Source organism: Aeromonas sp. 2HA2, assembly GCF_029237345.1.
GTDB classification, from domain to species: domain Bacteria; phylum Pseudomonadota; class Gammaproteobacteria; order Enterobacterales; family Aeromonadaceae; genus Aeromonas; species Aeromonas salmonicida.
The window spans coordinates 1-57,671 of sequence record NZ_JAACGB010000003.1 but is presented as its reverse complement, the minus strand read 5'-3'; the positions used below and the strand labels follow the sequence as shown (position 1 = coordinate 57,671).

The 57,671-nt window shown below is 59.7% G+C and carries 49 protein-coding genes and 1 riboswitch (1 of these 50 running past the window's edge); of the genes, 24 read left to right on the top strand and 25 right to left on the bottom strand.

Features of this window, described 5'->3' with window-relative positions:
* The 6 genes from GWQ29_RS06570 to GWQ29_RS06545 form a co-directional block, all read left to right on the top strand.
* Positions 1-301, top strand: the 3' end of a protein-coding gene (locus GWQ29_RS06570) for an FTR1 family protein (protein WP_275919040.1). 539 nt of this gene lie to the left of the window's left edge; 301 of the gene's 840 nt are visible here — the last part of the coding sequence; its start codon lies beyond the left edge, outside the window; the stop codon is at positions 299-301.
* 101 nt (positions 302-402) lie between these two features.
* Entirely contained in the window at positions 403-1,824 is a 1,422-nt protein-coding gene (locus GWQ29_RS06565) for an NAD(P)/FAD-dependent oxidoreductase (RefSeq protein ID WP_275919039.1), read from the top strand.
* A 141-nt stretch (positions 1,825-1,965) separates the two neighbouring features.
* On the top strand, positions 1,966-2,526 hold the full coding sequence (locus GWQ29_RS06560) for a hypothetical protein (RefSeq protein WP_275906785.1): 561 nt from the start codon (positions 1,966-1,968) through the stop codon (positions 2,524-2,526).
* A gap of 106 nt (positions 2,527-2,632) precedes the next feature.
* Positions 2,633-3,907 carry a hypothetical protein gene (locus GWQ29_RS06555; protein WP_275919122.1) on the top strand — a complete coding sequence of 425 codons (1,275 nt, stop codon included), beginning with the start codon at positions 2,633-2,635 and terminating at the stop codon, positions 3,905-3,907.
* A 96-nt stretch (positions 3,908-4,003) separates the two neighbouring features.
* Entirely contained in the window at positions 4,004-5,674 is a 1,671-nt protein-coding gene (locus GWQ29_RS06550) for a 6-pyruvoyl-tetrahydropterin synthase-related protein (RefSeq protein WP_275919038.1), read from the top strand.
* Between the two features lie 102 nt (positions 5,675-5,776).
* Entirely contained in the window at positions 5,777-6,979 is a 1,203-nt protein-coding gene (locus GWQ29_RS06545; RefSeq protein ID WP_017412350.1) for a Bcr/CflA family multidrug efflux MFS transporter, read from the top strand.
* Between the two features lie 120 nt (positions 6,980-7,099).
* On the opposite strand, the gene nhaD is transcribed toward GWQ29_RS06545, so the two are convergent.
* Both nhaD and GWQ29_RS06535 read right to left on the bottom strand, forming a co-directional pair.
* On the bottom strand, positions 7,100-8,524 hold the full coding sequence (gene nhaD, locus GWQ29_RS06540; protein WP_169046302.1) for a sodium:proton antiporter NhaD: 1,425 nt from the start codon (positions 8,522-8,524) through the stop codon (positions 7,100-7,102).
* A 109-nt stretch (positions 8,525-8,633) separates the two neighbouring features.
* Positions 8,634-9,101, bottom strand: coding sequence for a DUF4357 domain-containing protein (locus GWQ29_RS06535; protein ID WP_005310491.1), 468 nt, complete (start codon positions 9,099-9,101; stop codon positions 8,634-8,636).
* A gap of 197 nt (positions 9,102-9,298) precedes the next feature.
* On the opposite strand from GWQ29_RS06535, the gene GWQ29_RS06530 reads away from it, so the two are divergent.
* The 3 genes from GWQ29_RS06530 to GWQ29_RS06520 are packed head-to-tail and all read left to right on the top strand — an operon-like array spanning position 9,299 to position 13,512.
* Positions 9,299-9,979 carry an ABC transporter ATP-binding protein gene (locus tag GWQ29_RS06530; RefSeq protein WP_275919037.1) on the top strand — a complete coding sequence of 227 codons (681 nt, stop codon included), beginning with the start codon at positions 9,299-9,301 and terminating at the stop codon, positions 9,977-9,979.
* 27 nt (positions 9,980-10,006) lie between these two features.
* Positions 10,007-12,448 carry an FtsX-like permease family protein gene (locus GWQ29_RS06525; protein WP_275919036.1) on the top strand — a complete coding sequence of 814 codons (2,442 nt, stop codon included), beginning with the start codon at positions 10,007-10,009 and terminating at the stop codon, positions 12,446-12,448.
* A complete protein-coding gene (locus GWQ29_RS06520) occupies positions 12,445-13,512 on the top strand; it encodes a lipocalin-like domain-containing protein (protein WP_275919035.1) in 1,068 nt (355 codons plus the stop codon). Before GWQ29_RS06525 ends, GWQ29_RS06520 begins: the two co-directional genes overlap by 4 nt.
* A gap of 201 nt (positions 13,513-13,713) precedes the next feature.
* On the opposite strand, the gene GWQ29_RS06515 is transcribed toward GWQ29_RS06520, so the two are convergent.
* Positions 13,714-14,661 (bottom strand): hypothetical protein, encoded by a 948-nt coding sequence (locus GWQ29_RS06515; RefSeq protein WP_345893291.1) that lies wholly within the window; start codon positions 14,659-14,661, stop codon positions 13,714-13,716.
* Between the two features lie 522 nt (positions 14,662-15,183).
* Here GWQ29_RS06515 and GWQ29_RS06510 point away from each other — a divergent pair.
* The 3 genes from GWQ29_RS06510 to GWQ29_RS06500 all read left to right on the top strand — a co-directional run bounded on the left by GWQ29_RS06510 (position 15,184) and on the right by GWQ29_RS06500 (position 16,712).
* Positions 15,184-16,056, top strand: coding sequence for a hypothetical protein (locus GWQ29_RS06510; protein WP_275919033.1), 873 nt, complete (start codon positions 15,184-15,186; stop codon positions 16,054-16,056).
* 84 nt (positions 16,057-16,140) lie between these two features.
* Positions 16,141-16,347 (top strand): KTSC domain-containing protein, encoded by a 207-nt coding sequence (locus GWQ29_RS06505; RefSeq protein WP_275919032.1) that lies wholly within the window; start codon positions 16,141-16,143, stop codon positions 16,345-16,347.
* A gap of 137 nt (positions 16,348-16,484) precedes the next feature.
* Positions 16,485-16,712 carry a DUF4177 domain-containing protein gene (locus tag GWQ29_RS06500; RefSeq protein WP_212540579.1) on the top strand — a complete coding sequence of 76 codons (228 nt, stop codon included), beginning with the start codon at positions 16,485-16,487 and terminating at the stop codon, positions 16,710-16,712.
* A gap of 426 nt (positions 16,713-17,138) precedes the next feature.
* Here GWQ29_RS06500 and GWQ29_RS06495 read toward each other — a convergent pair whose 3' ends face one another.
* Positions 17,139-17,930, bottom strand: coding sequence for an alpha/beta fold hydrolase (locus tag GWQ29_RS06495; RefSeq protein ID WP_275919031.1), 792 nt, complete (start codon positions 17,928-17,930; stop codon positions 17,139-17,141).
* 106 nt (positions 17,931-18,036) lie between these two features.
* On the opposite strand from GWQ29_RS06495, the gene GWQ29_RS06490 reads away from it, so the two are divergent.
* The 3 genes from GWQ29_RS06490 to GWQ29_RS06480 are packed head-to-tail and all read left to right on the top strand — an operon-like array spanning position 18,037 to position 19,269.
* The gene (locus GWQ29_RS06490) at positions 18,037-18,393 is read left to right on the top strand and encodes an MmcQ/YjbR family DNA-binding protein (protein ID WP_021140617.1); all 357 of its coding nucleotides are present in this window, start codon (positions 18,037-18,039) and stop codon (positions 18,391-18,393) included.
* 8 nt (positions 18,394-18,401) lie between these two features.
* Positions 18,402-18,878: a GNAT family N-acetyltransferase gene (locus tag GWQ29_RS06485; RefSeq protein WP_275919030.1), complete on the top strand. Its 477-nt coding sequence runs from the start codon at positions 18,402-18,404 to the stop codon at positions 18,876-18,878.
* A gap of 55 nt (positions 18,879-18,933) precedes the next feature.
* Entirely contained in the window at positions 18,934-19,269 is a 336-nt protein-coding gene (locus GWQ29_RS06480) for a DUF3802 family protein (protein ID WP_005310468.1), read from the top strand.
* Between the two features lie 355 nt (positions 19,270-19,624).
* Here GWQ29_RS06480 and msrA read toward each other — a convergent pair whose 3' ends face one another.
* Positions 19,625-20,257 (bottom strand): peptide-methionine (S)-S-oxide reductase MsrA, encoded by a 633-nt coding sequence (gene msrA / locus GWQ29_RS06475; RefSeq protein ID WP_113720372.1) that lies wholly within the window; start codon positions 20,255-20,257, stop codon positions 19,625-19,627.
* A 270-nt stretch (positions 20,258-20,527) separates the two neighbouring features.
* On the opposite strand from msrA, the gene argA reads away from it, so the two are divergent.
* Both argA and lysC read left to right on the top strand, forming a co-directional pair.
* The gene (gene argA, locus GWQ29_RS06470; protein WP_017411372.1) at positions 20,528-21,856 is read left to right on the top strand and encodes an amino-acid N-acetyltransferase; all 1,329 of its coding nucleotides are present in this window, start codon (positions 20,528-20,530) and stop codon (positions 21,854-21,856) included.
* A gap of 108 nt (positions 21,857-21,964) precedes the next feature.
* Positions 21,965-22,189: riboswitch (Lysine riboswitch) on the top strand.
* Between the two features lie 89 nt (positions 22,190-22,278).
* Positions 22,279-23,631, top strand: coding sequence for a lysine-sensitive aspartokinase 3 (lysC, locus tag GWQ29_RS06465; RefSeq protein ID WP_275919029.1), 1,353 nt, complete (start codon positions 22,279-22,281; stop codon positions 23,629-23,631).
* Positions 23,632-23,722: 91 nt separating this feature from the next.
* Here lysC and GWQ29_RS06460 read toward each other — a convergent pair whose 3' ends face one another.
* Positions 23,723-24,811, bottom strand: a complete 1,089-nt coding sequence (locus GWQ29_RS06460) for a hypothetical protein (RefSeq protein WP_265467978.1) — start codon at positions 24,809-24,811, stop codon at positions 23,723-23,725.
* Positions 24,812-25,063: 252 nt separating this feature from the next.
* On the opposite strand from GWQ29_RS06460, the gene GWQ29_RS06455 reads away from it, so the two are divergent.
* Entirely contained in the window at positions 25,064-27,337 is a 2,274-nt protein-coding gene (locus tag GWQ29_RS06455) for an alkaline phosphatase family protein (protein ID WP_275919028.1), read from the top strand.
* Between the two features lie 69 nt (positions 27,338-27,406).
* Here GWQ29_RS06455 and GWQ29_RS06450 read toward each other — a convergent pair whose 3' ends face one another.
* The 3 genes from GWQ29_RS06450 to GWQ29_RS06440 all read right to left on the bottom strand — a co-directional run bounded on the left by GWQ29_RS06450 (position 27,407) and on the right by GWQ29_RS06440 (position 29,855).
* Positions 27,407-28,420 carry a S66 peptidase family protein gene (locus GWQ29_RS06450; RefSeq protein ID WP_275919027.1) on the bottom strand — a complete coding sequence of 338 codons (1,014 nt, stop codon included), beginning with the start codon at positions 28,418-28,420 and terminating at the stop codon, positions 27,407-27,409.
* Between the two features lie 190 nt (positions 28,421-28,610).
* On the bottom strand, positions 28,611-29,369 hold the full coding sequence (locus tag GWQ29_RS06445) for a transporter substrate-binding domain-containing protein (protein WP_275919026.1): 759 nt from the start codon (positions 29,367-29,369) through the stop codon (positions 28,611-28,613).
* 168 nt (positions 29,370-29,537) lie between these two features.
* Positions 29,538-29,855 (bottom strand): heavy metal-binding domain-containing protein, encoded by a 318-nt coding sequence (locus tag GWQ29_RS06440; protein WP_059112275.1) that lies wholly within the window; start codon positions 29,853-29,855, stop codon positions 29,538-29,540.
* A gap of 436 nt (positions 29,856-30,291) precedes the next feature.
* On the opposite strand from GWQ29_RS06440, the gene GWQ29_RS06435 reads away from it, so the two are divergent.
* The 3 genes from GWQ29_RS06435 to GWQ29_RS06425 are packed head-to-tail and all read left to right on the top strand — an operon-like array spanning position 30,292 to position 33,349.
* On the top strand, positions 30,292-31,401 hold the full coding sequence (locus GWQ29_RS06435; RefSeq protein ID WP_275919025.1) for a hypothetical protein: 1,110 nt from the start codon (positions 30,292-30,294) through the stop codon (positions 31,399-31,401).
* 24 nt (positions 31,402-31,425) lie between these two features.
* A complete protein-coding gene (locus GWQ29_RS06430) occupies positions 31,426-32,502 on the top strand; it encodes an HBL/NHE enterotoxin family protein (protein ID WP_043141162.1) in 1,077 nt (358 codons plus the stop codon).
* A 46-nt stretch (positions 32,503-32,548) separates the two neighbouring features.
* Positions 32,549-33,349 carry a hypothetical protein gene (locus tag GWQ29_RS06425; protein ID WP_265461374.1) on the top strand — a complete coding sequence of 267 codons (801 nt, stop codon included), beginning with the start codon at positions 32,549-32,551 and terminating at the stop codon, positions 33,347-33,349.
* Between the two features lie 92 nt (positions 33,350-33,441).
* Here GWQ29_RS06425 and GWQ29_RS06420 read toward each other — a convergent pair whose 3' ends face one another.
* The 5 genes from GWQ29_RS06420 to GWQ29_RS06400 form a co-directional block, all read right to left on the bottom strand.
* A complete protein-coding gene (locus GWQ29_RS06420) occupies positions 33,442-34,734 on the bottom strand; it encodes an NAD(P)/FAD-dependent oxidoreductase (protein ID WP_005310451.1) in 1,293 nt (430 codons plus the stop codon).
* 78 nt (positions 34,735-34,812) lie between these two features.
* On the bottom strand, positions 34,813-35,352 hold the full coding sequence (gene ycfP / locus GWQ29_RS06415) for an alpha/beta hydrolase YcfP (RefSeq protein WP_005310449.1): 540 nt from the start codon (positions 35,350-35,352) through the stop codon (positions 34,813-34,815).
* A gap of 382 nt (positions 35,353-35,734) precedes the next feature.
* Positions 35,735-37,543, bottom strand: a complete 1,809-nt coding sequence (locus tag GWQ29_RS06410) for a M3 family oligoendopeptidase (RefSeq protein ID WP_275919024.1) — start codon at positions 37,541-37,543, stop codon at positions 35,735-35,737.
* Between the two features lie 154 nt (positions 37,544-37,697).
* Positions 37,698-39,476 (bottom strand): M3 family oligoendopeptidase, encoded by a 1,779-nt coding sequence (locus tag GWQ29_RS06405; protein WP_275919023.1) that lies wholly within the window; start codon positions 39,474-39,476, stop codon positions 37,698-37,700.
* 180 nt (positions 39,477-39,656) lie between these two features.
* Positions 39,657-40,574, bottom strand: coding sequence for a DUF808 domain-containing protein (locus GWQ29_RS06400; RefSeq protein WP_265461371.1), 918 nt, complete (start codon positions 40,572-40,574; stop codon positions 39,657-39,659).
* Positions 40,575-40,785: 211 nt separating this feature from the next.
* Between GWQ29_RS06400 and GWQ29_RS06395 the strand changes: the two genes are divergently transcribed.
* Positions 40,786-41,388, top strand: coding sequence for a DUF924 family protein (locus GWQ29_RS06395; protein WP_275919022.1), 603 nt, complete (start codon positions 40,786-40,788; stop codon positions 41,386-41,388).
* 260 nt (positions 41,389-41,648) lie between these two features.
* Here the strand turns inward: GWQ29_RS06395 and purL are convergent, their stop codons facing one another.
* Positions 41,649-45,566 (bottom strand): phosphoribosylformylglycinamidine synthase, encoded by a 3,918-nt coding sequence (gene purL, locus GWQ29_RS06390; protein WP_275919021.1) that lies wholly within the window; start codon positions 45,564-45,566, stop codon positions 41,649-41,651.
* 150 nt (positions 45,567-45,716) lie between these two features.
* Between purL and mltF the strand changes: the two genes are divergently transcribed.
* Entirely contained in the window at positions 45,717-47,207 is a 1,491-nt protein-coding gene (gene mltF / locus GWQ29_RS06385) for a membrane-bound lytic murein transglycosylase MltF (protein WP_275919020.1), read from the top strand.
* Between the two features lie 176 nt (positions 47,208-47,383).
* Entirely contained in the window at positions 47,384-47,530 is a 147-nt protein-coding gene (locus GWQ29_RS06380; protein WP_011898860.1) for a hypothetical protein, read from the top strand.
* Positions 47,531-47,560: 30 nt separating this feature from the next.
* On the opposite strand, the gene GWQ29_RS06375 is transcribed toward GWQ29_RS06380, so the two are convergent.
* The 10 genes from GWQ29_RS06375 to ndk form a co-directional block, all read right to left on the bottom strand.
* Entirely contained in the window at positions 47,561-47,794 is a 234-nt protein-coding gene (locus GWQ29_RS06375) for a zinc ribbon domain-containing protein (protein WP_275919019.1), read from the bottom strand.
* Between the two features lie 104 nt (positions 47,795-47,898).
* Positions 47,899-49,398, bottom strand: a complete 1,500-nt coding sequence (gene der, locus GWQ29_RS06370; protein ID WP_017411381.1) for a ribosome biogenesis GTPase Der — start codon at positions 49,396-49,398, stop codon at positions 47,899-47,901.
* Between the two features lie 74 nt (positions 49,399-49,472).
* Entirely contained in the window at positions 49,473-50,657 is a 1,185-nt protein-coding gene (gene bamB, locus GWQ29_RS06365) for an outer membrane protein assembly factor BamB (protein WP_005310434.1), read from the bottom strand.
* The gene (locus GWQ29_RS06360; protein ID WP_275919018.1) at positions 50,650-51,300 is read right to left on the bottom strand and encodes a tetratricopeptide repeat protein; all 651 of its coding nucleotides are present in this window, start codon (positions 51,298-51,300) and stop codon (positions 50,650-50,652) included. Before GWQ29_RS06360 ends, bamB begins: the two co-directional genes overlap by 8 nt.
* Positions 51,301-51,303: 3 nt before the next feature.
* Positions 51,304-52,581, bottom strand: coding sequence for a histidine--tRNA ligase (gene hisS / locus GWQ29_RS06355; RefSeq protein ID WP_275919017.1), 1,278 nt, complete (start codon positions 52,579-52,581; stop codon positions 51,304-51,306).
* 138 nt (positions 52,582-52,719) lie between these two features.
* Positions 52,720-53,835, bottom strand: coding sequence for a flavodoxin-dependent (E)-4-hydroxy-3-methylbut-2-enyl-diphosphate synthase (ispG, locus tag GWQ29_RS06350; RefSeq protein WP_059112283.1), 1,116 nt, complete (start codon positions 53,833-53,835; stop codon positions 52,720-52,722).
* A 10-nt stretch (positions 53,836-53,845) separates the two neighbouring features.
* Positions 53,846-54,796, bottom strand: coding sequence for a cytoskeleton protein RodZ (gene rodZ / locus GWQ29_RS06345; protein WP_113720357.1), 951 nt, complete (start codon positions 54,794-54,796; stop codon positions 53,846-53,848).
* The gene (gene tapF, locus GWQ29_RS06340; protein ID WP_275919016.1) at positions 54,786-55,577 is read right to left on the bottom strand and encodes a PilW family type IVa pilus biogenesis/stability lipoprotein TapF; all 792 of its coding nucleotides are present in this window, start codon (positions 55,575-55,577) and stop codon (positions 54,786-54,788) included. The genes rodZ and tapF overlap by 11 nt, the downstream gene beginning before the upstream one ends.
* Before the next feature lie 12 nt (positions 55,578-55,589).
* A complete protein-coding gene (locus tag GWQ29_RS06335) occupies positions 55,590-56,693 on the bottom strand; it encodes a bifunctional tRNA (adenosine(37)-C2)-methyltransferase TrmG/ribosomal RNA large subunit methyltransferase RlmN (RefSeq protein WP_005310420.1) in 1,104 nt (367 codons plus the stop codon).
* 169 nt (positions 56,694-56,862) lie between these two features.
* Positions 56,863-57,291 (bottom strand): nucleoside-diphosphate kinase, encoded by a 429-nt coding sequence (ndk, locus tag GWQ29_RS06330; protein ID WP_005310418.1) that lies wholly within the window; start codon positions 57,289-57,291, stop codon positions 56,863-56,865.
* Positions 57,292-57,671: the final 380 nt, after the last annotated feature.

The following is a 57,671-nucleotide window of genomic DNA, read 5'->3' as shown; positions in this document are numbered from 1 at the left end:
CCCCTTCTTCCGCTGGACAGGGCTGCTCATCATCATCATAGCCGCAGGTCTGCTCTCGTCTGCCGTCAATATGTTGCAGGCGGCAGACATCATCACCTTCTGGACCACGCCGGTATTCAACATCAGCCACATTCTCGACGATCAGGGGGTATTTGGTACCTTCCTGCGCGCCCTGTTTGGCTACAATGCCTCACCGGCTGGCCTGCAGCTGCTGACCTGGGCCCTCTATCTGGCGATCTTCGTTACCCTCTGGCAGCGCAGCTATCGCCCGCAGGTGAGTGCCGCGCCCAGCAAGGGCTAAGTCCGCACGCCCAGTGGTTACAAGGCCACGGGGTAACAACACCATTCGGGGGCCGCGCCTTGGCGCTGTTCCCTTATCTATCAAGCAGTTTCGGAACACTCATGAGCGATAACAACAAGAAAATTGCGGTGCTGGGTGCCGGCCCCGCCGGTTTGATGGCTGCCTGGCGCCTGCGCCGCGCCGGTTATGCGGTCACCCTGTTCGAGCAGGAGCCGGTCGTCGGCGGCATGTGCGCCACCCAGACCTTCAAGGGGCGCGACGGCGAGTATCGCTTCGACTACGGCGGTCACCGCTTTATCACCAAGAACCCCGAGCTGCTCGCCTTTATCGACGAGCTGATGGGTGACGATCTGCTCCACGCCGAGCGCAAAAGCGTCATCCGTTTCGGCGGGCGTACCTATGACTACCCCCTCAATCTGACCAACCTGATCAAGACAGCCCCGCTGCCGCTGATGGCCGGTGCGGTGAAAGACTTGCTGCTGTTGCCTTTTGCCAAGAAGCCGGACGATTTCGCCAAAGCGAGCTTTGCCGAGTGGATCCAGAGCCACTTCGGCCGCACCCTCTACCGCCAGTTCTTCGAGGGCTACACGGCTAAGCTGTGGGGCATCAACCCGGACAAGCTCTCCGCCGACTGGGCCGGTCAGCGCATCAGCCTGATTGATCTCAAAGACGTGGCGCGCCGCCTGCTGCCAAGACGCAACGGCAACCTCTCGGTGCGCACCTATGCCCGCAAATACCGCTACCCCAAATATGGCTTCGGCCAGATCTTCGCGACCCTCGGCGAGCGGCTGGTAGCAGAAGGGGCCCTGCTGAAAAACGGCGCCACCATCACTCGCCTTGAGCAGGCTGATGGCCGCATTGAACGGGTTTATTGGTCACAAGATAACGTTGAGCAGAGCGAAGCGTTTGATCAGGTGATCTCCACCCTGCCGCTGCCGCTCACCTGCCAGCATCTGGGATTGCCGTGCGATCTGCACTACCGGTCGCTTCGCTTCGTCAATATGCCGCTCAAACAGGAGAACCTGTCGGACAACACCTGGCAGTACCTCTCCGACCCCCATATTCTGGCCACCCGTTTGCAGGAGCCGCGCCGCCGCAGCCCCTTTATGGCGCCAGAAGGCCAGACCTCGGTGATGCTGGAGATCCCCTGCAATCCGGGAGATGCCACCTGGCAGGCCCCGCTCGCCGATCTGCGCGGCCGGGTCACGGCCGATCTGGCAAGCCTTGGCGTGGACACCACCAAGCTTGGCGATGAGACCTTCGAAGCCCGCAGCGAGTACGCCTATCCGCTGATGGATCTCGGCTATCAGGCACGCCGCGACGCCGCCATTCAGGCACTGATGCCGATTGGCAACCTCATCATGACCGGCCGTCAGGGGACATTCCGCTACATCTTCACCGACACCGCCATGGAGATGGGGATGATGGCCGCCGACATGGTGATCGACGGAGTGGACAGACGCCATGCCATCTTCAACCATCGCAATGAAAATACCGTGATTGAAACCCAGAGCGTGGCGTGAGAAGCATTGCCGGTGTCCAACGGAAGACAGACGCCGCAGCACCTTTAACCATCGCAACGAAAACACCGTGATCGAAACCCAGAGCGTGGCCTGAGTGCCGCGCCATTGGCATAACCTCTTGGCATAAGTAAGGAGAACAGGATGACCATACGCCCGGGTTTGCTTGCCCTCACCCTGCTGCTGACCCTGAGCGGGCAGGCGCAGGCTTACTCCTACGCCGCCGCCGGCAAGGAGCCACTGATCGACGCCCGCGAAGCGCTGCTTGGCGCCGCCACTGACGGCAAGGATGCCAGCGCCACCTTGAGCGAGATTGCCGACGAGCTGACCTATCTGGAACAGCACCACAAGGTCGAACTGCAAGCGCCGCTGGCCGCCGCCATCAAGGGGAAAGATGCCGCCGCCACCGCAGCCATGCTCAATCGCGCCTACAAGGCGGAGATCGAGCGCCGCCTCGAAGGGGCCAGCCAGAATCTTGGCGATTATCAGACCGCCAAGGTGCTGGTGGTCAAGAGCAAGCGCTTTCTAGACCTGATCCTCCCCTCCCTCAGTGAAGGGGATCGCAAGGCGGCCGAACAGGCGCTGGCCAAGGTGCTCGATGCCATCGGCAACCCTGGGGTGTTCGGAGTAGGCGCCAAGCCCGCCGATGCCGCCGCCTTTAGCGATGCAGAAAAAGCGCTGATGGCTGTGCTGGCGCCGCTTTGATGACCTCTCATTGATGACGACGGCCCCCCTCATCCCCGGCCCTTCTCCCGCAAGGGGAGAAGGGGGGCGTCACCACGGCCGATTACGCTTCGCTAATCGACCCTACTTGCTGATCCTGCTGCAACTGGCCTGGCTTGGCTGGCTGCTGGCCTTCCCGGTGGCCCTCGATTCCGACGATGCCCTCAATTTCGCCCACGGGGTAACGCGCTTTAGCGTGCTGGAGTTCTCCCCCCACTTTCCGGGATATCCCGCCTTTATCTGGCTGGCGCGGCTGATCAATCTGGTGGTGGACGATCCGGCCCGCGCGGTGCAATGGGCCAGCCTCTTCGGCACTGCGCTGATAGCACCGCTCGCCGCCTTGCTGGCGGTGAAGTTATGGCAACGGTCAAGTCTGCTCGCCCCCGTCTGGCTGCTGGTGCTGGCCCTGCCGCTCACCCCGACGCTGGCCCTCTCCGGCCTCTCGGATGGGCCGGCGCTCGCCGCATGGCTCGGGGCTCTCTTGGCCTTGCAGCAGCGCAGGATGGCGCTGGCGGGCCTGCTGGTCGGGCTGCTGCTGGCCCTGCGCCCCTCCTATTTTGTGCTGGCCCTGCTGCCCCTTTGGCTCGGGATGGCACAAAAGGGAACGCGCGTCAGGTTTGTGCTCCCCATCGCGCTGGTGGGGCTCACCAGCCTGCTCTTTGTCTGGCAGGCCGATGGCTGGGCCTATTTCAGCGAGGGGCGGCGCTTTACCGACGGCCACTTTACCCTCTGGGGCAACACGGCGGCGGCCCATGGCGATCGGCTGCTGAGCTGGGCGCGCACCTTCAACGATCAGCTCACCCCGCTTTGGCCCTTGGCTGTTGGGGCGCTGCTGGTGCTGCCACTCTGGCAGCGCTCAAAAGGCAACACCGCCGTCCTCTCTCCACTCTGGACGCTCTACTGGCTCGCCCTGCTGCTCTGGACCCTGTTTGGCCAGAACCCGGACAATCCCCGCCATCTGGCCCCTATCACCCTGCTCGGCCTCGTGCTGCTGGCAGGCTGGCTGCCACGCTGTGGCGAGTGGGTGGTCGCGGTGGCCGGACTGCTGCTGCTCGGCGTGACCTTCACCCTGCCCCGTCCGCCCGCCATGGTGCAGGCGGCCAGGGTGGCAGAGACAGCGTGTCCGGCGCTGGTGACTCAGTGGGGAGTACGTCTGCTGCGAGAGACCACTGCTCTGGCCGTCACCGATGGCTGGTATCGGGGGGATGCACGACTCGCACTGGCACAGGGAGCCTGCCGTCTCAGCCGACGACCCATCGCCACCGGTGACATGCCGGTACCAAACCAGCAGCAGTGGTTTTCACCTCGCTTTCATGCTGAGCCAGGTATCTGGCTCGGGATACCCGCCTACTTTTACCCTTAGTTGGCAGTGCAACGCACTTTGGCGACCATTTGACTAACGGCTCTGGCGCCCCGGTCGGCTACACTCACTGCGCATCCGTGACAAGTGAGTCTATCCATGAAGAGATCAAGCGAGTGGTTTCTCATCCACCTGACACTGATACTGGCCAGCGGAACCTTGCTATTGCCACTCTGGTTACAGGGGGGAAGCCAGGGGCATGACCTGTTTCATCATCTGCTTTCCGGCCACTATTTTGCACAACAACTGTGGCAGGGGGAGATCTACCCACGCTGGTTGATGGCCATGAATGGCGGCTTTGGCAGCCCTACCTTCTTCTTTTATCCCCCCTTGCCCTACTATGTCAGCGCCCTGTTTGCCGGACCCCAGGCCCCCCTGCATGACGCCATCACGCCCCTGCTCTGGAGCGCCAGTCTGGCCTTGCTGCTGTCCGGCCTCTTTGCCTATCTCTGGCTGCGCAGTTTTGCCTCCCCCTTGCGGGCCCTGGCCGCCACCCTGCTTTATCTCGCCTTGCCTTATCATCTGGGCATGGATCTCTATGCCCGCTTTGCCCTGGCCGAATTCTGGGCTTTCGTCTGGGCTCCCCTGATCTTGCTGGGACAAGATCTCGCCAACCAGCGCAGTCGCAAGGGACTTCCCTTGCTGACTCTGGCGCTGGCATTGCTGGCGTTTTCTCACCTCCCCAGCCTGCTGCTGATGATGGGGCTGCTCACACTGCGCGCCCTGCTGCAAGCCTGGCGATCCCGCATCCTGTTTCCGATCCAGCTAGTGGCAATGGCCCAAGTGCTGGGGCTGGTCATGGCTGCGACCCTGCTGCTGCCTGCCCTGCTGGATCAAGGCGCCATCTCCATGGAGTTGATGCGGGGCGGCATGTTCGACTTCAGACGCAACTTTCTCGACCGTTTGCCCTCTGGCTGGGGTGACTGGCGCTTTCGCGGCCACCTGGCCTGGCAAAGCATGCTGACCATGGGGCTGCTGCTGGTCGCCTGGGCGGCGACCCGGGAGCCACGTCATCCCGAATTATTGATGTGGGGGATCATAGGGACAGTCTCCTTTCTCATGATGCTGCCCCTGAGCGAGCCCATCTGGCATCTGCTGCCACCGTTGCAACGAGTGCAATTTCCCTGGCGGTGCAACCTGATCCTGGCCCTGGCCACTGTGGCCGTAGTGGCGCTGGGCACCCCTGTCGACCGTCCCTGGCAGTGGATCTGGTGGGGTCTGCTGCTGGTCACGCTCGTCTCCAGCCTTGCCTATGTGGCTTACTCCCCTCTCACCCAGGCACCGCGCAAGGACATGATTGAGAGCGAATTCGACAGCAAGCGCAGTGCCCAGGAATATCGCCCCAATCAGGTGCCCAGAGGGCAGTTCACTCCGACCTTGCTCGCCAGGAAAGGGGAGTTTCAACCCCCCGTCACCACAGAGCAGCCGGGCGCTGCGTGGAAGATCATTCGCTGGCAGCCCAGATGGCTGGAGCTGGACGTGAAGGCGCAGCAGCCCACCAAACTCATACTGCACCAATATGACTACCCCGGCTGGCAGGCCAGACTGGATGATTCGCTGACACTCGCTGTCAGTGCAAACCGGCAAGGACTGCTGCAGGTCTGGATACCGGCGGGTCAGCACACCCTCACTCTCAAGCTGGCGGCACGCTGGCCAGAGCGGTGGGGTATTGGGCTCTCCCTGTTCGGCTGGCTCTGCTGGCTGGTGCTCGCCTGCCTGGGGGCCAAAAAACCCAAAAAGCGTGTGACCCGGACACGGGTGATAGCGTGACGGGGGGCGGGCTTGGGCATAGTCCTGCCCAAGTCCGCCAAAACTGATAGACTCACCCCTGTTACCTTATTTCACGCGAACTTGCTCACGATCGGACATCCTATGCCCCAACCCTTACCCCTCTCTCCCCGCTTTCTGTTTATCCTGCTTGGCGCCCTGGCGGGCCTGACCCCGCTGGCGGTCGACATGTACCTGCCCGCCATTCCGGCCATCGCCCGGGATCTGGCCACCAGCATAGACGGGGCCCAGCTCACCATCAGTGCCTTCCTCGGTGGCTTTGCCATCGGCCAGCTGTTTTACGGCCCGCTGGCAGACAGCTATGGCCGCAAACCGGTCATCCTGGCGGGGCTCACCATGTTTGCCATCGCCTCTGTGGGCTGCGCCATGGCAGACTCCCTGCCCGAACTGCTGGCTTATCGGATGCTGCAAGCGGCTGGCGGGGCGGCGGGCTCGGTGGTGGTCAATGCACTGCTGCGAGATCTGTTTGAAAAGGATGCATTTTCCCGCGCCATGTCGTTCGTCATCCTGGTGATGACATTGGCACCGCTGGTCGCCCCTGTGATCGGCGGCTACATTAGCGCCCACAGCGACTGGCGGGTGATCTTCTGGCTGCTGGTGGGGATCAGCCTGCTGGTCTGCGTGGTGATGCAGTGGAAAATTCAGGAGACCCTGAAGCCTGAGCACAGACAACCGCTCAAGCTGGGACAGATCCTGAAGAACTACTGGAGTGTGCTCTCCCATCGCGGGGCTATGGGTTATGTGCTGTGCGGATCCCTGTCGAGCTCCGGCATGTTTGCCTTTATCAGCGCATCCCCTTACGTCTACATCGAGTATTTCAAGGTGCCGACCGAGCACTACGGCTGGTTGTTCGGACTCAATATCCTGCTGATGATGCTGGTCACCTTCGTCAACAGCCGGTTGGTGAAGGGGGTGGGTGCCGAGCGCATGCTGCAATACGGGCTGCTGATGCTGCCCTGTGCCGGTGCCCTGCTCATCTACAACGCCTGGAGCCAGACCGGCGGCCTGTGGGGCATCGTCATCCCTGTGGTGCTGTTCGTCGGTCACATCAGTCTGGTGGGGGCCAACGCCATGACGGGCCTGATGGGGCACTTTCCCCAATCGGCGGGCACGGCCTCCGCACTGGCCGGCACCCTGCGTTTTGGCATAGGCGCCGTGGTCGGCATCCTGGTCAACCTTGACCCACCGCAATCCCCGCTGCCCATGGCCATCGCCATCGCCGGCTGCGGCTTTGGTTCGGCCATCAGTTACTGGCTGCTGACCGGCAAGCGATCTGCTGTGGCCTGATTATCTACACCTCACTCTGATCCTGAAAAAGCCCTGTCTGCATGACAGGGCTTTTTTGTATCAAGAGTCGGCTTGGGACAACCGACTCTTGCCTCGGTCAGGCCAGGCGCCCTGCGTATATCAGAACATGGCACTATTGAGCCAGAGATGTGCACCTATGCTCACCAGATAGCCGAGCAGGATGGCCGGTAACCACTTGAGATGGCTAAAGAAGGTATACATGCCGTGGGCCTGCCCCATCAGGGCGACCCCGGCCGCAGAGCCAATGGACAGCAAGCTGCCCCCCACACCGGCGGTCAGGGTCACCAGCAGCCACTGCCCCTGCACCATGTCAGGGTCCATCGACAGCACGGCAAACATCACAGGAATGTTGTCGACAATGGCTGACAGGATACCGATACAGATGTTTGCCATCGTCGGGTTGCCACCGTCATACAGCAAGTGTGACACCAGCTCCAGATAGCCCATGAACCCCAGCCCCCCCACGCACATCACGACGCCATAGAAGAACAGCAGTGTGTCCCACTCCGCCTTGGCCACCTTGTTGAAGACATCGAATGGCACTATGGAGCCAAGGCTGCGCAGCCGTTCATGATCCCCGGTGCGCTCATAGAGTGCCCGCTTGCGCGCCAGGGAGAGCGGCAGTGACTTGCGCAGATAGAAGCCGAAAAATTGCAGATATCCCAGACCCAGCATCATGCCGAGGACAGGGGGCAGATGGAGGAAACTGTGGCAGAGCACAGCCGTGGTGATGGTCAGCAGGAACAGCAGCACTATGCGGCGGGCTCCCCGTTTCAGCTCCACCGCTTCACTGGCCGCCTCAGGCACATGGCGAGGCACCATCAGACTCATCAGCAGGGCGGGCACCAGAAAATTGAGCAAGGACGGAATGAACAGGGCGAAGAACTGGCTAAATTGCACCTTGCCAGCCTGCCACACCATCAGGGTGGTGATGTCGCCAAAGGGGCTGAAGGCGCCGCCGGCATTGGCCGCAATCACGATGTTGATGCAGGCAAGATTGATGAAGCGTCGATCCCCGTTGGCGACTTTCAGCACAACGGCGCACATCAGAAGCGCTGTGGTAAGGTTGTCGGCCACCGGCGAGATGCAAAATGCCAGCCCCCCCGTCAACCAGAACAGGGTTCGCAACTGAAAGCCGGACCGGATCAGCCAAGCCCTGAGCGCATCGAATAGATTTCTGTCTTCCATGGCGTTGATGTAGGTCATCGCCACCAGCAGAAACAGCATCAGCTCGGCATATTCGAGCAGGGTGTGGCGAAATGCCTGCTCTGCGGCCGGGCTCATGCCATTTTGCGCATAGGCAATGCCGATCAGGATCCAGATCACGCCGGCAGCCACCAGCACGGGTTTTGACTTGCGCAGTTGCAGATACTCTTCGGCCATCACCAGCGCATAGGCCAATACGAACAGGCCCACGCAAAACAGGCCGATAGTGGACAGGGTTAACGGGATCGGGCCGCTACTGGCCTGGGCAGGAGAGATGAACAGGGACAGCAATACGGCAAAGCGGGTGAGCACAGACATGGGCCTCTTCCTTATAGAACCATCTGGCTGGGATGCTAGCACCTGGATGAAAACAAAAGTTCATCCAGGTCAATGAATTATCAATTAATGCATGGTCGAGGCAAAAGGGTTATTTCTTGCCAAAGCCCGACAGCTTGAGGGTGTAGCCAGCGCTGTTTTGCCAGGCATCCAGGCCACTGCGGTTGTTGCCCGCCACCAGACTGGCGGCCAGGCTCGGGCTGTTGAACAGCTGATCGGCGGTGAACACAAACCCCCCTTCACTGCGAGGGGTGAGGATCCCCTTGCCCAGCAGCTCCTGGCGCAGTTCGATCACGGCTTCGCGCAGGGAGGCTGCATCCTCGCCATTGGCGGTGGATCCCGCCAGCACCATGAAGCCGGGATTTTGCCGCTTGCCCACCGGATAACCGTGAGCTTCGGCCCCCTTGCCGTTGAAGTGGTAGAGCTCGCGCTCCCCCGGCTTGTTGTCGGAGAGCGCCTTTTGAAGGGTCATCAGCTCGTTATAAATCTCGATGGGGACGACGGCAGCCTGCTTGTTGCCCTTGCTATCGATGATAAAACTGACTTGCTTGTGTAACATCCTTGCTCATCCTGTGACCCATGGAAGCTCCTATTCTAACCACCTCTGCCAAGCGGGATCCAGCGAGGATCCTCACCTCTTTTGCCGGGGTGATCACTAACTGGCGCTCTTGATCAGTTGCAAGGCGTGTTGATCATTCCCGGCCGTGGTAGCGTAGATGGCATGATGAAAGCCATTGACCATCAAGTGGTTATCCCATGCTGACCCTGCGCAACCTCTGCAAGAGCTTTGATAACGGCAGCGAACGCCTGCCGCTGTTCCACAGTCTGGACCTCACTCTGACCGCTGGCGAGACAAGCTTGCTGCTGGGGCAGAGCGGCTGTGGCAAGTCGACCCTGCTCAACCTGATAGCAGGCCTGCTCCCCCCGGATGAGGGGGAGATCTGGCTGGGGGAAACCCGGCTCGACACCCAATCCCCGGATGAACGGGCCCGCCTGCGCGGCCGGCATTTTGGCATCGTCTATCAGGATTTCAATTTGCTGCCGACCCTGACAGTGGAGGAGAACCTCTGCCTGCCCCTGTCGATCAACGGCCTGCCACGCCATGAGACAGAGATTGACGATTTGCTGAAAAGGCTCGATCTCGTCCACAAGCGCCACGCCTGGCCGGAGCAACTTTCCGGCGGCCAGCGCCAGCGGGTGGCACTGGCCCGCGCCCTCATTCACAAGCCCCGCTGGCTCTTGGCCGACGAACCCACGGGGAGCCTCGATGAGCACAACGCCGAGCAGGTGATGGCACTGATGGTGGAAGCGGTGCGTGAAACCGGCGCGGGTCTCTTGCTGGTGAGCCACAACCCGGCCTATGGCGCCCTGGCAGACAGAGTGCTTCGCCTCGAAGGGGGCCAGCTGATTGAGCTCAAGGGGGCGCACCATGAGTGAGGCCAGCCGTGATCGCGAGGCCGCCTCATGCTGCCGCTGAAGGCGCTGCTGCGCCTCTATCGCTGGCATCCCTGGCTGCTGCTGATGAGTCTGACCGGGCTCATGCTGGGAGTCTCGCTGGTGGTGGCCATTGATCTGCTCAACCACAGCGCCAGCACCAACTTCGTCGCCGCCCGCACCCAGCTGGCGGGGGATGCCAACTATCGACTGGCCCCGAGCGGCGGCCTGGATGAGCAACTTTACGTCAAACTGGTGCGCAGCCAACCAAGCCTCAATGCCATGCCGCAGCTGCACGCCTGGCTCAAAGATGAGCAGGGTCGCAGCGTCCAGTTGCTGGGGATGGATCTCTTCAACCCCGGCCCCCTGAGCCAGCTGTTTGCCAGCGCGAGTAAAGAAGCCCCCTCTTTTTCCCTGAACCAGGCAGACAGCGTCTGGCTGGCGACGCCGGAGGCCAAACGGCTAGGCTGGCTGCAGGGCCAGTCCCGCACCTTTGTGCTGAGCGGCGGTGGCGAGGGTGATCGCCCGCTGATCCTGACGCTCGCCGGCACCTTCGAGCCCGGCGCCGTGCCCATGGAGCGGCTGCTGGTGACCGACATAGGTCTGGCCCAACACATGCTGGGCAAGGCAGGAAGGCTGGATCGCATCGTGTTCAAGCTAAGTGACGCCGAGGCCCGCACACTGCAAGCGACCCTGCAAGCCTATCTCCCCCATCAGCCGCTCTGGCTCGAGCCAATCAGCCCGGCGCTCGATGCCAGCCAGCTCGGCGATGCGCTGGCGCTCAACCTCACCGCCCTCTCTCTGCTCGCCATGGCGGTGGGACTGTTTCTGGTGTTCAATGCCCAGCGCTTTGTGCAGAGCGTGCGTCGCCCCCAGCTGGCCCAGCTGATCATTCTGGGGCTGCCGCCTCGCCGGGTACTGCACTGGCTGGTACTGGAGCTGCTCCTTCTCGCCACTCTGGGCACCCTGCTCGGACTGGTGCTTGGCAGCCTCCTGGCCCTCACCCTCATGGGACAACTGACCCAGGCGCTGGCCGACCTTTATGGCCCCAATCCCATCGACCTGCTGCGCCTCTCCCCCATCAGCCTGTTCAAGGCACTGCTGATTGGCCTTGGCGGGACGCTTGCCGCCAACCTGCCCGGCTGGTGGCAACTGCTGCGCCAGTCCCCCCTTGCGCTTCGTGAGGGCAACAGCCGCCCAGCCACCCATCCGTGGCGTCGGCGCTGGCTCGCCATCGTCATACTGCTGCTGTGCGCCCTTTGCCTCGCCCTGCCCCGAACAGGGTTGCCGGGTGCCCTGTTTATCGCCGGCGGCTGGCTGCTGGCCATGGCGCTCTGGCTGCCGGATGCCCTGCGCTGGGTGCTGGGTCAGTTGCGCCAACGCATGGGGCGCCAGCACGGGCGCAGCAGCCTGACCGCCCAACTGGCAGTGGCCGAGACCCAATATCATCTGGATCGCACCGCCATCGCCGTCATGGCACTGCAACTGGCCATCGCCGCCGCCATCGGCATAGGCGTCATGGTGTCGAGCTTTCGCTCGAGCGTGGAGATCTGGCTGGACCAGCGTCTCGCCGCCGATCTCTATGTCACCGCCCCCAAGGGCGCGGCGGGCAGCAGGGGCATACTGAACCAGGTCACCCTGGATGCCATTCTCGCCAACCCCGCCGTGGCTCAAGCCTCGCGGCGTTCTGTGCAGCCCGCCCGCTGGCAGGGGCAGCCCATTGAGTGGGCACAGATGGATTTTATCCCGCCCCTCAAGGCGGCCTATCCCCTGCTGGCCGGTCGCTGGCCCGCGACCCCAGACGAGGTACTGGCAAGCGAGCCCCTGACGGTGCGACTCGGAGTCAGGGTGGGCCAGACGCTCAGCATCACCAGCGAACAGGGGCCAAGGCAGCTCACCGTTACCGGCGTCTATCAGGATTACGGCAGCGACAAGGGGCAAGTTCTGCACGCCTTCGAAGATGGCCCAGTGCAATCCCTCGCCCTCTTTAGCAAAACGCCGGAACAGCTGGCCGACAGCCTGCGCACCCGTTTTGGCGAAAGGGTCAACCTGCTGGCGGCCCCTGCCATTCACGCCGCCGCCCTCAAGGTGTTCGACCAGACCTTTGTGGTGACCGAGTTGCTTAAACTGCTGATCCTGGGCATCGCCTTTGTCGGCATAGGCTCGGCCTTCATGGTGCTGGGGCTGGCAAGGCGCAGCGAGTTGCAGACCTTGCAGAGTCTGGGATTGAGCCCGCGTCACTGTCGCCGCCTGCTGGTGTGGCAAGGTGCGGGCCTGGGGCTGCTCACGGCGCTACTGGCGCTGCCGGTAGGCTATGGGCTGGCCTGGGTGCTGATCGAGGTAGTCAACCCCCGCGCCTTTGGCTGGCGTCTCGCCTTCGAGGCCGCCCCCTTGCATGCCGTCACGGCCCTGTTGCTGGCCCCTGTTTGCGCGGCGCTCGCATCCTGGTTTGCCGCAAGGAAAGTAGTATGAAAAAACGCAATGTCTGGCTACTGCTGCTCACCTGCACCCTGTATGGCGGGGCGGCCTGGGCCAACGATCTGGGCACCATCCTCGGTGGCCGCAACGATCAGTTCAAAAAGGCCCTGCCGGGCCAACCCATCAAACTGCCCGCCGATCACGCGGCCCACCCCGACTACCGCTCCGAGTGGTGGTATCTCACCGGCAACCTCAAGGATGAGCAGGGGCGCGAATATGGCATGCAGTGGACCCTGTTTCGCCAGGGTATTGAACAGCAGATAAAAACGGACAACCCCTGGCTCACCCCCCAGCTCTGGCTAGCCCAGTTCGCCATCACTGACCTCGGCAAAGGCAGCCACCAACAGGATGAGCGCACCAGCCGCCAGGGCCCCGGACTCGCGGGTGCCAGCGGCGGCGAGTATTGGCTCAAGGAATGGGTGCTTGCCTCACAAGGGAAGCCACTCTTTCCCGCCACCCTCAAGGTGCAGAGCAAGATTGGCGAGCTGAACCTCAAGGTCGATGCCGCCAAGCCTGTGGTCTTGCAGGGCAAACAGGGTTACAGCGAGAAGAGTCCAGGCAACGCCTCGTTTTACTACTCCTACCCGCGCTTGACGCTTACCGGCACTTTGACCCTCGATGGCGAGGCGCGCAAGGTCACGGGTCAAGGCTGGTTTGATCACGAGTGGAGCAGCTCGGTATTGGCCGACTGGCAGTCAGGCTGGGACTGGTTCTCGCTGCAACTTGCCGATGGCCGCGAGCTGATGCTGTTTCGCCTGCGCACCAAGGCGGGTCGTCCCGAACCGGAGAACCGCTACGGCATTTTGATTGAGCAGGACGGCAGCAGCAAAGTGCTCTCCCCCGACAGCATTCGCCTTGTGCCCGGTAAAACTTGGCGCGGCCCCAAGGGCCAAGCCTATCCCGTCGAGTGGCAATTAAGCGCTGGGGATCTCGACCTCACCATCCAGGCCCGCCAGCCCAATCAGGCCATGACAGGCCGCTTTGACTACTGGGAGGGGGCAATGACGGTATCAGGGGATGCAAAGGGGCTGGGGTATCTGGAGATGACGGGGTATTGAGCGCAATGGCTGCGAATGCTCACAGCCAATCCCCCCATACGGTTGCGCATTAACAACATCCTGTTCTCACCGACGCAGGCTTTCATTCCAGCAAAAAGACCCCGGCATGGCCGGGGTAAACACGGGGTGGAACATAAAACACTTCGGTCGGTCATCACCTCGGCTGCGCTATGCGTCAGCCAAGGCGGCTTCAACCGTGACTCAGGGCTGTTTGTCCGCCATCAGCACCAGACCGTTTTGCTCGGGGAAACCAACCACCAATGCAGTCTGCTTGGTATTGGGGATGGTGAACGCGGCGGCATAGGCCAGAGCACCGTCCCTGGCGTTGGCCAGGCTCAACACCCACTTGTTCTCAATCGGCGTGAAATCGCTCGAGGCCTTGAAGCGGCACTTGCCAAAGCCGCTCACTGTCAGCTTGCTCAGGCCATTGTGCTGATCGGCCTTGCCCTTGCCGGTCAGGGTGCAACCGGCGCTGGGGAATTCCATCTCCACCGTCAGGGAGCCGCTGTTGTTGGTGCTCTTGATCTGGCCCACCATGGCGTCGGCGAAACCCTCATCGTCTGCAACTGACCAGCTGTCGCTGCTGATCGCCCGGGTAGTCAGCTTGCTGACGGCGACGTGGCCGCTCCAGGATGGGTAGAGGGTCGTGCTCTGATCCGGCTCCCGGAACTGGGTGCCGGTACGGGTAAAGTCAAAGGTCCAGCGCTTGACCTCTTTGCCATTCACGTCAATCACCGACTGATCACGGAAGCTGATGAGGTTGTGGTCATTGCTCTGGCTATCGACCTTGTTGCCACGCTCTGAGGTACGCTCCAGCAAGACGGGGTATATTCCATCCTTGTTCTCTTTCTGAGCCGCCTTGCCGATCCACTGGCTGTTGGTTGCCACCTTGCCCGCATCCTTGTCGACCCAGACACCCCAACGCTGCTCGCGATCCGCCTTGGGATAGATGAGTGCCATCCCTTCCAGCCCCTTGATCATCTTGAACGACGCCTTGTCATTATCGCGGCTCAACAGGCTGGCCTCGTAAAGACCCGCATCAGGCAGTGGCAGCGGTGCGCGCTTAGCAATACTGTTGGCGGCTTTCTCGCTGTCGCAGGCAGACAGGGCAGCGGTGCAGGCGATGGCCAGCATGGCTTTGTGGTGCATTCTCATTGACGCTTGTTCCTTGCAATTGCTTTGTTATGTGAGGTGCATTCAATCGCCGCTGAATTTACTGGAGGGAGGGTTCGCCAGTCGACTCAAGATCTGTAACCAGCTGTTACAAGGCATTGATGGGCAAGGAACAAAACCGGGACTTGCCGCCCAGGCAGCTCGAGAGGAAGGCATACCCAACTACCCTCCCCCCACTTGTCTCGAGACTCAAGTGTCAAAATCTGACCGCCATCAAGATTTCATTCAAAACCCACGGGTTGGTTGTGTTTTTACTCAACAAGAGCTGTCAGCCTTTGATAGGCTACTCATCCGGCCCTCAGAGCCCCAAAAGCAGCCGAGGTCAGCCTATGATTTACCCATTTTCAATCTGGTTAAAAGCAGCACTCGGGGAACTGTAACCCCGTGCGGCAGCCATATTTTTTGCTGATATAAAATATTACTACGGCGTTTAGCCGCCATCATCTGAAATTAAAAACCAATCTTCATTCATAGAATGAATAATAAAAAGAGGAATCAATGGAACAATATAAACTGCAACTATCTTCTGTCAGACATACCGCTCCTGATGGTATTGAAATGGGAGTTATGAATGATGGCACTCCTTATCTTGGCGCAAGAGGTTTGGCTGCACTATGTGGTGTAGTACCGAGTGTTATTATCACTCTAGTCAAAGACTGGCAAATTGACTTGCGCACTAAACCTCGTGGTCAAGCTATAGAGAAAATAATTCTAGAGCAAGGAGGAGATCCAAATAATCTCTATGTGCCAATTACTGTTGATGGAAAAACTTATCATGCTATTAATGATACTAACTGCATGGCGATTCTTGAGTATTATGCTTTCGACTCACAAACACCTCAAGAACAAGCTAAACGAAACTACCGTAGTCTTGCAAAGTTAACACTTCGCACTTTTATATATGAGCGAACTGGCTATAACCCTGAAGATTCAATACCACATTACTGGAAAGTATTTCATGAAAGGATAACTCTCAATGAGTTACCGTCAGGTTATTTTAGTGTATTCTCTGAAATTGCGAACTTAATTATTTCCAGCATTAGAAATGGCATGCCATTTGACAGCAAAACCATGCCTGATATTAGTGTTGGTATCGCATGGGGAAAGCACTGGGGTGATCATACCTTAGATCATAAATATGGTAATCGCATAAAGCATCGCCATAATTTCCCTGTTGATTTCCCTCAAAAAGACCCAATGGCATGGATTTACCCAGTAGATGCTCTTGGCGAATTCCGTCGCTGGATGGACAACATCTATGTAACGCAAAAATTCGGTCCATATCTGCATAAAAAGCTAAAGGATGGAAAGCTAAATAACATTGATGTTCCAGCTCTAATTGCAGCAGTGCAACCAGTCCGACTAAATTAGTTATAGTCGGTTCATTAACATAATGATAATTAATAGGTTTGTCATAAGCTAACTTAGTCAAGAATACTTTAAAGGATAGAAGATATGACTGAATGGATAAATGTCAGTTCAACTGCAATTCGTCGTGTTGGCTATGATGCAGAATCTATGAAAATGTTTATTGATTTCGAAGACAGCAACCCTATATATACATTTTATAGCGTTCCATTACATATTTTCAGGTCCTTTGTAACTGCACGCTCAGTCGGTCAATACTACCATCAGCATATAAAAGGTAGATATAGTAACTAATTCATTAAAAGACCGTATCCAGTGGGTTATTCTGTCTTAAAATATTATGAGCAGTACATTTATAGTGTTTGCCTTGATATAAAATTAAACTGGCTTCTTTTTATAAAAATCATACCTCATTAAACTCAGGAGTTATTATGCCTTTCACATATAAAGTTGATACATTTATCCCTACCGTATCAGGTTGTGGTGCGAAAGATAATGGATGGGATACTAAACGTTGTGAACAATTTCAATCTTTTCTTAATCAGTATGCCGAAAATGGATGGCGTTTACATTCTAGTGAATTTAGAGAGGTTACCGTCGCTGGCTGTGGGGGTGGAAAAGGAGCATGGTTAGTCTGTGTTTTTGAGAAAGAGCTATGAAGATAATCGCTATATTGGCTGTTCGATTTTATCAGGAGCATTTACGCCATCTTCATAATAGACAGTGCATTTATACTCCATCATGCTCTAACTACACAATTGCAGCTATTGAAAAGTATGGCGTGATAAAAGGTTGCCGATATGGTTATTTAAGAATAAAGCGTTGCAATGGATCCTTGTATAAAGGCGGTGAGGATTTACCTTAAAAACTAATTGGCTAAATGTAAACGAAGTACGTATTTCATTGACTTCGATGTTATAAACCCCGACAAAACTTGTTATGCCGGGGTTTATTTAAATTACCAGCTACCAAATTATGTGATCGACTACCAGGCATACTGTTACCTCCTAATAGATGGAAAACCATACCACTAAATAAATTTTTTCGAATATATCCAGCACAGGGTAACAAATTGAGATAACGAATTATTTCCTCCCGCCCCCCAGCGATCGAATAAACGCCAGGGTGCGGTAATTGAACTGCTCAGGCTGCTCCACATTGCAGACATGACCACACTGCTCGATCACCGCCAGAGAGGAGCTGGCATCGCGGGCCACCTGCTCGCGCACCGGCGCCAGGAACATATGATCCTCCTCCCCCATCACATAGAGGGTCGGGATCGGCAAGGCCCGCTCCTTGAAGTAGCGCATCAGGGGGTTGACCTCGGTAGCGAGGCGGAACCAGCGTTTGAACTCCTTCTGACACAATTTGCGGGCCTCGCGCACGAACAGGTTGCGCGACTCCTGATGGTGCTGGCGCGGCATTATGATGAAGGCGAACAGACGGTAGAGCCACATGTAGGGCAGGATGTGCTGACCGAGGCGCCCCAGTTGCACCAATACTCGGGAGCGAATGTCGAGCCGCAGTATGGCGCCCCCCAGTACCATGCTCTTGACCCGCTCCGGGCAGAGCTCCGCCAGATGGCGAATAAGGATGGTGCCAAGGGATATGCCGACAAAGTGGGCGCAACGGATATTGAGATGATCGAGCAGGCGCACTATGTCTTCGGTCACGGCCCGAAAGCTGTAGTGACCCTTGACCACCTGCTGCAACTGGTGGGATTGACCGTGGCCACGCAGGTCCAGCAGCAGCACGTTGAAGTGCTCGCGATAGGCACGCAGCTGCTTGAACCAGATGGAGGAGCTGCCACCGGCGCCGTGCACGAATACCACCCAATCCCTGTCGGGGCCAAGCTCGAACGTCTTGTGATACAGCATCTTGCGACTCCCTCATCGACGGCATTGGGGTATAGTAGGCGCGCATCTTAGCAGATATTTTCACCCAAAAAATACGTTTGCATGGCAACTGGCGAGGAGCGTGACCATGGAGTTGACGAGTTTGAGAGCCTTTCTGCTGACCCTGCCGGGCACTCAGGAGGACACCCCCTTCGGCCCGGAGATCCTGGTCTATCGCATCGCCGGCAAGATGTTCGCGCTGGTGGATTGGCAGGCAGAGCCGCTCACCATCAACCTCAAATGTGAGCCCGAGCTCGCCCTGCTGCTGCGGGAGATCCATCCCGAGGTCAAACCCGGTTGGCACATGAACAAACAGCACTGGAACACGGTTACCCTGAGCGACACCCTGGCCAGCGATCTTTGGCAAGGCTGGGTGCACCACTCCTATGAACGGGTGGTTGCCGGCCTGCCCAAGGCCAAACGGCCGCAAGCGCCGACACTGTGAGCCATCCCATGCCAGAGCAGCCCAAGATAGTCCCGCTGAGCGAGCCGCATATCCCCGCCCTCATCGCCCTGTTCGAGCAGTCGGTGCGCCAACGCGGCCCCGAGCACTATAGCGAGGCGCAGGTAGCGCAGTGGGCCCTCGGTGCCCATCATCCGGGCTTTGTCAGCCAGTTGCGTGAGCACCACGGCTGGGTGCTGGAGCAAGCCGGTGCCGTGCTCGGCTTCGTCACCCTCAGCGACGATGGTCACCTGAGCCTGCTTTATGTGAGCGCCGATCATCAACGGCAGGGGCTTGGCGGCTTCTTGCTCGCCACCGCCCTCAGCCAAGCCACTCGGCTCGGCATCGAGACCCTGACGACGGAAGCCAGCGCCTTCAGCTATGGGCTATTTTTACGGTATGGCTTTGAGCTGACCGGATTGGAAAGCGTGGAGCGGGGTGGAGTCAGTTTTATCCGCTATCGTCTGCACTGCCGCTTGCCAAGCTAGGACCAGCCACTAAAATACGCACAGTTTTTTCGTATTGTTGAGGATTGAGGCCGCCATGGTTGTAGAAAGCGAAGGCTATATCGCCCTGATTGAGTATCTGGTGGAGAGTCTGGGATTGTTTGAAGCCCAGCAGCAGAGCGGTGGTGAACAGACCATCGAAGATCTGGTGAGCAGCCGGGTGGCGAGCAACCTGATGGCCATCTGCGAACAGAACCCACAGCTCGATCCCAAATTGCGCTTCATGATCATGCAGGAAGCCGATGCCGTGGTCGCCGATCTGGAAGAGGTGCTCTCCGCCGTCTGGCTGCGTGCCCCTACCCCGGCCCAGCAAGCCTTCCTCGAAGAGTTCATCGACCTCATCAAAAACCTGTTTGACGGCGCCATCAGCTAATCCGTCGAGACACCTGATCCCCGTGGCGCCGACCCAGACGCCCGTATTTTTCCGCACACAGCACACATGAAAAGGGCCGCCTCAATGGGCAGCCCTGCTTGCTATCATTTCAATCTATCCAGCTTTTCAGTGGCGTTCAGTGAAGGTCGAGGCAAGAAATGTGTCTGGTCTTGGCTGCCATCCTTGGAAGCTACTTAGTTCGGCAGGCCCAATTCTATTTAGTTCCCGTTCGTGACATATTTTTTTACGATTTTTTTCACTGCGCTGACAGTCCGTCGACATCAGGCGTAAAAGATGCCGCAAATGCGGCCTCTTTTGGTATCAAAGCAGGGGTGATCTGGCATGACGCCATCTGTTAGCGATTGAGGCTCGGCGGCAAACAGACTCCGATCCCCCCCAGCCCGCAATACCCTTCCGGATTTTTCTCCAGATATTGCTGATGGTAATCCTCGGCGTAATAGAAGGGCGCCAGCGGCAAGATGCGGGTGGTGATGGCACGGCTGTCGCCACTGGCCATCATGGCCTGCTGATAGGCGGCCTGGCTCTGTTGGGCGATCACCTGCTGGGTTTCGTCGCCATAGAAGATCACCGAACGGTACTGGGTACCGACATCGCCACCTTGGCGCATGCCCTGGGCCGGATCATGCTGCTCCCAGAACAGCTTGAGCAGGGCGGCATAACTGATGACGTTGGGGTCAAATACCACCTGTACCGTTTCGGCGTGACCGGTCAGGCCGCTGCACACCTCCTTGTAGGTGGGATTCTGGGTGACGCCACCCTGATAGCCAGCGGCGGTGGAGTAGACACCGGGCTGCTGCCAGAACAGACGCTCAACACCCCAGAAACACCCCATGCCAAACCAGGCTACTGCCATCTCTTCAGGCCAGGGGCCCTGAGTCGGGTGACCATTGACGGCATGTTGCTGGCCAATCACCATCGCATCGCGGCGTCCCGGCAGTGCATCTGCCGGTGAAATAATCTGTTCCATGAACCCTGTCCTTGTATAAAAACCTGTGCCATCGCACAGCTGACGAAAAGGAGTCTCGAAGATAACAGGTTATGAGCCGGGATCAACCAAGGCCACAGCCAGACTGGTGTTGCTGTATTTTTCGCCACCTTCTCGTCTCTCGTTTTTCTTCAGCGTCATCAAGCGGACAAAATGGTGGCATAAAATGGCAAAATCAATATTTAGTCTTGATTTGTGAATTTATTTTCATATATTGAGCCCATTGCTGTTTTTTTATGGAAGAAGCCTCAAGTGCGTGAACGCGAACCCAGCCTGGTCTATGCCTTTCGGCAGTCTACCCCCTATGTCAATGTGCACAGAGGCGCCACCTTTGTGCTGATGATGGGAGGGGAAGCCATCTGCCACCCCAATTTTGCCAATATCGTCAGCGATATCGCCCTGCTGCAGACGCTGGGAATTCGTTTGGTGCTGGTGTTCGGTTCACGTCCGCAAAACGACGAGGCACTGGCTCGCGCGGGCATCGAAGCCCAGTACCACAGGCGGATCCGGGTCACCGATGACGAGAGCTTCGCCATCATCAAACAAGTGTGTGGCGGCCTGCAGTACGACATCACGGCCCAGCTCTCCATGGGGCTGGCCAACACACCGATGCAGGGGGCCCGCATCAGCGTGGTGAGTGGCAACTTTGTCACCGCCCAGCCGCTGGGGGTGGATGATGGCATCGACTTTTGTCACAGCGGTCGGGTACGCCGCATCGACGTGGAGGGGATCACCCGCCAGCTGGATCAGAAGGGGCTGGTGCTCATCTCCCCCATCGGCTGCTCGGTCACCGGCGAGAGCTTCAACCTGAGCTCGGAAGAGGTCGCCCGCCGGGTGGCAGTAGATCTGAAAGCCGACAAGCTTATCTGTTTCAGCAGCACCCAGGGCGTCATGGACAGACACGGCGAAGCCATCTCGGAGCTCTTCCCCGAGCAGGCCGAGGAGCTGCTGGTGGAGCTGGAGCAGGCGGGGGAAGAGATGTCAGGCACAGCCCGTTACCTGCGTGCGGCAATTGCCTCCTGCCGGGGCGGCGTGCCCCGCTCCCATCTGGTGAGCTATCAGGATGACGGCGCCATGTTGCAGGAGCTGTTCAGTCGCGACGGCCTCGGTACCCAGATAGTGCGGGAAAGCGCCGAACAGGCCCGCGCCGCCACCATCGAAGACATTGGCGGCATTCTGGATCTCATTCGCCCGCTGGAGGAGGACGGCATTCTGGTGCGCCGCTCCCGCGAGCAGCTGGAAATGGAAATAGACAAGTTCACCATCATAGAGCGCGACGGCCTCATCATCGGCTGCGCGGCGCTCTACTGCTTCATGGAAGAGGCGATGGCGGAGATGGCCTGCGTCGCCATTCACCCCGAGTATCGCAACTCCAATCGGGGGGATCAGCTGGTGGCCAAGGTGGCCGAGCGGGCCAAGCGGCTCGGCATTCGTCGCCTGTTCGTGCTCACTACCCGCTCCATTCACTGGTTCCGGGAACGGGGCTTCGATCCGCTGGAGGTGGAAGACCTGCCGGTGGAACGGCAACGGCTCTACAACTGGCAGCGCCGCTCCAAGGTTTTGTCAAAAACCATTTCGTAACTTGTTGATCTTGTGCCGAGTTGTCGTCGATTGTTAAGTTTTTCACGATCTCGATTGACAGTGCAATCCAGCACAGGGTATTTCTAATTGCACTCCACCGCCTGCGGTGGAGCCAGAAGAGGAGCGCTGCCCAGGCAGCCCAAGGGAGGACACCAGCGTCCGATGAACTTGGGTCAGGGGGAGCAGCGCCGAGACGGGTGAGGCAACTGGATACCTCAACGTCGGCTGCGGGGGCTGAATCCCCCGGGTTGTCATCGGTAGTGGTCATCCCCCACTGCGCCCCATCAGGGGCGGGTACGGGATGGGCTCTGCGGGTGGAGTGCTTCTGGCCGGGATAGCTTCTCTCATTCCTGCCATTTTCAGCCTCCTCCTCTCTTTTTGCCCGATGGAACCGGATTTTTATATTAAGACAGGAGTAAGCAATGAGCCCGATCAATGTCGCCAAGTTTGGCGGAACCAGTGTCGCCAATGCCGCGGCCATGAACAATTGCGCCAACGTGGTGCTGGCCAATCCGGCAACCCGGGTGGTGGTGCTGAGCGCCAGCGCCGGCGTCACCAATCTGCTGGTGGCACTGGCCCAGGGCGATCTGGACGAGGCAGGCCAGGAGGCGCAGCTGGCCAAACTGGCCGAGATCCAGCAGGCTATTCTGACGGCACTGGGCGATCCCGCCGACGTGAGTACCCTGATCCATGCCACCCTCGGCGAGATCCGCACCATGGCCCGCCAAGCCAGTCAGCATACGGATGCGGAACTGGCTGACAGGCTCATCGCCTGTGGCGAGCTGATGTCTACCCGCCTCTTCACCGAGCTGTTGCACCAGCGTGGCATCAAGGCCCACTGGCAGGATGTGCGCCAGCTGATGCGCACCGACAGCCGCTTTGGCAAGGCGACCGTGGATCTCGCCGCCACTCGCCGCCTCTGCCAACAGGCGCTGGGGCCCCTGCTCGGCGACAGCCTCATCATCACCCAGGGCTTCATCGGCTCGGATGCCGATGGCCGCACCACCACGCTCGGTCGTGGCGGCTCCGATTACAGCGCCGCCCTGCTCGCCGAAGCGCTGGATGCGGGCAGCATAGAGATCTGGACCGATGTGCCCGGCATCTACACCACGGATCCGCGACTGGTGACACGTGCACGCCCCATTCCCGAAATAAGCTTCGTGGAAGCGGCCGAGATGGCTACTTTTGGCGCCAAGGTGCTGCACCCGGCCACCCTGCAACCTGCGGTGCGCCAGGACATTCCTGTCTTTGTCGGCTCCAGCAAGGATCCCGCCGCCGGCGGCACCTGGATCCGCGCCAGCACCAGCACCAACCCGCTGTTTCGCGCCGTGGCATTGCGCCGCCAGCAAGTGCTGGTGACCCTGCACAGCCTCAACATGTTCCACGCCTACGGCTTCCTGGCCGAGGTGTTCGGCATCCTGGCCCGCCACCGCATTTCGGTGGATCTCATCACCACCTCGGAAGTGAGCGTGTCGCTCACCCTGGATCACACCGGCAGCCAGAGCAACGGCGAGCCCGTGCTCAGCGACAAGGTGCTGGCCGAGCTGGGTCAGCTCTGCAAGGTGAAGGTGGAAACCGGTCTGGCACTGGTGGCGCTCATCGGCAACCGAATGAGCGAGGCGGCCGGTGTAGGCAGTCAGGTCTTTGACGCCATTCGCGAGCACAACATCCGCATGATCTGTTATGGCGCCAGTGCCCACAACCTCTGCTTCCTGGTCAAGGAAGAGGAAGCGGGCCACATCGTCAATCGCCTCCACCAGGAGCTGCTCGACTGAGCCAGCCAAGGTTTGACACCGCATAAAAGAGGGGCACTCAGGGTGCCCCTCTTTTCGTTGATGCCCATGTCATCGATGCAGATACCAGCGCCTACCCCGCCAGAGTCGGCACCGGCAACAGGCAGGTGCGGATCTCCTCACGCAGACCCGCGAGTCTGGCCAGCAATGCTGCCTGGCTATAGCCAGCCTCGTCAGGCCCCAGATTATCCGCCAGTTCGGCGAAATGGTCGGTCACCGCCTTCTCAAGCCAGTCGAGCCGGCGCAGGGTGAGCGGGCCGCAGCTCTTGCCGCTGAGGTCATCCATGATGTCGAGCCGATGGCTGCGATACATGTCCCGCCACCAGTTGGCGGCCAGCGCGTCATCGCTTGCCAGTGCCGAGCGCCACTCCCCCTGCAACCCCTGCAATCGAGCCAGCACTGCCGAGCTAGCCCCCTCCCGGGCCAGATATTGCAATTCGCGCTGCACCCAGCTCAGACAGAGGCCACGCCAGTATCGAAACTGCGGCAACGGATCCGGCTCGTCGAGCCAGAGACCCGAGAGGGTGCGGGTCTCCAGCCGTTCCGGCACATGAAACTGGGGATCGGAGAGGCCGTTTGAGTTGAATTCATGGCGGGGATCGAACGGCCACATGTAGCCAAAATCGAACACGGCGATCTGCTGGCCATCATCGAGCAAGTTGCCCGGGCTCGGATCCCAGTCAAACCAGCCCCAATGGGCGAGCTCGGCCTGCACCGCCAGCATCTGGGCCAGATTGCGCTCATTGAGGTCGTGTACCGGCACCCCTCGCAACCAGGGAGAGACGAGCACCCCTGCCCTGGCCGAGCCAAAGCAGGTACAGACCACGTGAGAGAGAATGGTGGGATGCAGCTCACGCAGCGCCTCTATCTCGCGGCGCCGCTCCAGCTCGGTCAGGAAGGCGGTCTTGCCGTCGATATTGGCCACCAGGGAGTCATGCCTGCGCCGTTTCAGGCACCAGTGATGCCCCTCCACCTTGAGGTGAAACACCTCGGCGGTGAGCCCGTGACGATAGACCTTGAGCACGGCGGGATGATCCTCTCTGAGTCTCACCAGCTGTGCCAGTGGCAAGGGACAATCCTGCTCGCGCCCGATCCGGATCTCCTCCTTGCTCTCCAGCATGCGGAGCAATCTTGCCTGACGTGCCGCTACCTTGGGATTCATACATGTACCTCCATCCATTATTGAGAGACTAAGCAGCAAGGCAGGTACAGACCAGCAGCAAAGCGTCATGATGACGCTTTCATCACAGAATGAGTGTGACGGCCCGATCCGGATCACAGTTTGCATGGCTTCATGGTCACGAAATATTCATTGTTTGGTCATTAAATTGACAACAAGGAACAAGCCCCTCACCATCGGGTCACATTAAATGCAGCAGCCATTCGTCGTTACTCGCTCAAAGGATGAGCTCATATGAAAGTCCCCTCCTCCGCACGCCGGTCAGCCAGGATCCCCAGCCTGCCTTCCCTGCTGCTTGGCTTGCTGGCTGCGCTGCTGCTGCTGACCCTGATACTGCCGCAGATCAATCCCGGCAGCTGGCTCGGCCAGGCCCGGCCGCTGGTGCTGGGACCTGCCGACCAACCCATAGCGACGCTCACTCGTCACTCTCTGCTCTATAAGAGTGACAACCGTGGCCTCTATCTGGTGGTGCGCAGCCAGTGGCAGCTGCTCAAACCGCTGCAAGCGGGGGACAAGGTGCGGGTGGAGCTGCTCAACGACAAAGGGGAGCGCATAGATCAGCTGAGCCAGGCGGTAGAAAAACGCCAGCGATGCAATAAAGGGCGCTGCACCCTGGATCTCAACAGCACCTTGCGGGCACCGGACGATGCCCTCGCCAGTCGCTATCAGCTGCGGATCGGCCTGCTGCTGGCAGATCGGCCCGAGAGCGCTGAATTCAGCCAGATCCTGCAGACTCTGCCGGAGCAGGGTTTCAACCTCACCTACCTCTTCACCAGCCTGGTACTGGTACTGGCACTGAGCGCCGCCGTGCTCAAAGCCCTGCTGCCCAAGCTCAGGCGCAGTTTGCGCTGGCGGATCATCGGCAGCCTGCTGCTCGGCAACCTCACCTTCGTGTTGCTGCACGGCTTTGTGGTATTCAAACTGGGGGAGTTTCTGCTCTGGTCCGGCTTCAGGCCGGAGCACTACTATCTCGCCTGGGGCAGCATGGTGCTGGGCTGGAGCCTCTGTGCCCTGGCGGGCTTCAATCTCTATATGGGACTGGTGTTCACGGCGCTTTCCGGCATTGGCCTGCTCGCCAACTTCATGAAGATCGCCATCTACGGGGTGCCGCTGGGGGGTGACGACCTTGGCAATCTGCTGGCACTGCTGCGCATCCTGCTGGATCAGCATCCGGTATTGCCTGTGCTCGGCGTCGCTGCGCTGCTGTTTGTCTGCTGGCGTTTCGCCCTGTCACGCTGGGTCTTGCGCGGCCTGTTTCGCACGACCGCCGCCACCGCCGCCTTTTTTGCCCTGTGTGTGTTCGCAACCCAGACCGGCAACAAGCTGCTGGGGGCCAACATTCGCTACGTGGACAGAGCGGTCAATTATCACAGGGATCTCATCCGCTCCGGCCCCGGCCTCTATCTGTTCAATCTGGTGGACGAGATGCTGCAAAGCGGCAGTGTGTTTCGCTATCCCTTGCAGATCAATGAGCTCACTCCACAGATCAGCCATGTGAGCCAGGGACAGCCCCCCCGCTTCGATCTGGTAATAGTGCTGCAATACGAGTCGCTCTGGCTCGGCTGGCAGGGCAGGATCTGCGCCCCACCTCCCACATTGAGCCTGCCCGCCAACGTGCAACAGTGGCAAAAGACCATCCACTCCCCCACCACAGGCGGCATGACGGTGCTGGCCGAGTTCGAGATGAACACGGGTCTGCCGGTGGGCCTGCTCAAGCAGGGGGTCGTGCCCTATTACTACCTGTCCGAGCAGGTGCCCGGCCTTGCACAAAGCGCAAAGCAAAGCGGCTATCACACCCTGTTTGCCCACCCTTACGTGGAGAAGTTCTGGGGCCGTGCCAAGGCGATGCCGGCCCTTGGCTATGAGGAGCGCTGGTTCGATACACGCTTTACCAGTCTCGAGCACAAAGGGCTCTACATCTCGGACGATGCACTGATCGACCATCTGCTCAGACGCAGCGAGCAGGACACCTCACCGCTCTTTGCCTACGCGGTTACCATGCAGGGCCACGGCCCCTTCGACGGGAATCGCTATCAGGCACAGCAACTCGACAAGGCCTGTCCGGATCAGAGTGCGGCAGACCGCCAGCTGCTCAACACCTACTACACGGGGGTGGTGGATGCCATGGCTTCCCTGGAGCGGCTGCTCAAACGGCTGGACAATTCTGGCAAACGCTATCTGGTAGTGGCCTTTGGCGATCACCAGCCGTTTCTGATGTCGGCAGGCAAGGGCATTCACGGCGACAAACCGCCCCGCGATGCCAGCTACCAGATCCCCATGATGGCCTTTACCCGCGATGATGGTGCCCTCTCTCTCGAACGGCAATTCGCCCCTGTGCGCCAGCTCTACCAGATGGGCCAAGCCACCCGTCAGCTGCTGGCAGGGGATCTGACCCCGATCGAGGATCTCCCCCTGCTCCACCCTGTGCTGGGGGAGGAGAAAGGCTTCGACGTCTCTCCCCTGGTGCCCCAGATCCGGGCCAGCTTCAGGGCCAATGCCCTGCCCTGATCTCGGACCTGAGAAAGTGAAAGAGGCCGCTGTTGCGGCCTCTTTGCATAATGCGATTGACGGGATCACTCACTCGCCAAGCCAGGGTTCGCACAGGGTGAGGGTCCGGGCATCGAGATCCAGCTCAGCCTCGATGCCAAGAGGCAGAGTCAGCATGGGATGAGTGTGGGCACAGTCAAACTCCGCCAATATGGGGAAACGCGGCGTCCCCACCACCTCCAGCAGAATATCGAGCGGCCGCTTGCCACTGCCCTGATGATCGAACAGCTCGTGCTTGCCGAGAACCAGGGCGCCGATGCGGTCAAATACACCGCACAGCTTGAGATGGGCGAAGGAGCGCTCCACCGTATCAGCTGTCAAGAGGCTGTCTTCCAGCAGCAGAATATCTCCGTGCGCTATGGCCGGCATGTAGGGAGAGCCCCAGATCCCCGTCAGGGTATTGAGGTTGCCACCCAGCAGCCGTCCCCGCACCCGACCTGTCCCCACCGAGATCAACCGATTGGGCTGACACTGCTTGGCCCGAGTCTGGTTTTCCCAATCGAGCCGCTCGTCGGTCCAATAAGCAGGGGTCGGCAAGGTATGAGGCACGGCGCCCCCACCAGCCAGGCAGACCTGGCTAAACCCGGCCAGAGTCTCATCTACCAGCGGGGGCAATTCACCGAACGATGCCACCAGCGCCGGGCCATAAAAGGTGACGAGGCCGGTTTTGGCATAAATGCCGAGCAGCAGGGCCGTCACATCCGAGTAGCCGATGATGATCTTGGGATCCCGTTTGAGCGCCTCGTAATCAAGATAGGGCAGCAGGGAGTTCGAGTTGCTGCCGCCAATCACCGACATGATGCAACGCACGTGCGGATCGCGAATAAGTGTATTGAGCTCGGCAGCCCGCGCGGCTATGGTGCCGGATCGCCAGTGATCCTGCTGGCCGGTGAGGCTGCCCGCCTTGAGCCTGAAGCCCTGCGCTTCCATAAACCGCTTTGCACGGGCAAAGCGGTTTGGCGCCCAGGCAGTGGCTGCGCTGGAGGGGGAGAAAAAACCTATGGTGTCGCCAGGCTTGAGCCCTGGCGGCTTGAGTAATGTCATTGTCAGGTGTCCTGTCACGAGTGCGGCCATCTGGCATTATGGCGCCGACCTTGATGGACTCATAGTAACCCGCAAATAACCCTAAAGACATCTGGATAAGCTGCTTGGCCCTGGTGAGCGATTCGGCGAAACGCGCGAACCATCACAGCCACCCTTGCCACCTCAGTGACATGGGCCGCCGCGCAGACGCTCATTCGCTCGCGGGCCTGATCCAGAAGCGACGCTCCCATTTCTGGGTGATCTCATCGTAAGTCCCATCCGCGCGCATGCTGTCCAGGGTCCTTTGCAATGCCTTGATGATGGCCTCGTCCGTATCCAGGCTGAAGGCAAAGTAGAACTCCTTGGTGTCCTGATACTGAAACAGGGGGACAAAATCCGAATAGCTGTGGCCCAGCGACTCTATGTGATAGGCCGCCCCCATCTGCATGGCTGGAGCTATGTCCGCTCGCCTGCGCAGCATCATGCGAAACTTGTCATCTTCATCGTGCACCAGCACCAGATTAAGCCCCTGATCAGCCAGTTCACGTGCCGCAGCCGAATTGCGCACAACGGCAATACGCCAGGATGCCAACTCAGAGAGCTGATTGGCCGTCACCTCCTCTCGTTTCGCCAGGCGATAAAACCAGAGGGTGCGAGGTCCTATGGGGCCAACCCAGTGAAAGAGCGCTTCTCGTTCCGGCAGCCGTACCATGCTGAAGATAACTGTGTTCGGGTGATGCAGCGCCATCTGGTAGGCCCGCGCCCAGGGCAGGAGTTGCACCCCCTTGCTGTCGAGCGAAAGCTTGCTCCTGTCGACCATCCGTTGCAGGAGATCCACCGACAGACCCGTTACCAGACCGTCTCTGTCCCGATAGTTGTAAGGAGGAAGCTCCTCTGTTACTGCCTGAATGTTGGCCCCTGCGGCGCTGCCCAGCCAGCACCACAACAATAACCAGCGAAAATGCCACATGATTGACCTCTCTGCCTGTTTCCCTTGCTTCAGTATGGCGGCAGTGGGCAACCCTGCGTATGCAGGCTGGCCAGCAAGATCACCGGATTTGTCACAGTTCCGGTCAACGCCGGGGCAGAAACAGAAAAACCGGCAGAAGGTTGCCGGTTTTTCAATGGCTGACAGGGCTTAGATTACAACGGCGGTACCGCTGATGCTGACCATCAGCATGCTGCCGTTCTGCCCCACCACCTCGTAGTCGATATCGATACCGACCACGGCGTTGGCGCCCAGCGCCTGCGCGCGCTCTTTCAGTTCATCGAAGGCAATCTCGCGGGCGCGGGCCAGCTCTTTTTCGTAGGCACCGGCGCGGCCACCAATGATATCGCGGATACCGGCAAACAGATCCTTGAAGATATTGGCGCCGAGAATGGCTTCTCCCACGACGATGCCGCGGTATTCACGAATGGTCTTGCCTTCCAGCGTGGGGGTAGTTGAGAGGATCATCTTGGTTTCCTTATCGATTCACTGGGTAGACAGCCTAAAGCAGCGATAGTTTCCAAGCAAGAAAACAGACTCGATGCGTGTCTGTGGGTCAGTGCTGTTTGTGTTTCGAGGAGCAGGATCCATAGAGAGTCGACCGGTTGGATCCTGCCGGCATCAAGCAACGGGAGGCAAGGCTGAGCAAGCTGCACGATCAGCATCCAGGCGCCCCCTCAATAGCCGATCTGGCCCAAACATCAAGTGATAAAAATATCAGTTGTGGCCCATTTCGCCTTTCCATAGGGTGAGTCTGTCCCGGCCCGACGCCGGAGACTGACCCACTTCGTCACGAGGACAGCATCATGATGCAGCTCGACACCCGACCACCTCATCCCACCCCTTCAACGCGGGTATCTTTCCACGCAAGCCACCTCGCCAAAGCCCGTGCGGAGGCCACACCATGACCACAATCACCACACTGGATCTTGGGGATCAAGGCCTGCTGGCAGCCTACCTGTCTGCGGCCTCACCGGCCCTGCTCAACCAGAGCTATGCCAATCTGCTGCTGATGCAGCAGTCCCTGGCCAGGAGTGAGCTCGACTCATCCCTGGCAGTCAAGATTGAGGCCTACCAGGCCCAGATGCTCAACCAGGCGCGCTACTACCAGCAAGACAACCTGCCTGGCCTTATCCATCTGATGAGCTATGGCTCGAATTTCTACGCCCTGGTCGCGGCCTTCAACCGCTTGCTCGGCCAGGATGACGATGCGGCCGTGCTGGCCGGGCGAGCCAAGCTGGCAGAACAGCTGACCTCTCTGGCCGATCAGGCCCGGAGTTACCGGCTCTTGGCCCAGACGCTCAACACCCGGGTTCAGGTCGCCTGGGGTTCGCTGCGTCCCCTGATGGACAACTTCCTGGGGGTGATCACTCAGCTCGAGCAGGATCTGATCGCCGATGCTCAGCGCCAGGCCAAGGCCATAGACGCACTGAACCAGGCCATAGCGGCAAACATTCAGGCCATTGTCGATGAGGGTGGCAAGGCCGGTGAGGGTGTCAGCCAACTGGGCCACGCTATCGTGACCTCGCTGGCGCTGGAGGAAAAAACCGCCGCCAAGCCTGCCGCTAGCCAAGGCACGGCCAAGGGATCAGACCAGCAGACCCAATACATGATCGCCGGTATCCAGGCCCTGTCATCCGGCATAGCCGGTGCCAGCCTGGCAGCCAAGGAGCTCAAGGCCAATACCCAGAAACTGGCTCAGGCCTACCAGGCACTGGCCGAGACCAACGCCATGCTGACGGTCGCAAAGTCGGTGCAGGCCCAGAACCAGCTGTTTGTCAGCACCTACGAGACGGTAGCCCGAGCGATCACTGGCCTGCCCTCCGGCTGGCAGAAGGTGGCCGACGCCTATCAGAGCGCCGTCCCCATAGTGGCCGACCTCAGCAACGACGGCGATGTGCGTCTGCTCAGGCGCACCCTGGCGCTGGATACCCAATCCTGGCAACAGCTCTCCGATCAGGTGAATGACATCAAGACCGCCTACGCCGGCAACGGCGTCCTGCCCGATGCTTAACCCCACCACAAAAGGACGATAGACATGATAAATGCAACCATCTCCATGGATCAGAGCATGGCCGGTCAGGCCGGTCAGGCGCTGCAGATCCAGACCTATTGCAACAGCGTCAAGCAACAGGTGTCCGTGGATTTCAGCCAGTTCCCGAACCTCAAGGATAACCAGACCCAGATCAACCAGGGACTGGACGTCGCCAAAGGGCATGCGGATCTGTACCTCAACCAGATCCAGCCACAGATCATCACCAACATCAGCAACATCTCCAACTACTACGCCCTGCAAAATGCCATCCCGACCGTGCTTCCTCCCGGCTCCACCAAGGCCCAGTGGCTCAGGCAGTTGAACGTCATCAAGGAACAGGCCACCGAGTACCACAAGGTATCCTCCGATACCCGTCTTATTATTCTGGATCTCAACAACAATCTGATCACCGACTCCCGCAACTTCCAGGGCATAGTGGTGAACCTCAACAGCAAGGTGCAGGGCGACAACGGGGTCCTGGCTCAGCTCAACGGTGACATCGACAAGGTCAACGCGGCCATCGACGGTGCCATCGCCGGCATAGTGGTTGGGGGCTTGCTAGTGATTGGTGGAGCCTTCGTCACTGCCATAGGCGCAGTGGCCGACTTCGTCACCGCCGGCACCTCGACACCTGTGGTAATAGGTGGGGTCGCCATGATGGTGGCAGGTGCCGCCGGTATCACGGCAGGCTCCATAGTGCTGCACAACTCGCTGGGCGCTCGCCAGGATCTGTACCAGAAGCGCAGCAACCTCAACAGCGAGGTACTGATCGCCACCCAGATCGGCAATGGTTATAAAGGGCTCCAGGTACAGGCCCAAAACGCGGTCAATGCCGCGACCCAGATGAGCAATGCCTGGGACGCCCTGACCTCGGATCTCGGCAGCCTGATCACGGATCTGGACAAGGGCATCACCAGTGGCGACGACATCCGCCAGCTCTGGTTGACCGCCGCCGACACCACAGTGAAGACGGTGCTCGTCGACGTGAACACCATCAAGGCCCAGATGGCCGGCGTCAGCCCCATGCAAGTGCCCGCGACCGCCACCATAGCCGATTTCGTCGGCCGTCTGGCCGCCTAACCCACGGGAGGGCGGCCAGGCCGCCCTCTTCCATCAAGGAGAGCCCATGAGCAACGGTATTCTTTCTCAATCCATTGCCAACATGCAGCAGGCCGAAATCGTCATTCAGTCCTTCACCGGTCTGCCGCAAAACGCCGTCAACATCCAGCAGAACGTCGAGGAGGTCGTCGCGGCGCTGCTGCCCCAGGTGCAAACCATGCAGCAGCAGGTCCTGGCGTTTGGTGCACGCCTGGAGGTGCAACTGACGCAGCAGCTGGCCAATACCGGCCCCTTCAACCCAGAGGCGCTCAAGGCATTCGTCGATCTGGTCCAGCAGGAGATCGCCCCCATCCAGACGCTGACCGCCCAGACCCTGACCGCCAGCCAGACGGCCAACGATCGCATCACGCAAGACAACATAGCGTTGCAACGGATCGGCGTGGAGCTGCAAGCCACCATAGCCGGGCTGCAATCCAACCTGGCCGGGGCCCGTCAGGAGCTGGACTCCCTCAACAAGAAAAAGCTCTACCTGCTGGGGCTGGGATTGCTGGGGTTGCCGGGCCTCATCGCCCTGGCCATCACCCTGACGCAAACCCAGAACAAGGTGAACAGTCTGGAGGGACAGGTGAACCAGATTGAGGGGCAGATCCAGCGTCAGCAAGGCTTTCTCGGCCAGACGACGGCATTCTCCCAGCAATTCGGCTCCCTCATCGATCGGGTGAGCAAGGTCGGCAACACCATCACCCTGCTCGGCGGCGATATTGCCAACGTCGCCCGCGATGCCGGGCAAGGGGATCCTGAGCTGGCGCGGCTCTTCTTCACCGCCGCCCTCACCGAGGTTCGCACCCTTCAGGTGGACGCCTCCTGATACCCCGGAAACAAAAAAGGAGAGGCCTTGGCCTCTCCTTTTTTCATGGTGCGCGGGGCCATTGCCGCCCCGGCACGTTTGCCCCAAGCGGCTTAGTGCAGCTTCAGGGTCGGGCGCAGTACCCGGTTGATGCGGCCCACCAGCATGATGAGACCCGTCTTGATGTAGCCGTGCAGGGCGACCTGGTGCATCCGGTACAGCGAGATGTAAACCATGCGCGCTATGTAGCCTTCTACCATCATGGAGCCGCGCATCAGGTTGCCCATCAGGCTGCCCACTGTGGAGAAGCGGCTCAAAGAGACCAGCGAGCCGTGATCGTGATAGAGGTAAGGCTTCATCTCGCCGCCTTCCAGCTTGGCCAGGATATTCTTGCATGCCTGGGTCGCCATCTGGTGGGCGGACTGGGCGCGTGGCGGCACGAATTTGCCATCCGGCTGCGGGCAGGCAGCGCAGTCACCGATGACGAAGATGTTCTCGTCACGGCTGGTTTGCAGTGTCTCTTTCACTACCAGCTGGTTGATGCGGTTGGTTTCAAGGCCGGCGATATCCTTCATGAAATCCGGCGCCTTGATACCGGCAGCCCACACCATGAGGTCAGCTTCGATGAGCTCCCCATCCTTGGTGTGCAGCCCATCGCTGGTGGCTTCGGTGATCATGGTGGCGGTACGCACATCCACCCCCAGTTTGACCAGTTCCTGATGAGCCGCGCCACTGATGCGCTCCGGCAGCGCGGGCAGTATGCGGGGGCCCGCTTCCACCAGAGTCACCTTCAGGCTCTCTGTGGTGAGGTTCTTGAAACCGTAGGCATAGAGCTGCTCCACAGCGTTATAGAGCTCGGCAGAGAGCTCGACGCCAGTGGCACCGCCGCCAACGATGGCGATCTTCACCTTGTCACCAGGCTGGTATTCGGTGGCGAACTGCAGGAAGCGGTTCATCATGCTGTTGTGGAAACGGTGCGCCTGGGAGGGGCTGTCCAGGAAGATGCAGTGATCCTTGATGCCCTTGGTGTTGAAGTCGTTGGAAACGGAACCGATCGCCATCACCAGGATGTCGTACGGTACCTCCCGCTCATGCACCACTATGTCGCCATTCTCATCGACGATCTTCCCCAGCACGATGCGTTTTTCGTCGCGCTTGATGTCAGTCAGGCTGCCCAGCTGGAAATCGAAACCGTGGTTTTTGGCATGGGACTGGTAGCTCAGGGCATCGATACCCGCATCCATGGAGCCGGTGGCTACTTCGTGCAGCAGGGGTTTCCACAGGTGGGTACGGTTACGGTCGACCAGGGTGATCTTGGCTTTGTTCTTCTTGCCCAGTTTGCGACCCAGGCTGGTAGCCAGCTCCAGACCGCCAGCTCCACCGCCGACGACAACAATATTGGTCATGGTTAATTACCTCGGTTCCATTAAAGCGAAGGGAGCCATCGGCTCCCTTGATAGTTGAATCCATGACGTGACAATCGATCAGGCTTCTTTGAAAGCCTTCATCTGTTGCAGGTGATGAGAGATATTTTTGAACTTGTGAGTCTCTCGCTCATCCCACACGATGTTGTAATAATTCTTCAATTCACGCTCAATGTCGCCATTATCGCGGATTTCATCCTGAACGGAAAGGATGCAGAGGCAATTTCCTGAATTTTTACTACGAAATTCAGACACACATTTGGTGCCTATATCCTCGTACTCTTCCGGTCTGTCTATCTTGCCCTGCATGGTGATCTCGGGGTGCAGATTGGGGTTGAAGATCACCTGTTTGATGCCGCACAAGAAGCCGATCCGCTCGCTCCAGTAACCTCCCAGCCCCACCCCGCAGATGAGAGGCTTGGGGTCTGTGCTCATGTCGAGCTGCTTTTTCACTTCCTTGAGCAGGTGGCTCATGTCATGACGGGGATGAACCGTGCTGTAGTGCACAAAACGCACATCATCATCGATAAACTGCAACTGCAGCACTTTTTCATGATTGCCGAGGCTGGTGGCATCAAAGCCATGCAGATAGATGATCATGGACAAGACCTCAAAAACTGTGTCGGTTCTATCGAAACTACCCCAGCGGCGGGGCCTTGCGCCACCAAAACATCCCACTTTCTTGCTTTGGATCACGCCTCCAGTTGCGGATGAAACCAGATTAAGTCAATCAGATACCTCACCTGCTCCGTTCGACAATAAAAGTGGGCACCCGCTGTGGCGAAGGGATCACCTGGCTAGCGAGGCAAGTGGCTTTGCCATGGGACAGTAAACGATTGCCTACCAAGGTTGTTCAGTACCACAAGGCCGCCCTCTTTATCAGCCATGATCAGCCCCACGCCCTGCATTATCAGTGGGAAACCATGAAAAAGCCGCAGGGCAGATACACTGCCCGGCGGCGCGTTTACGTGCCAGAGTCCCCTTAGCCGCAGATCTGCTCGAAGCGATCCACCGCCGCCGCCACCAGCGCCATGCTGCCCTGCCAGAAGGCTGCCCCGCGGATATCCTGACCCAGGTGTTTTGCCACCAGATCTTCGGCGCTCATGCGGCCGGTATCGCGCAACAAGGCGCGATAGGCCTCGGCCACATTCGTTTCCCCTGCCGCCTGACGGCTCATCAACTGCTGATAGACCCCCAGACTGAACAGATAGCCAAACAGGTAGGGGTAGTTGTAAAAACCAAGTCCGGCGATGGAAAAATGCGCCTTGGCCGCCCAGAACAGAGGGTGATAACGCACCAGACTCCCCTCATACCAGCGACCCCAGGCTTCGTCCGTCATCGTCTTTAGCCGCTGTGCCGACACATAACCCTGTCCACGGGCAGCCACCAGGGCCTGCTCGAAGTCGAAGCGTGCCGGAATGTTGACCAAGAAGGTGGCGGCGCCGTCCGCCTCGGCCCAGGCGATGGCTTGTTGCTGCTCCGGCGTCTGCGCCTGCTCGAACAGGGCGCTGCGCACCAGGGTTTCGGCGAAGATGGAGGCGGTCTCCGCCAGCGTCATGGGGTAGCTGCGCTGGCTCATCGGCAGATCGCGAATGAGCCAGTTGTGCCAGGCGTGACCCAGCTCGTGGGCGAGCGTGATGACGTTGTCCATGGTGCCGGCATAGGTGATGAAGACCCGCGGCTCCACCGGATCGGCAAACTTGGTGCAGTAGGCACCAGTGCGCCGGTTCGGGGTGGGCGCCGCATCAATCCAGCCCTTCTCGGCCATCATGCGGGCAAATTCCCCCATCTCGGGATCGAAGCGGGCAAAGGCCGCGGCTATGATCTCGATCGCCTCTTCAAACGAGATCTCGCGACTGCTGGCCGCCGGGGGCGGTGCAAACAAGTCCTCCGGCCCCGGATCTGTGATGCCAAGCTGCCGGGCCATCAGCCCCAGTGCCCGCTGGCCCAGACCCCGGGCGTTATACGTCTCGGCCATGAGGGTATCCAGGGTGGCCCGCTCTATATGGCTCTGATGGCAGGAGAGATCCAGCGCATCGAGGGCTCGCACCTTGCCACGCTGGCGCGCCAGCTCCAGCCGCCAGCCGTTGAGGGCATTGAGGATGGCGGCCACCGTCTCCTGCTCACCTTCCCAGCCGGCACTGATGGCATCAAAGGCCTCGCGGCGCAGTGCCCGCACCGGGCTGGATAGCAGATTGCTCGCCTCGGCTAACCCCATCTCGCGACCATCGACAACGAGGCGGATCTTGCCCACCAGATCGTTGTAGAGGTTGCCCCAGCCATGCAGCCCATCGGTGCCAAGCCCGATCACCAGCTGCTCGGCCTCCACCGGCAGGCGCTGATCCTGCAGCCGGCGCTCATGGCGCAGCCGGTAATCCTCTTCTCCGAGCAAGGGATCCTGCATCAGCCGCTCAAACTCGGGCTCGGGCAGCCCCAGCATCAGGTCTTCCACCGGAGCAAGGGTCTTGAACAGATCGGCGTTGAGGGCGCGGGCACGGGAGGCCAGCTGCTTGGCGAGCGGATAGCAGGCATCCTGACTGCCCTTTGATGCCGCCAGCACGGCGACGTTCCAGCCGATATTGCGGATCCGCTGGGCCCGCAGGCGCACTTCCCGCAAAAAATCGGGCAAGGCGTCGGTATTGCCCAATACCTGCTCAAGACCGTCGATAAAACCGGCAAGCCCGGCGAGGTTGGCACGGGCCAGGCTCATGTCCGCTTCCAGCTCGGGGCAGTCGAGGGCGGGATAGATATGCTGGTTGCGCCACTGCTGTGGGTAGACTCTTTGTTGCATCAAACGCTCGTCATCAATATCAGGGGGCAGAGGCTGCCCTGGGTGAAATGCACATGGCCGGGCCGCTGCGGGCCCGCCACGAAAGAAACAGGGGCCGCCGGGGCGCCCCCGAACGGCCGGTCTGATCAGCCAATGCGATAGACGGGCCAGCCCGTCACACCAGTCGCTCGAGGCGATCGACCGCCTCCTCCACATAGCGCAGGCTCTCCTGCCAGAAGGCGGGTTCGCGAATGTCGACCCCCAGGTGTTTCTCCACCAGATCCTCGGCGCTCATACGGCCCGTGTCGATGAGCAGCGCGCGATAGGCGTGGGCAAACTCGCCCCCGGCCCGTTCCTTCTGGGCATAGAGCCCCAGGCTGAACAGGTAGCCGAACAGGTAGGGGTAGTTGTAAAACCCGAGCTCGGTGATGGAGAAGTGGCCCTTGCTGGCCCAGAACAGCTCGTCGTACTGGCTGAGGGTGTCACCATAGCACTGCTGCTGCGCGGATTTCATCATCTGCCGCAGCTGGCTTGCCCCCACATAGCCTTGCTCCCGCGCCGTCACCAGGGTCCGCTCGAAGGTGAAGCGGGCCGGAACGTCGAGCAGCAGGCTGGCGGCGCGCTCCCCGTCCAGCCAGGCGATGGCCCTGCGCTGCTCCATGTTGTCGGTGGCGGCCAACAGGGCATCACGCACCAGGGCCTCGGCAAACAGGGAGGCGGTCTCGGCCAGCGTCTTGGGGTAGTCGCGCTGCTCCAGCGGCAAGTCCCGCAACAGCCAGCTGTGCCAGGCGTGCCCGAGCTCGTGGGCCAGGGTGATGAGGTTGTCCATGGTGCCCTCGAAAGTGAGAAACACCCGAGGCTCGGGAGGATAGGCATATTCGGTACTGTAAGCACCGCTGCGCCGGTTTGCGCTGGGGGCTGCATCAATCCAGCCCTTATCGGCCATCATGCGGGCAAAGGCCCCCATTTCAGGGTCAAACCCGGCGAAGGCATCGGCCACCAGGGTCAGTGCCTGCTCGAAGCTGAGCAGGGCCGAGGGCGAGGCGGGCGCAGGGGCATAGAGATCCCAGGGGGCAAAATCGGTGATCTGCTGGGCGCTGGCCATGGCGCGCAGGGCTCGCCGTCCCAGCGCTTTGTGGGCGTCAGCCTCGGCCATCAGGGTATCCAGAGTGGCGCGCTCGATATGGCTCTGATGGCAGGAGACATCCAGCGCATCGAGCCGACGCGTCTTGCCACGCTGGGCGGCGAGTTCGTTGCGCCAGCCGTTGATGGCGTTGAGGATGGCGGCTACCGTCTCCTGCTCTGCCTGCCAGGCGGCCTGGATGCCGTGCCAGGCGCTGGCACGGCGCGCCCGATCCGGGTGAGCCAGCAAGTTATCCGCCTGGGCCAGTCCCATAGGCTCTCCGTCCACCACGGGCCTGAGTCGGCCCACCAGACTGTCGTAGAGATCCCCCCAGCCTTGCAGTCCATCCACCGAGAGCCCCTCGATCAGCTGCTCGCTCTCGAGCGACAGCCGTTGATCCTGCAGGCGGCGATCATGACGAATGAGGTAGGCAAGCTCGAACAGCTCGGCATCCTGCAGCAAGGCTCGAACCTGCCCCTCGGGGGCACTTGCCCAGAACAGGGTCACCGGCTTGCTGAGCTGGGCCAGGGTCGCCTGCAACTGCTGGCCACGGGATAGCAGCACCTTGGCCGCTTCGTCGCAACCATTGCGACTGAGCCGGTTGTAGGCATAGGTCTGGCTGTTCCACACCAACCGGTTCACGTCGGTCCAGCAGGATCTGATGGCCCGCAGCAAGTGGCGCAAGCCATTGACGTCTGTGGTTTGAGGAAGCTCGTTCAGCAATTGACTCAAGGTCGTCAGCGTATGACGGGCCTGATGAAAATCGGCGTCGACCGCCGGGCAGTCGGGGGCGGCATAGATGTGATCATCCAGCCATTCGGGTGGGTTCATAATGGTCCTTGTTTGTTTGCATCCATGTCATGTGACCCAGCCTCTATGGGCTAGTGCCAGTTCGGATAGTACGAAGGGGGCCGGCACTTGCCTAGCCCCCATCCGAGTCAACAAACAGGACAAACAATCATCTGTGCGACGGCCTCTGTCGGCCGGGCACCGACAGTGGACAAACCGCCGTTATTTGGCGGGTTTGAGTTTGCTCACCAGTGTGATCGCCAGCACCAGCAGCAGACCTGCCACCACACCGGCCACGGCGTTAAGCAGGGTTGGCGTGATGGCGGCCAGCACTGTACCCACTGTTGGCAAGGTGGCAAGTGCCCCGGCCGCCCCTTCTATCAGGTGATGGGCGAAGGGCCAACCGTGCACCAGTATGCCGCCCCCCACCATGAACATGGCGATGGTCCCCACCAGCGCCAGCAGATGCATCAAACGGGGCGCCGTCACCAGCAGCCCCTGCCCGACTGCGCGGCGCAAGGTGCTGCCGTCGGACTTTTGCAACAGGTGCAGACCTATGTCGTCGAGTTTGACGATAAGTCCCACCAGACCATAGACCCCCACCGTCATCAAAAGCGCTATGCCTGCCACCACGGAGATCTGCAAACCCAGACTGCTGCCTTGCACAGTGCCGAGCGCGATCACGATGATCTCGGCGGAGAGGATAAAGTCGGTGCGAATGGCCCCCTTCACCTTCTGCTGTTCAAAAGCCACCAGATCGTCGGGAACAACCTGGCTGCTCGGCTCACCTTCTGCTGCATCGTGTGGCAACAACTTGTGGGCCAGCTTCTCCGCCCCCTCAAAGCAGAGATAAGCGCCCCCCAGCATCAGCAAGGGGGTGATGAGCCAGGGCACCAGGGCACTGATGGCGATGGCGGCAGGCACCAGGATCAGCTTGTTGCGAAACGATCCCTTGGCCACTGCCCACACCACAGGCAGCTCCCGCTCTGCCCGCACGCCGGAAACCTGCTCGGCATTGAGGGCAAGATCGTCCCCCAACACGCCGGCCGTCTTCTTGGCCGCAACCTTGGTCATCAGCGCCACGTCATCGAGCACGCTGGCAATATCATCGAGCAGGGCCAACAAACTGGTTCCGGCCATATCAGGCATTCCTCATATCAGTGGAAAAATCCCCTCGGGCACGCAGGCCATCTCGCCGGGCAGGCGCCACAGGCGAATGCCGACCAGAGGGGGTTCCTCATTTCGGGTAAAAGATGGCACAGTGTAACGAGAAGCCGCCATTTCGGCAGCTACCACATCAGGGTCAATTGGCCTTGTTTTCCTCCCAGACCCTCTGATCCAAGGAGTTCCCATGCAACCCTGGCAGCCTCTGCTCGATTTCTGGTTTGGCGATGATGCCGATGATGCCACCCGTGCCGCGCGGCAAGCCTCACTCTGGTGGGGAAAAAGCCGCGAAACCGATGCCCTGCTGGCGAGCCGCTTTGGCGAACTGGCCGAGGCAGCGGCCGCTGGCAGCCTGGCCCACTGGGCCGAGGTACCCGTCGGTCGGTTGGCACTGATCCTGCTGCTGGACCAGCTGCCGCGCAATGTACATCGCGGCACACCCGGCGCCTTTGCCCAGGATCCCCATACTCGCGACCTCTGCCTGAAAGGATTGTCTATTGGAGCAGACAGGGCGATCTCCCCGCTGGCTCGGGTCTTTTTCTACCTGCCGCTGGAGCATGCCGAGTCGCGCGAGCAGCAAGCCAGGAGCGTAACCCTGTTCGAGGCGCTGGCGGCCGAACAGTCGACAACCCCGGCCCAAGCAACCTTCGAAGGGTTTGCCGACTTTGCCCGCCGCCATCAGGTGATCATCGAACGCTTCGGCCGCTTCCCCCATCGCAATGCCATACTGGGTCGCGCAGACACGCCACAAGAGGCCGATTTTTTGCAGCAACCCGGCTCGGGTTTTTAGTACATGAAAACCACGTCATAGAGAAATGGCTCACCAAGCCGGGATACCATGCGCCAAGATCCATTGCTCCCTGCGCCCGATGCACAAAATCCGAAACCAGCCCGGTTGGTTCCGGATTTTTTATCTGCATCGAACCAACGCTCATCTCCTCCACTGATAGCAGGGATGCCCACACTGGGCATGCCTGCACCACGCCTCTGCCAATAAAAAAACCGGCCAAGTGGCCGGTTTTTGATGCGCTGCAGCGTGGGTGACGGGGTTTAACCCAGTCGTACACGGGCGTTGCGGAACATGCGCATCCAGGCGCCATCCTCGCCCCAGTTGTCCGGGTGCCAGGAGTTGGCCACGGTGCGGAACACCCGCTCCGGGTGCGGCATCATGATGGTGGCCCGGCCATCCGTGGTGGTCACGGCGGTAATGCCATCCGGCGAACCGTTCGGGTTGGCCGGGTATTGCTCGGTCACCTGACCACGGTTGTCGACAAAACGCAGACCCACAAGACCACTGGCTTGCAACGCGCTCAGGTGAGCGGCGTCGCGCACCTCCACTCGCCCTTCCCCGTGGGAGACGGCAATGGGCATCACTGAGCCCGCCATGCCGGCGAAGAAGGCGGACGGAGAGTCCTGCACCTCCACCAGGCTGAAGCGCGCCTCGAAGCGCTCGGAGCGGTTGCGCACAAAGCGCGGCCACAGATCGGCCCCCGGGATCAGGGTGCGCAGGTTGGACATCATCTGGCAGCCGTTGCACACGCCCAAGGAGAGGGTATCGCCACGTTCGAAGAAGCGCTGGAACTGCTCACGGGCGTTGTCGTTGAACAGGATGGACTTGGCCCAGCCCTCGCCCGCCCCCAGTACGTCGCCGTAGGAGAAGCCGCCACAGGCCACCAGGGTCTGGAACGCTTCCAGCTTGATCCGGCCGGAGAGAATGTCGCTCATATGGACGTCGACAGCGGCAAAACCGGCACGATCGAACGCAGCCGCCATCTCCACATGGGAGTTAACCCCCTGATCGCGCAGCACCGCCAGACGGGGGGAAACTCCCTTGGCGATATAGGGCGCGGCCACATCCTCGGACGGGTTGTAGGTCAGTTTGGCCTGCAGACCCGGGTCGATGGCGTCCTGACGGGCCGCGTGTTCCTGATCAGCGCACTCGGGGTTGTCCCGCAGACGCTGCATCTGCCAGCTGGTCTCGCCCCAAAGGGTGCGCAGGGCGGTGCGGCTGGCACGATACACTTCTGTACCCGCGCGCTGCAGTGTGATGAGGTCCCCCTCGCGCACTGTGCCCAGCACATGGGAGCAGGCAGCCAGGCCGTGACCGGCCAGCAGTGTCATCACGGCTTCCTTGTCGTCGCGACGCACCTGAATGACGGCGCCCAGCTCCTCGTTGAACAGCGCAGGCAACAGCTCGCCACCGATGCGGTCCAGCTGGATATCGAGGCCGCAGTGACCGGCGAAGGCCATCTCGGTCAGGGTAACGAACAGGCCGCCGTCGGAGCGGTCGTGATAGGCGATCAGTTTGCGATCGGCCACCAGTGCCTGAATGGCGTTGAAGAAGCCTTTCAGTTGCACCGGATTGTCGAGATCCGGCGCCTTGTCACCCAGCTGACGGTAGACCTGAGCCAGGGCCGAGGCGCCGAGGCGCTGCTTGCCGTTGCCAAGGTCAATCAGGATAAGGTCGGTCTCACCCAGATCGGTACGCAGTTGCGGCGTGACTGTGTTGCGAACATCTTCCACCCGGGCAAAGGCGGTGATGAGCAGGGAGAGCGGCGAGGTGACGCTTTGCTCCTTGCCATCTTGCTGCCAGCGGGTCTTCATGGACATGGAGTCCTTGCCCACCGGTATGGTGATGCCAAGGGCCGGGCAGAGCTCTTCACCCACCGCTTTCACCGCCTCATAGAGACCAGCATCTTCCCCCGGATGACCGGCAGCGGCCATCCAGTTGGCCGAGAGCTTGACCCGCTTGAGCGATCCAATGTGAGTCGGCGCCAGGTTGGTAAGGGCTTCCGCTACCGCCATGCGGGCGGATGCGGCGTGGGAGAGCAGCGCCACCGGGGTGCGCTCGCCCATGGACATGGCTTCACCGTGGTAGCTGTCGTAGGTCGCCGCAGTCACGGCGCAATCGGCCACCGGGATCTGCCAGGGGCCGACCATCTGATCGCGGTTGACCAGGCCGGTCACGCTGCGATCGCCGATGGTGATGAGGAAGGACTTCTCCGCCACTGTGGGCAGACGCAGTACCCGCTCGGCCGCATCGTTCAGCGTGATGCCGTCCAGTTGCAGCGGCTTGCCCTGAGCTGGCAGGGTAGTGACATCGCGGTGCATCTTGGGCGCCTTGCCCAGCAGCACGTCCAGCGGCAAATCGATGGGCTGGTTGTCAAAGTGGCTGTCAGAGAGGGTGAGATGCTTCTCTTCGGTGGCGGTACCGATCACGGCATAAGGCGCGCGCTCACGCTCGCACAGTGCCTTGAACAGGGGCAGCTTGTCCTGCGCCACCGCCAGCACGTAACGCTCCTGGGATTCGTTGCACCAGATCTCCAGCGGGCTCATGCCCGGCTCGTCGCTCTGGATGGCGCGCAAATCGAAACGGCCACCACGCTCACCGTCATTGACCAGCTCCGGCATGGCGTTGGAGAGGCCACCCGCTCCCACGTCGTGGATGAAGACGATGGGGTTGGCATCGCCCAGCTGCCAGCAGCGGTCGATCACCTCCTGACAACGACGCTCCATCTCGGGGTTGTCGCGCTGCACCGAGGCAAAGTCGAGATCTTCGGCTGACTGACCGGAGGCCATGGAGGAGGCTGCGCCGCCACCCAGACCGATATTCATGGCCGGACCACCCAGCACTATCAGGGCCGCCCCGACCGGGATCTCCCCTTTCTGGACATGATCAGTGCGGATGTTGCCGATGCCGCCCGCCAGCATGATGGGCTTGTGATAGCCACGCACCTCGACGCCGTTGTGGCTCGGCACCTCCTCTTCGAAGGTACGGAAGTAACCGAGAATGGCCGGGCGACCGAATTCATTGTTGAAGGCGGCGCCGCCAAGCGGCCCCTCCTGCATGATGTCAAAGGCACTGACGATGCGGCTCGGCTTGCCGAAATCCTGCTCCCAGGGCTGTTCGAAGCCGGGAATGCGCAGGTTGGAGACGGTAAAGCCCACCAGACCCGCCTTGGGCTTGGCGCCACGACCGGTTGCACCCTCGTCGCGGATCTCGCCGCCGGAGCCGGTAGCCGCCCCCGGGAAGGGGGAGATGGCGGTCGGGTGGTTGTGGGTTTCCACCTTCATCAGTATGTCGACCTGCTCCTGATGATACTGGTACTCACCACTGGCAGGGCTCGGGAAGAAGCGGCCACCCTGGCTCCCTTCCATCACGGCGGCGTTGTCTTTATAGGCAGACAGGACATGATCCGGCGTCTGCTCGAAGGTGTTCTTGATCATCTTGAACAGCGACTTGGGCTGCTGCTCGCCGTCTATGGTCCAGTCGGCGTTGAAAATCTTGTGACGACAGTGCTCCGAGTTCGCCTGGGCAAACATGTAGAGCTCGATGTCGTTGGGGTTGCGGCCCAGCTTGGTGAAGTTCTCCACCAGGTAGTCAATTTCGTCATCGGCCAAGGCCAGACCCAGCGCCACGTTGGCCTCTGCCAGCGCGGCACGACCACCACCCAGTACATCCACCTGGGTGAAAGGACGCGGCGCCTGGTGGGCAAACAGGGCGCTCGCCTCTTCCATGTCGGCAAACACCACTTCCATCATGCGATCGTGCAGCAGGGCGGCGACCTCATTGCGCTGGGCTGCGCTCAATTCACCCTTGGTCTGCACGTAATAGGCAACGCCGCGCTCCAGCCGCTTGACCTGGGTCAGGCCGCAGTTATGGGCGATGTCGCTTGCTTTGGAAGACCAGGGGGAGATAGTGCCGGGACGGGGGGTAACGAGAAACAGCTGACCGCTGGGGGTGTGTTCAGGAATGGTCGGGCCATAGCGCAGGAGCTGGCCCAAGGTCGCTCGCTCGGGCGGCGACAGGGGGGCCGACAACTCGGCAAAATGCACGTATTCCGCGTAAACGCTCTCTATCTCTACTCCGCTCTCTACTCCACTCGCCGTTGCCATCTGTGCAAAGCGTTGCAACAGTTTTTGGATACGAAACTCAGACAGTGCAGGCGCACCTCGCAAGATTTCCATATGACCTTTCTCACCAAGTTTTAAAGTGTGGGGGGATTTGAGACGCGCGTATTATAGGGATCTGGCTCACGCCGGACAAACGTTTTTCTTGATTTACCGAGTGTGACTCGGTGCACACTCTCTGGTATAAAGGTCCCTCTTTTATGACAAATGCCGATTTTTTCAACAAGGGTACTCACCTACTTGCGCTGCATTTTTCGACTGTTTATCGGGCTGATGTTGCTGCTGACCCTGGTCGGCTGCGACTTCTACACCCCCTCCAGCCAGCTGGAACAGATCCGCCAACGGGGCGAGATCCGGGTTGGCACCATCTATGGCTCCACCTCTTATTACCAGCGTGACGACCTCGCCCAGGGGTTCGATTACGAGCTGGCGAAGAGCTATGCCGACTGGTTGGGGGTCAAGCTCACCATAGTTCCCGTCTACTCCATCGCCGAACTGGTCGAGCTGCTTGAAAAAGGCAAGCTGGATCTCGCCGCCGCCGCCATCGTCGTTACCCCGGAGCGGCGTGCCCTGTTTCGCTTCGGCCCCGGTTTTTATCAGGTCTCCCCCAAGCTGGTGTATCGCTATGGCTCGCCCAAGCCAAAGGACATTGGTGATCTGAGAGGCTCCATCGTGGTACCGGCAGGCTCCACCGGTGAAGATCTGCTCAGGGAGTTGGCCAAGGAGTACCCCGGGCTGAAATGGAGTACCAACCGGGACGCTGACGTGGAGGAGCTGCTCAAGCAGGTGGCCGACGGCAAGATTGACTATACGGTGGTGCAGGACACAGTGCTGGCCCGCACCCAGCGCTACTACCCCGAACTCACCGAGGGGCTGACGCTCTCCAAGAACCAGACGGTGGCCTGGGCCATGACCAAGCTGCCCGACGACAGTCTCTACGCCAGCATCATCGACTTCTTCGGCCAGCGCTTCATGGATGGCGCCATCGCCAAGCTGGACGAGAAATACTTCGGCCATGTGCAGAACTTCGACTTCGTCGACACCCGCACCTTTTTACAGCGGGCCAAGAGCCTGCTGCCCAAGTATCAGGATCTGTTCAAGACTCATGCCCGCACGGTGGACTGGCGTCTGCTGGCGGCCATCAGCTATCAGGAGTCCCACTGGGACCCGCAGGCCCGCTCCTACACAGGGGTGCGCGGCATGATGATGCTGACCGAGCCCACCGCCAAGGCGATGGGGGTCAAAGACAGAACTCATCCGGAGGAGAGCATCGAAGGGGGGGCACGCTATCTGCAACATATGATGGAGAAGGTGCCCGCCTCTGTGCCCGAAGACGAGAAAGTGTGGTTTGCACTCACCGCCTACAACATCGGCTATGGCCACATGATGGATGCCCGTCGTCTGACCAAGGAGCTGGGCAAGAATCCCGATGCCTGGAGCGATGTGAAAGAGGTTCTGCCTCTGCTGCAGCAGGCACGCTGGCACCGCAAGGTCCGCTACGGCTATGCCCGTGGCGGTGAGGCGCGCAACTACGTCAACAACGTGCGCCAGTACTACCAGAGCCTGCTCTGGCTCGACAACGAACAGCAAAAAGCACACAGACGTGAAGAGTTGGATGAGGACGACAGCAGCGAGCCACAAAGCACAGAGCGCCCCACCGTCATCGCCGAAGTGGTCAAGCAGATCACACTGCGCTGAGCCCTTGTTGACAGATTTGTTTTCCGGGTAAGTTCTCTGTTACCATCCAGACAGACCGGAGCCTGTCCGAAATTGTTTTTATCGCTTTATTTCATCAAGTTAGCTACTGGTAGACAGCATTTTCGGATAGGCTCCATTCGTAGTACCAAATGGCCACCCAATGGGAGGAGACCAAGATGCGAGCTCGCAGAAGAACTACTCTGGTCAGAAAAGCCAAGAGCGCCTGGAGCCCCAGACGCAAACTCAAGCTCAATGACATCAAACGCAAGATTTGGCGCAGAAACCGCTCCTACACCTTGCTGATAGCAGAACACACAGCATAAACCCGGCATTTGCCGGGTTTTTTTATTCTCTTATGGTTGCGCGGCCGGGGTCGCCTCAAAGATCACCGACCGCTTCGATACCAGGCAGTTGCAGTGATTGCAGAAGTAATCCACAGCGCCGCACGCCTTGAGTCGCTCCAGCTCCTGCTGGCAGCCAGGACACAGGGCCCGGACTCGATAACGGGCCTGACACTGGCTACAACTCACCTCGCGGCTGCGGCTGTCCAGCGCTGTGTGGCAGGCCGGGCAAATCAGGGAATTCATACTCGACTCCTCTCAAAGTGGATCTGCGGTGGGCCGACCCACAGCAGATCCCCCTCGCCTCTTCCCAAGAAAAAACGGCTGCCGGTGAGGGCAGCCGCTGGGCCTTATTTCTTGGTTTTGGCCTTGAGCAGGCGCTTGCGTTGACGCTCCTGGCTCAGGGTCATGGTGTTCTTCCGACCCTCGAACGGGTTGGCAGACTCCTGGAACTCGACCCGGATCGGGGAGCCCATGATCTTGAGCGACTTGCGGAAGTAGTTGATCAGATACCGCTTGTACGAATCCGGCAGGTCATTCAACTGGTTGCCGTGGATCACAATACGGGGCGGATTGTAGCCACCGGCGTGGGCATATTTGAGCTTGACGCGGCGACCGTTCACCATCGGTGGCTGGTGATCTTCCTGCGCCATCTGCATGATGCGGGTCAGCATGGCGGTACTGGTACGGCGGGTGGCGGACTGGTACGCCTCCTGAATGGATTCGAACAAGTGGCCGACACCGCTGCCGTGCAGGGCGGAGATGAAGTGAACACGGGCGAAATCGATGAAGCCCAGACGTCTGTCCAGCTCGTTCTTGACGTCCTCTTTCACCTTCTGATCCAGGCCGTCCCACTTGTTCACCACCAGTACCACCGAGCGGCCTGAGTGGAGCACGAAGCCGAGGATGCTCAAGTCCTGATCCGTGATGGTCTCCTGGGCATCGATCACCAGCAGGCAGACGTTGGCATCTTCAATGGCTTTGAGGGTCTTGATGACGGAGAACTTCTCCACCGTCTCGTGCACCTTGCCACGACGACGCACACCGGCGGTGTCGATGATGACGTACTTCTGCTCGTCACGCTCCATCGGAACATAGACGGAGTCGCGGGTGGTGCCCGGCATGTCATAGACGATGACGCGGTCTTCACCCAGCATGCGGTTGGTCAGGGTCGATTTGCCGACGTTGGGGCGACCGACGATGGCGAACTTGATGGGCAAGTCGGCGAACGGGGTCTCCTTGGTATCTTCCCTGGTATCAAGATCACCGGCGGCTACCATGCGCAGCAGGGCTTCTTCGTCGAAGTCCTCCTCTTCTTCATCCTGCGCATCTTCTTCGGCAGCGGCGTCGACCAGGGTTTCCAGGTGGGGAGCCAGGGCCAGTTCCAGCAGGCTCAGTACGCCACGACCGTGAGCGGCCGCGATCTGGTAGACATCGCCCAGCGCCAGGCTGTAGAACTCGGACACGGCGGAATCACCGTCGATGCCGTCGGTCTTGTTGGCCACCAGAAACACCTTCTTGTGGGTCTTGCGCAGATGCGCTGCGATAGCCTGATCGGCTGCCGTCAATCCTGCGCGCGCATCCACCATAAACAGCACCACATCGGCTTCTTCGATGGCCAGCAGGGATTGCTCGGCCATCTTCAGCTCGATCCCCTCTTCGGTGCCATCGATACCGCCGGTATCAACCACGATAAATTCCAGCTCGCCCAACTTCGCCTGACCGTATTTACGGTCCCGGGTCAAACCGGGGAAGTCGGCCACCAGGGCATCCCGGGTACGGGTCAAGCGGTTAAACAGGGTGGATTTCCCCACGTTGGGGCGGCCCACCAGGGCTACTACAGGAGTCATAAAAGCCTCATTCTCAAGACGACAAAGGCTCCGGGTCCGAAGACCAGGAGCCGGATATTCACATTGACGGACGATCAGGGACGCGGGATAGCGTACAACTTGCCGCCACGGCTCTGCACATACAGGGTGTCACCGTCCACCAGGGGGGCGGCGTAGAGACCACTGCTGTCGAGCTGCTGCATGGCCTTGATGGTACCGTCGGTACGATCCAGCCAATACAGGTAACCTTCCACATCGCCGACCACCACATAGTCACCCAGGATGACAGGGGCCGTAACGGTGCGATTTTCCAGCTGGGTGTTGGACCACAACTCAAGTCCGTTGCGACGGTCGACCGCAAACAGATGGCTGCGGCTGTCGGTCAGCACTATGGCATTGCCGGTCACTGCCATGTCGCGGTAGCCGGAATACTTGCGCTTCCACACCTCGTCACCGGTCATCAGCTTGCGTGCCATCAGCTGGCCATTATAGGCGATGGCATAGAGCTCATCGCCCGCGATCAGCGGCGTTGCATCCACATCCACCATGCGATCCAGCTCGGTCGCACCACGCGGATCCGCCACCTTGGACTGACGCACCGGCTGACCGTTGCTCAGCAAGGCTATGCCCACCTTGCCATCAGCGCGGCCATAGAGCACGGCGCCGTTGGTAATGACGGGAGCACCTGCGCTGCGCAGGGTCAGCGGCGGCTGTTCTTCAGCCAGGGTCCATTGCAGCTTGCCTTCATCGGTATCGAGGGCCACCAGACGACCGGATGTCGTCAGCACCACCACACGACCGTCTTCGACGGCGGGGCTGGCCACCACTTCACCCGGCACTGTGGTCTGCCACAGCACTTCCCCGTTCTCTTCGTTCAGGGCGTAAACCACCCCGTTCTCGGATCCGAGGAACAGCTTGCCATAACGGGCAACCAGGCCGCCGGAGAGACGGGCACTGCGCTTCTCGGCGTTGACCGGCAAATCGGCCAGATCCACGCTCCACAATTCTTTGCCGCTCGCACGATCAAAGGCCGTTACGTCGCCATCGCGCGCTGCGGCATAGATGCGCTCCTCTTCCACCACAGGCTTGAGCTGGGAGTAGAAGTCGCCGATGCCATCGCCGACAGACGAGGACCAGGCGGTGTCAGCGGTGAAGGCAGACTCAACCACGGGCAAAGGCGCCATGGGGTTGAGATCTTCTTCCGAGCTGAACAGGGAACACCCCTGCAGGGCGAAGGAGACTGCCGCCCCCAAGGCCACCATTTTGAACAAATTACGCATCCGGAGCACCACCCGTGGTCACGGCTGGCAGCGCCAGATCGTCCATCTTCAGCTTGAGCTCGGCGCTGCCCTGCAGACCACCGGCATCAGCCGCTGCCTGATAAGCATCGCGGGCCTCTTCGGCCTTGCCCTGCTTGTAGAGTATGTCGCCACGCACTTCCGCCACCTGGGCTTTGAAGGCATCGTTGTTGATCTTGCCAAGCTGGGTCAGGGCCTCATCAGCCTTGCCCTGATCGTTCAGCACACGGGCCAGACGCAAAGCAGCGATGGGACGAATGCTCTCATCGCCATTGCTCGCGACCTGAGTCAGCTGTTCTGCAGCCAGATCCAGCTTGTTCGCCTTGACGGCAGCCGCAGCCAGTTGCAGGGCAGCCAGCTCGGCATAAGCCTCACCCTTGTGATCAGTGATGAAGGCTTGCACCTGTTCGAAGGTGTCAGCATCACCCTTGGCCAGCTGGGCCGAGATCTCGTTGTAAGCCTGGGAGGCAGCTTCCTGATTGGTGAGCTGATAGTCGTTGTAATAGCGCCAGCCAAAGAGTCCGACCAGACCGATAACAGTTCCTGCGAGCACCGAGGTTCCGTTCTCTTTCCACCAGCTCTTGATGACCTCAACCTGTTGTTCTTCGGTGGTATAAACTTCCACTGCTTAGTCTCCTTTGGCTGCCAGCAGGGCAATGGCGGCGTCGACCGTGACGGTCTGTTGCTCAGCCTGGCCACGCAGATATTTGATGGTGATCTCCCCGTTTTGCACCTCGGTCTCGCCAAGGATCAGGGCAATGGCCGCGCCGCTCTTGTCGGCACGCTTGAGTTGTTTCTTGAAATTGCCGCCACCGCAGTGGCTCATCAGGCGCAAATCCGGCAGGGCATCGCGCAGACGCTCTGCCAGCTGGAAGCCTGCCTGCTCGGTGCCCTCACCCACCATGGCCAGATACACATCCACCGCAGGACGGATATCGGCATTGAGTTCCAGTGTTTCGAGCATCAGCACCAGACGTTCCATGCCCATGGCAAAGCCCACGCCCGGAGTCGCCTGACCACCGAGCTGCTCCACCAGACCGTCGTAACGGCCACCGGCACAGACAGTCCCCTGGGCACCCAGGCTGGTGGTGACCCACTCGAACACGGTCAGGTTGTAGTAGTCAAGACCCCGAACCAGACGCTCGTTCACTTCATATTTGATGCCGGCAGACTCGAGCAGGCGTTTGAGCCCCTCGAAATGGGCCAGACTCTCTTCCCCCAGATGGTCGAACAGGCGCGGAGCCTTCACCAGAATGGCCTGTACTCTCTCATCCTTGGAGTCGAGCACCCGCAGCGGGTTGCTGTACATGCGGCGCTGGCTCTCTTCGTCCAGCTTATCCCTGTACTGCTCCAAATAGGCTACCAGCGCATCGCGGTAAGCGGCGCGCTCACTGCTCTGACCGAGCGTGTTGAGCTGCAGGGTAACATGATCACTGATACCAAACAGACGCCACAGACGGTGGGTCAGCATGATGAGCTCGGCGTCAATATCTGGCCCCTTGATGCCAAACAGCTCGACACCGAACTGATGGAACTGGCGGTAACGGCCTTTCTGGGGACGCTCGTGACGGAACATGGGACCCATGTACCACATCCGGCGTTCCTGGTTATAGAGCAGGCCATGCTCGATGCCGGCACGCACGCAGCTGGCGGTTCCTTCCGGACGCAGGCTCAGGCTGTCGCCGTTGCGGTCCTCGAAGGTATACATCTCTTTTTCGACCACATCGGTCACTTCACCGATGGCACGCTTGAACAGATGAGTCTGCTCGACGATCGGCATGCGTACTTCGCTGTAGCCATAGCTGGCAACCACCTGGCGCAGTATCTGTTCTACTTTCTGCCATACCGGGCTCTGCTCCGGCAGGCAATCGTTCATACCGCGAATAGCTTGGATCTGTTTTGCCACGTTGATACTCGAGAAAAGACGTGAAATTTGGCCGCATTATAGGGATTTTCGACCCCGAGGTAAAATCAGGGTGTTCCAAAGCGGGATTTAAAATCAGCAACCTAAAGACGGGGCCACCCTAGGTGGCCCCACATTGGCTCAACCTTTATCCACCTGGATCTGGTTGGCTGGATCCAGCATGGCCGCCCGGGCGCGAATACGGCGCTCCAGGATCGGGATGAGATCCTTGTTGTCGAGCCGGTCGACCCGCTGGCCCCCCTCGTAGAAGGCGCTCTTGTTGGCCGCCCCCGCCAGCCCGAGATCAGAGACCAACGCCTCACCCGGACCGTTCACCACACAGCCGATGATGGAAACATCCATCGGCGTGATGATGTCTTCCAGCCGCTCTTCCAGGGCATTGACGGTGGCGATCACATCGAACTCCTGACGGGAGCAGGAGGGACAGGCGATGAAGTTGATGCCGCGGGAACGGATGCGCAGGGATTTGAGGATATCAAAGCCCACCTTGATCTCTTCCACCGGGTCGGCCGCCAGGGAGATGCGGATGGTATCGCCGATGCCATCCGCCAGCAGCATGCCGAGCCCGACGGCGGATTTCACCGCGCCAGCGCGAAAACCGCCCGCTTCCGTGATGCCAAGGTGCAGCGGCTGCTCGATCTGCTTGGCCAGCAGGCGATAGGCACCGATGGCCAGGAAGACGTCAGACGCCTTGACGCTCACCTTAAAGTTGTCGAAGTTGAGGCGATCCAGGTAGTCCACATGGCGCATGGCTGACTCGAGCAAGGCCTCCGGGGTCGGCTCGCCGTACTTCTCCTGAATGTCTTTCTCCAGAGAGCCGCCATTGACGCCGATCCGGATCGGGATGTTGTAGTGGCGCGCGCAATCGACCACGGCACGCACCCGCTCTTCGTTGCCGATGTTGCCTGGATTGATGCGCAGGCAGTCGGCGCCGTACTCGGCCACTTTCAGGGCGATGCGGTAGTCGAAGTGAATATCGGCGACGATGGGAATGCGGGTCTGTTGCTTGATGAGCCTGAAGGCTTCGGCCGCTTCCATGGTGGGTACCGAAACCCGGACTATGTCGGCGCCAACCCGCTCGATCCGCCGGATCTGCTCGACGGTGGCGGCCACATCCGTGGTCTTGGTGTTGGTCATGGTCTGCACAGTGATGGGGGCATCGCCCCCAACCGGCACGTTACCGACCATGATCTGCCTGGATTTACGACGAATAATGGGAGATTCGTGAGCGGACATGGCGGACAGATTACTCCTGCGGCAGTGAGAGGCGAGCAGTCCGGCCGTTGTTGTAACGGCTCATGTCGATGGACTTGCCCTGATACTCGATATTGACCGCCATGGGCGCGCCAATGATGAGCTTGAGCGGCTCGGATCCTTCCAATACCAGTTGATCATTTGCTTTTTTCAGACCGCTGAACAGCGTCTTGCCATTGGCATCCTTGACGTCCAGCCAGCAGTCTGCGGTGAAGTTCATCTTGAGTTGGGAAGCAGTGGCTGCATCACTCGCTGTCTCGCCTTCCCCAGCCGATGTTGCCACCTCAGCGGACACATCCGTTGCAGCTGCACTGCTTGGGGTCGCTGGCGCAGCGGTTGCAGCAGCACTGCTCACGGTTTGCTCAACGGCAGTTGCCGCCGCATCAGAGACCGCCGGCATGACGGCAGGATCAGCCATCTCCATCGCAGGGGCCAGGGTGGCGCCCGGCATATTGCCGGTCACACCCATGTCGGTCGTACTGCTCATTTCTGTTGCCGCCAGAGCCTCGTCACCGGCGGAGCGACGCGCCGTACTCTGCCACCACCAGGCGACGGAGAGCGCGATCAGCACCAGGATCACCAGCCAGGTCACCACCTTGAGCCGACTGTCGTTGGCTTGCTGGCGGGAACGGCGGGAGAAGCTCTGCATGTCGATGTTGTCAGGTGGCGTCAGCCCCAGCTTGTCGTAGGCAGCCAGAATGGTTTCATCCGGGATGCCGACCAGCTTGGCGTAGGTGCGCAGATAACCCCGAATGAAGGTATGGGAAGTCTGTTTGTCATACGTATCTGATTCGATCGCAGCAATCAGGGTCAGACGAAGGTGAATGCGGGACGCAACCTGTTCTCGTGTCCAGCCAAGCTGTTCACGGGCGTTGCGCAGCAGCTGGCCTGGGCCTGCTGCCTGAGAGTCGTCTTGAATATCGTGTGGCTGTTCAGTAGTCATTGGCTAAGTAACGCTTGGCTTGTTGCGAAGTGGGATATTGCCTTACCAGCTCAGTCCCGAATTGGTGAAGGAGTGCCGGTTTGTCCATGGCCTGAGCCAGCCGCAATCTCAACCAGAGACTGCTTTCATTCTCGTCTGACACATCGGCAAAACGGACGAGATAGGCCTGCACATCAGGCAGCTTGCCATCTTTCATGGAAAGCTCAGCCATGTCCAGCAATAACCTTGGATTGCGGGGATTATACCCCAAGGCCAAGCGATAGTACTCGCTTGCTTCATCATTTCTGCGATTTTGAGCGGCGCAAAGTGCCGCATTTTCATAGGTGTCGGCAATCCGGATATAGTCGGGTTGACTCACGGCCTGCAGGAATGCCTTCTCCGCCTCGTCGAAGCGGCCACGGTTGCACAGGAAGGCACCATAGTTGTTCATTGCGTCAGCATTGGACGGATCCATGGCGAGGGCTTTCTTGTAGCTCTCTTCGGCCGCCTTGTAGTCTTCTACCTGCTGGTAGAAGTAGGCGAAGCCGATCTGGACCTTGGGGTTGTCGGGGTCGTATTGAAGGGCGCGATCAAGGTTGAACTTGGCCTGTTCGGCATTGCCCTGCCGCAGATATTGAATACCTAAATCCAGACGGGTCTGAGCAGCCGCCTTGAGGTCGGGACCCACTTCACGCTGGGTAGAGTTCTGGCCAGCGTAAGTGGTCTCGGTAACACAGCCGGGCAGCGCGCTGAGCGCTGCCACTACGATCAATGTACGTGTATCCATTCCCTGACTATACAATGGCTTAGCAAGTTAAACCATTTTGACGGAAATCCCATCCTGTTGCATCCGATTTTTCATGGTGCGCTTGGTGCGATCGATGACCTCCCCCACCAGCTGACCACAGGCGGCATCGATGTCGTCACCACGGGTCTTGCGGACGATGACGGTGAAGCCATATTCCATCAACACCTTGGAGAAACGGTCGATGCGGCTGTTGCTCGGCTTGCCATAGGGATTGCCCGGGAAGGGGTTGAACGGGATCAGGTTGATCTTGCTCGGGGTGTCTTTGAGCACCTTGGCCAGCTCGTGGGCATGCTGCATGTCATCATTGATGTGATCGAGCAGCACATACTCCACGGTCACGCGACCGCCGTTGGCATTGGACTTGGCCAGATAACGGCGCACACCGGCGAGGAAGTCCTCGATGTTGTACTTGTCGTTGATCGGCATTATCTCGGAGCGCAGCTTGTCGTTCGGCGCATGCAGGGAGATGGCCAGGGCCACATCAATTTGATCGCCGAGAATGTCCAGCGCAGGCACCACACCCGAGGTGGAGATGGTGACACGACGCTTGGAGATGCCGTAACCGAAGTCATCCATCATCAGGCGCATGGCCGGTATCACATTGGCGAGGTTGAGCAGCGGCTCACCCATGCCCATCATTACAACGTTGGTGATGGGGCGCTTGCCACCGACGATTTTGGCGGCGCGCCACACCTGGCCGATGATCTCGGACACTTTCAGGTTGCGGTTAAAACCCTGTTGAGCGGTAGAGCAAAATTTGCACGCCAGCGCACAACCCACCTGGGAGGAGACGCACAGGGTCGCCCTGTCCTCTTCCGGGATGTAGACGGTTTCCACTTCCTGACCGCCCACCTGCAGCGCCCACTTGATGGTGCCGTCAGAGGAGCGTTGTTCACGGCTCACTTCCGGCGCACGGATCTCGGCGATCGCCTTCAGGCGCTCGCGCAGTACCTTGTTGACGTTGTTCATCTGATCGAAATCATCACAACCGAAGTGATAAATCCACTTCATGATCTGATCTGCCCGGAATGGCTTCTCGCCCAGTTCGACGAAGAAGGCACGCATGGCATCCCGATCAAGATCCAGCAGGTTGGTTTTTATTTCGCTCATCAAAGGCCTCAGTCCACAAACTACATAAATTATTGGCTGACGATGTCAGGGGGCGGCATTGTACAAATAATGGGTCTGGCTTTCTACCCGGAGAATAAGGGGATATTGACCAAAAGGCCAAAAAACAAAAGGGAGCCGAGGCTCCCTTGATCATCTTCAAACGCCAGACTCAGCCGCGCGGGCAGATCTCGTCGTCGGAGAAGAAGTAGGCGATTTCACGGGCGGCAGAGGCCGGCGCGTCAGAACCGTGCACGGCGTTGCGGTCGATGCTCTCGGCGTAGCAGGCACGCAGGGTGCCGGCCAGGGCCTCTTTCGGGTTGGTCGCCCCCATGATTTCACGATGACGGCGGATGGCATCTTCCCCTTCCAGCACCTGTACCATGACAGGACCAGACGTCATGAAGCTGACCAATCCGTCATAGAAAGGCTTGCCCTGGTGTTCGGCATAGAAACCAGCGGCTTGCTCGCTGCTCATGTGCAGCATCTTGGCGGCGATGACTTTCAGACCCGCGCTCTCGAAGCGGTTATAGATGGCACCGATCAAGTTTTTGCTGACTGCATCCGGCTTGACGATAGAAAAGGTACGTTCGATGGCCATTGAGATCTTTCCTTAACTACAGAGTTTTATTGTTAGAATCCATGTTCGGCGGCGATTATACGTAAACAAAAACCGAAATAACACACAAAAAAGCAACTTTTTATTAAACAAACACGTCCTTAAAACAACATCACCACTCATCTTGGCCCAGTGCGGCAGGAAAAAATGTGCGCTTGTGCACGATAGCCGTGTTAAGCCCCTGAAACCCTGCCTATTGCTCATTAATGCAGCACTGCTGAAAAGGGCACCCTCAGGCTGTCTCTTGATCACATCTGTTGATGCTCAAGAGACAGTGCCAGTTCATAGCCTTCAAGGAGGGTCTGTAACCTAAACCAGCCCTCCCATAACACCGCTATCGAGGCTCGCCCCGTTCTCTTGGT

Coding starts and splice junctions, on each gene's coding strand:
- GWQ29_RS06565 (WP_275919039.1), top strand. CDS start 403: ATGAGCGATAACAACAAGAAAATTGCGGTGCTGGGTGCCGGCCCCGCC.
- GWQ29_RS06560 (WP_275906785.1), top strand. CDS start 1,966: ATGACCATACGCCCGGGTTTGCTTGCCCTCACCCTGCTGCTGACCCTG.
- GWQ29_RS06550 (WP_275919038.1), top strand. CDS start 4,004: ATGAAGAGATCAAGCGAGTGGTTTCTCATCCACCTGACACTGATACTG.
- GWQ29_RS06545 (WP_017412350.1), top strand. CDS start 5,777: ATGCCCCAACCCTTACCCCTCTCTCCCCGCTTTCTGTTTATCCTGCTT.
- nhaD (WP_169046302.1), bottom strand. CDS start 8,524: ATGTCTGTGCTCACCCGCTTTGCCGTATTGCTGTCCCTGTTCATCTCT.
- GWQ29_RS06535 (WP_005310491.1), bottom strand. CDS start 9,101: ATGTTACACAAGCAAGTCAGTTTTATCATCGATAGCAAGGGCAACAAG.
- GWQ29_RS06530 (WP_275919037.1), top strand. CDS start 9,299: ATGCTGACCCTGCGCAACCTCTGCAAGAGCTTTGATAACGGCAGCGAA.
- GWQ29_RS06525 (WP_275919036.1), top strand. CDS start 10,007: ATGCTGCCGCTGAAGGCGCTGCTGCGCCTCTATCGCTGGCATCCCTGG.
- GWQ29_RS06520 (WP_275919035.1), top strand. CDS start 12,445: ATGAAAAAACGCAATGTCTGGCTACTGCTGCTCACCTGCACCCTGTAT.
- GWQ29_RS06515 (WP_345893291.1), bottom strand. CDS start 14,661: ATGCACCACAAAGCCATGCTGGCCATCGCCTGCACCGCTGCCCTGTCT.
- GWQ29_RS06510 (WP_275919033.1), top strand. CDS start 15,184: ATGGAACAATATAAACTGCAACTATCTTCTGTCAGACATACCGCTCCT.
- GWQ29_RS06505 (WP_275919032.1), top strand. CDS start 16,141: ATGACTGAATGGATAAATGTCAGTTCAACTGCAATTCGTCGTGTTGGC.
- GWQ29_RS06500 (WP_212540579.1), top strand. CDS start 16,485: ATGCCTTTCACATATAAAGTTGATACATTTATCCCTACCGTATCAGGT.
- GWQ29_RS06495 (WP_275919031.1), bottom strand. CDS start 17,930: ATGCTGTATCACAAGACGTTCGAGCTTGGCCCCGACAGGGATTGGGTG.
- GWQ29_RS06490 (WP_021140617.1), top strand. CDS start 18,037: ATGGAGTTGACGAGTTTGAGAGCCTTTCTGCTGACCCTGCCGGGCACT.
- GWQ29_RS06485 (WP_275919030.1), top strand. CDS start 18,402: ATGCCAGAGCAGCCCAAGATAGTCCCGCTGAGCGAGCCGCATATCCCC.
- GWQ29_RS06480 (WP_005310468.1), top strand. CDS start 18,934: ATGGTTGTAGAAAGCGAAGGCTATATCGCCCTGATTGAGTATCTGGTG.
- msrA (WP_113720372.1), bottom strand. CDS start 20,257: ATGGAACAGATTATTTCACCGGCAGATGCACTGCCGGGACGCCGCGAT.
- lysC (WP_275919029.1), top strand. CDS start 22,279: ATGAGCCCGATCAATGTCGCCAAGTTTGGCGGAACCAGTGTCGCCAAT.
- GWQ29_RS06460 (WP_265467978.1), bottom strand. CDS start 24,811: ATGAATCCCAAGGTAGCGGCACGTCAGGCAAGATTGCTCCGCATGCTG.
- GWQ29_RS06455 (WP_275919028.1), top strand. CDS start 25,064: ATGAAAGTCCCCTCCTCCGCACGCCGGTCAGCCAGGATCCCCAGCCTG.
- GWQ29_RS06450 (WP_275919027.1), bottom strand. CDS start 28,420: ATGACATTACTCAAGCCGCCAGGGCTCAAGCCTGGCGACACCATAGGT.
- GWQ29_RS06445 (WP_275919026.1), bottom strand. CDS start 29,369: ATGTGGCATTTTCGCTGGTTATTGTTGTGGTGCTGGCTGGGCAGCGCC.
- GWQ29_RS06440 (WP_059112275.1), bottom strand. CDS start 29,855: ATGATCCTCTCAACTACCCCCACGCTGGAAGGCAAGACCATTCGTGAA.
- GWQ29_RS06435 (WP_275919025.1), top strand. CDS start 30,292: ATGACCACAATCACCACACTGGATCTTGGGGATCAAGGCCTGCTGGCA.
- GWQ29_RS06430 (WP_043141162.1), top strand. CDS start 31,426: ATGATAAATGCAACCATCTCCATGGATCAGAGCATGGCCGGTCAGGCC.
- GWQ29_RS06425 (WP_265461374.1), top strand. CDS start 32,549: ATGAGCAACGGTATTCTTTCTCAATCCATTGCCAACATGCAGCAGGCC.
- GWQ29_RS06420 (WP_005310451.1), bottom strand. CDS start 34,734: ATGACCAATATTGTTGTCGTCGGCGGTGGAGCTGGCGGTCTGGAGCTG.
- ycfP (WP_005310449.1), bottom strand. CDS start 35,352: ATGATCATCTATCTGCATGGCTTTGATGCCACCAGCCTCGGCAATCAT.
- GWQ29_RS06410 (WP_275919024.1), bottom strand. CDS start 37,543: ATGCAACAAAGAGTCTACCCACAGCAGTGGCGCAACCAGCATATCTAT.
- GWQ29_RS06405 (WP_275919023.1), bottom strand. CDS start 39,476: ATGAACCCACCCGAATGGCTGGATGATCACATCTATGCCGCCCCCGAC.
- GWQ29_RS06400 (WP_265461371.1), bottom strand. CDS start 40,574: ATGGCCGGAACCAGTTTGTTGGCCCTGCTCGATGATATTGCCAGCGTG.
- GWQ29_RS06395 (WP_275919022.1), top strand. CDS start 40,786: ATGCAACCCTGGCAGCCTCTGCTCGATTTCTGGTTTGGCGATGATGCC.
- purL (WP_275919021.1), bottom strand. CDS start 45,566: ATGGAAATCTTGCGAGGTGCGCCTGCACTGTCTGAGTTTCGTATCCAA.
- mltF (WP_275919020.1), top strand. CDS start 45,717: ATGCCGATTTTTTCAACAAGGGTACTCACCTACTTGCGCTGCATTTTT.
- GWQ29_RS06380 (WP_011898860.1), top strand. CDS start 47,384: ATGCGAGCTCGCAGAAGAACTACTCTGGTCAGAAAAGCCAAGAGCGCC.
- GWQ29_RS06375 (WP_275919019.1), bottom strand. CDS start 47,794: ATGAATTCCCTGATTTGCCCGGCCTGCCACACAGCGCTGGACAGCCGC.
- der (WP_017411381.1), bottom strand. CDS start 49,398: ATGACTCCTGTAGTAGCCCTGGTGGGCCGCCCCAACGTGGGGAAATCC.
- bamB (WP_005310434.1), bottom strand. CDS start 50,657: ATGCGTAATTTGTTCAAAATGGTGGCCTTGGGGGCGGCAGTCTCCTTC.
- ispG (WP_059112283.1), bottom strand. CDS start 53,835: ATGTCCGCTCACGAATCTCCCATTATTCGTCGTAAATCCAGGCAGATC.
- rodZ (WP_113720357.1), bottom strand. CDS start 54,796: ATGACTACTGAACAGCCACACGATATTCAAGACGACTCTCAGGCAGCA.
- GWQ29_RS06335 (WP_005310420.1), bottom strand. CDS start 56,693: ATGAGCGAAATAAAAACCAACCTGCTGGATCTTGATCGGGATGCCATG.
- ndk (WP_005310418.1), bottom strand. CDS start 57,291: ATGGCCATCGAACGTACCTTTTCTATCGTCAAGCCGGATGCAGTCAGC.